A 56,711-nucleotide genomic window follows, 5' to 3' on the forward strand; every position below is an offset into this window, starting at 1 on the left:
GTCACCGCCAAACCTAGTAAAATCCACAAAACTCTCAAGACGATAACAAAAAAAATACCCCTCAAAAGCCCCGGCTCAAAAAAGGGGAAAACACCAAAACAGACAAATCTGTCGCGGTGAAAAAGATCAAAACCGTGCGACACCGGAACATGATCTCATGGCTTAAATAAGCCCATAAGGGCAAAAGCCCAAAAAAGCGTCGCGGGATGGAGCAGCCAGGTAGCTCGTCAGGCTCATAACCTGAAGGTCGTAGGTTCAAATCCTACTCCCGCAACCAATAATAGCATAATATATCATGTTGTTGATGTTAAAGATGCCAAACCGGCCGCATCGGGGGCTGTTTGCGTTTTAGCGCTAATCTCTTATTGCATAGGTTCAAGTTTGGAAAGCCCCGCTTCAACACGAGGACCACTTCAAAGCCTGCGACGAGGGGGAAGACCTGTAGCGTGTAAGCGTCGCATATGGGGCAAAAATAGCACGACATCCCGTCGAGCATTAAAACCTCAATGATACTGAATAGTTGTATATTGATGATCAAAACATAACCTATCCAAGACACAGGCTGTCATTTGGCACTAAGCGATTTCAAACGATCCCAAATATGAGCCGCCACATCATTGCGGGTGCCCGACCGCAGGCGGACGGCATGAATTTGTGAGATAACTTGATAAAGCTCAGAGGCAACAGGGATGAGTTTTCCGGCGCTCACCCAGTGTTCGGCATAGTGGTTTGGAATAAGGCCCACATGCGTGCCAGCAAGCGTCAGGTAAGCTGTCGATTCGACGTTGCCTTGTGAAACTTCTGCGTTTTCCTCCAGAAGATGGATTTCGAGATGTTCGTCGATAGGGTTATTCAAGAAGCTATGGGCTGAAATTTTGCTGTCTTTCAGCCGGGCCTCTTGCGTCTTGGTGTCCATGGATTGACCGCATGGATGCTCTGGTGAGCAATATAACCCGCTTTTCTCGTCATAGAGATGCAGGCGAGATGCCATAGGTTTTTGCGACATCACGGGGTAAAAGGCGACCAGAGTTCATGAGCTGGCCAATCTCGTTTTAAACTTCTTAGGCCACAGGCGGCGGCCGTCTTTGCCGACGGGAATTGAAAAGCCGTAAGCATGAAAGATTTTTTCGATTTTCTGATCACTTAGGAGACCACTTAACGTTTGAGAGTTCATAATGCCTGTATCCTTTTAGGAGCAGCATAGGATTTCTCAAATGATGTGTTCAGGGGGCAAATGAGGGGGTAGATGCAACGCTTACTACTAAACAGCTTATCGGAATAAAAAAAGGGCGCGAGACCGTTTTTTCGAACTTGCGACCATCCCGGCAGCTTCGTGGTATAACTGATGGCGCGCCCCAAAATGGACTTAATCGAAATCTCACTAGGAATGTCCGAATGAGTGACGAGATCAAGTAGGGGAGTTTTTTCGAGGAAGGTTTTGAGGCTTTCGTCACCGGGATCACCAATTATCACATCGTTGGCGTCTATGAAGCGATCAATCGGCTTGGAATTATTCATACCTGAAACGCGTGAAGCAAGATCGAAGACCGAGGCATGTTTCTGTTACATGCCTCGGTCTTCGTGTTTCAAGCGCGGGACTGAAAAAAAGCGCAGGTTATGTTGGCAAAATTATGCGAATTCAGACATCTCTACGACACGTTTTTCGGCGATCGAGCGTTGGGCGGCCAGACCCATCTGCACAGCCCGTTTGCCATCCTCCAATGTCACATCTGGGGATTCCCGGTTTCCTCTGACCAGATCCAAGAAACCTTGGTGTTGGTAAAAGGTAGATCCATTGTGATCCCCAGCGTCTAGGATCCTTGGGTCAACTGGGATCTCTCTTAAGTGCGGCCCTTTTGGAGAACGCGGGCTCACAATAACCTGTGGAATTGGAGGGGCTCCTAAATGTTCTGGCCAGAACCGGCCGGGCCCCGGAACAAGAGCTTCTATCTTTCCGTCTGGGCCAACGGCTGAGATTTCTTCTTGGTAGCGAGAACCTTCGGCAAACATGCAGAGTTCAAGCATTGCACGTGTGCCATTGTTGAAATCAACGATCACATATCCATTGTCGAGAATATCGGGTGTCTGGCCTTCATAGCGTTCCTCCAAATGATTTGCATCCATCGCACCGGATGCCATTATGCGCACTGGCTCTGCCTTTAGCGCAAAACGCATGAGATCAAAGAAGTGGCAGCACTTTTCGACAAAGGTACCGCCTGTGTAGAGATTGAAGCGATTCCAGTCTCCGACTTTTTCAAGAAAGGGGAAACGATGTTCGCGAATTGTGAGCATCTTGATGCCACCGGTTGCTGCCTCCGCATCCGATAGCAAGGTCGCAACAGGGGGCATGTAGCGGTATTCCATGGCGACCCAAACGGGCGCCGGGTAGTGGGCCTGGAAATGATTGAGGCGTTGAATGTCATCCGGATCTGTAAACAGAGGTTTTTCGACCAGAACGGGCAGGGGACGTTTCTCTGCCAGAAGCTCTAGCTGTTCCATATGACAATGGTTGGGGCTAACAATCACCAGGCAATCGAGATTTTCAACCTCGAGTAGGGCGTCAATGCTGTCCATCATCTGGGCCTTTGGCGCAAAGCTTTGAGCAATGCGCGCCATGTCCGCGTCGGGCTCGTAAATCGCAGCGATTGAGGTTTCTGAAAGCAGGGCGATGTTTCGCAGGTGCTCCTGTCCCATCATGCCACAGCCGATGATGCCATATGAAATGTGACGAACCATCTGTGTTCCTTAGATTAGGCGTTGTATGTAGCGCACCTGATTTGTGTCAAACCAGGTGCGAGAATATTCAACCGCAGCGGGGCTTTGTGCCCAACTGAGGCGTTCGATGAATCCTGTAAGTGTGCCACTGCTCGGGCCAAACGACTGCGGAGCCCACTCAGGGACCGTGTCGATTGAAACACTGTCTTCTGCGCGGCTGATCCAAAAGCCAAGCTGTGCGCGATAATATTGATAAAGCGAGTCTACGAGGCTGCCTTCGGAAATACGTCCAGCTGCACCATCCAGCCAGATCTCTTCGACAGCGATGGGCGTGTCATCGAGATAGCGAAGACGCCGAATGCGCGTCGCCATGTCAGACGCACCAAAAGCAGGCAGGTCCGCCGGTTTTTCACAAAACGTGACCGATAGGGCATCTGCGCTCGGCAGTCCGCCACCTTTTATAAGCTCAAGACGAAACATCGAATAGACGCTATCAACGCGTTGGCTGTGGCGGACGTAATTTCCTGAGCCCTGAATGCGTTCTAGCAGGCCTTTGTGCTCCAGCTCAGTCAGTGATTTGCGCAATGTACGCACTGTGGTGCCATGCTGCTTGGCCATCTCTCGTTCTGGTGGCAGTCGTTCGCCATCGACCAAGCGACCGGCCGCGATCTCACGGATCAGCGTTTCACTGATCTGCACATACAGTGGCAAGGAGGTTGGGCTATTCCGGCGGTTTGTCATTTGCTTAGGCGATTCAGAAAAAATTGATACACCATTGATCTACATTAACGGGCGCGCTACGCAAGGGAAAGTTTACGTTGATCTATCGGAGGAATCACTCGTGACAGTCGTGCCTATTACCTCACCGGACCTAGATGCAGTCGAGGTCTCTTGGTTTGCGGCTCTATGTTCTGATGATTATCAGTTTCTTGGGGTTCCAGATGGTGATTTGCGTTCGTCTTGGGCGCATTGTTCAAATATCGTGAAAGAGGCTGAGGCGCAGGGGTTTCGCAATATCCTGTGCCCTTCGTCTTATCAGGTTGGACAGGACACGTTGTCGTTTGTCGCGGGTTGTGCACCAATCACGGAAAAAATCAACATGTTGGCGGCGGTGCGCTGCGGTGAAATGCAGCCGATCATGCTTGCGCGTACTCTTGCAACGCTGGATCACATGCTGGAAGGGCGGTTGACGGTGAATATCATCTCCTCTGATTTTCCAGGGGAAAAGGCAGACAGCAACTACCGCTATCAGCGTTCACGTGAGGTAGTCGAGATCCTGAAGCAAGCCTGGACCCAGGATGAGATCACCTACAAGGGCGAGGTCTATGATTTTGAAGGGCTCACGACAGACCCTGTGCGTCCCTATCAGGAAGGTGGCCCGCTTTTGTATTTTGGCGGCTATTCTCCGGCGGCTTTAGAGCTGTGTGGTCAGCACTGTGATGTCTATCTGATGTGGCCCGAGCCTAAGGAACAGCTGGCCGAACGTATGAAGGCGGTGAATACGGTTGCCGAAAAATATAATAGAACATTGGATTACGGCCTGCGTGTTCATTGCATCGTACGGGACACCGAAGCAGAAGCGCGTGAATACGCGGACTACATCGCGTCGAAGCTGGATGATGAATATGGTCAACTGATCCGGGAGCGTGCACTTGATTCTGGATCGCTTGGGGTTTCGCATCAAGCACGGGCGCGTGAGCTTGCGGATAAATTTGGCTATGTGGAGCCGAACCTTTGGACAGGCGTTGGTCGGGCGCGCTCTGGTTGCGGCGCCGCCTTGGTTGGTTCAACTGATCAAGTTATGAGCAAATTGGAAGAGTATCAAAAAATGGGGATGCGCGCCTTTATTCTTTCAGGCTATCCCCATCTGGAAGAAGCAAAACACTTTGGGGCACGGGTTATGCCAAATCTGAAAACCTGTTCGTTGCCTGAGGCCTATGGCCGGGTTCCGGCCAGCACCCCAAAGACCCCACTGGGTGTAGGAGAACGCCGCTAATGCAACGTATTGCACTGAATTCTGATCTGTCTTTTAGCCGCCTTGTCTATGGCATGTGGCGTATTGGTGACGTCGAGGACACATCTCCTGCGGCTGTTGAGGCGAAAATTCAGGCCTGTCTGGAGCAAGGTATCACCACCTTTGATCAGGCCGATATTTATGGTGCCTACACCGCCGAGGCAATTTTAGGTGGCGCGCTTAAGGCCAATCCAAGTCTGCGCAAGGAAATGGAGATCGTCACCAAATGTGATATCGTCGCGCCCATCGGCTGCTATTCTGACAAGCCGGTTAAATATTATGATACATCCCGTGCCCATATTGAAAAATCAGTGGATCGCTCTTTGTCAGAGATGGGGATCGAACAGATTGATCTGTTGTTGGTCCATCGTCCCGATCCTTTGATGGATCATAACGAGACGGGGGCTGCACTGGATGATCTTGTGGCGTCGGGTAAAGTGCGCACTGTTGGAGTGTCGAATTTTCGTCCGTGGGATTGGAACCTGCTTCAATCTGCAATGAAAAACCAACTGGTCACAAATCAGATCGAAATCTCTTTGTCTGAGATTTCTCCGTTCACAAATGGTGATATCGCTTTCCATCAGCAGCATGATCAGGCCATGATGGCATGGTCTCCATTAGGAGGCGGTAGCTTGATGACGGGTGATGGTGCGGTTGCCACGGCGTTGGACAAGGTGGCCAATGCACAAGGGGTAGATCGTGCTGCGGTGGCTGTCGCATTCTTATTGCGCCACCCGTCCAAAATCCTGCCGGTTCTTGGGACAAATAATTTGGATCGCATTGCAAAGATTTCGGATGCGTTGAAAGTCGAGCTGGATCGTGAGAGCTGGTTCACATTGTATGAAGCTGCACTGGGCAACGAGGTGCCATGAACGATATGACTCCCACAGCGCCGACACGTTTTGTACCGGGTGAAGATAACACACGACTGTTGCGAGATGCTTTTGGGCGGTTCGCAACAGGTGTGACTGTTGTGACGACGGATAGTCCAGATGGCGTTGTCGCAATCACGGCCAATAGTTTTTCATCTGTGTCGCTGAACCCGCCGTTGGTAATGTGGGCCCCCGACAAGGCCTCCCGTCGTTTTCCGTATTTTGAGAAAGCGGAACATTATGCCGTTCATGTGCTTGCAGCTGAGCAAAAGGACCTGTGTTGGAGTGTGGCTAAGGATCTAAGCTGTCTGCGTGAAATGGATCTCAACCGGAATGCCGAAGCTGTCCCCGTGCTGGAAGGCTGTCTCGCACGGTTTGAATGCCGCCAGTCTGCTGTCTATGAGGGCGGAGATCATATCATCGTCCTTGGCGAGGTATTACGGGCCGAGATGCGGGAAGAGGGTGACGCGTTGGCGTTTTTTAAAGGGCAGATGGGATCTTTTTCCGCGTCTTAAGCACGCCAGAAATCATGTATTGTTTCCGCATCAATGCGGGAACTTTCTGTATTCAGCGAACGCAAATTTGAGATGTGGATATCTTTGCGGTTTTGGATGGCTGAAAACGCTTGACACCTCAACACCTTCCTATATACGCGCCCCACTATTGGTGTTGGTGGCCTCCGCAAGGAGATGCCTGTCATGCCTGCCTTTGGCAGAGCAAGAGGACAACGCCCTTCGATACCACCTTCGGGTGGTGAATTTTTTTGAAGGAGATCAGCCGTGACTAAACGTACAGCTGCCAAGTATAAAATTGACCGCCGCATGGGCGAAAACATCTGGGGCCGTCCTAAGTCTCCAGTGAACCGTCGTGAATATGGCCCCGGCCAGCACGGTCAGCGCCGCAAGGGCAAATTGTCTGACTTTGGTATCCAGCTGCGTGCCAAGCAGAAGCTAAAAGGTTACTACGGTGACCTGACCGAAAAGCAATTCCGCCGCATCTACGGTGAAGCTGAGCGTGTAAAAGGCGATACCGGTGAAAACCTGATCGGCCTGCTGGAGCGCCGCCTGGACGCTGTTGTGTATCGCGCGAAATTCGTTGCAACTGTTTTTGCTGCACGTCAATTCGTGAACCACGGCCATGTTCTGGTTAACGGCAAGAAGGTGAACATTCCTTCTTACCGTGTTAAAGAAGGCGACGTGATCGAAGTGCGTGACAAGTCCAAGCAACTGGCGGTTCTGCTGGAAGCGACACAGCTGGCTGAGCGCGATGTACCTGACTACATCGAAGCAGATCACAACAAAATGACTGCGACATTTGTTCGTGCGCCAGGCCTGTCTGATGTGCCTTACCCTGTTATCATGGAACCAAATCTGGTTGTTGAATTCTACGCGAAGAACTAATCTTCGCCGCAATATTAGAATTTGTGAAAGGGCTGTCCTACGGGCGGCCCTTTTTCGTTTTTGTATCGCAAAGCCTGTGCAATATTCAAAATAAGGTCGTGAAACGGCCTGAATAAAATATAAAACAGGGAGCGTATCGAATGACAGGGTTTATTCGAACAACATTAATCTCGTTGCTGATGATGGCTGGCACAGCAACCATTGCAGCACCGTTGAAGCTGCAACCGGCTGATCCGCAACCCACGGGGCTCGCGCCGGGGCTGGCGGTGAAATATGCGTATCCAAGTGATGTAAAATCGCTGAGCAAAGCGGTTTCTGCTCTAAAGCGGGCAAAACCGGGGCCGGATCTGGTGGGGCTTGATTACCGCGAGACCGAAATTGGGGAAAAAACACTAACCTCAGATCGGGCAGAACAGGTTGCAGCTGAGATCACTGGCTTTGTCAAAATCGACAAGCCAGGCACCCACGTGATCGACTTTCTGGTAAACGATGGAATGCGCGCAACACTTGGTGGACAGATTGTTGGTGAATTTGATGGCCGCCAACCCTGTGAAGAGACGTTTGCGGTAGAAGTTGATGTACCCAAAGCGGGATGGTATCCGCTGCATTTGGTTTATTTCCAGCGCACCCGGACAGCCTGTTTGCACATGCGCATGGGGGCTGCCGGAAAGCGGGTCAACTGGATGCCTGATACGGCCTTTGGCCATTAAGGTAAGATTACAAGGGCAGCGGACGTGCTTCTGCAATGGTTTCCATTGCAAAATAAGACGTCACGCTGTCCAGCTCTACTCCAGCGATTAGGCGTTGATACACTCGATCGTATCGCGCCATGTCTTCGGTGACGACTTTCAGCTGATAGTCGTAATCACCACCGATGCGGTGAAAATCGACAACTTCTGGAATGGTCAGGACATGACGGCGGAACTGCATCAGCCAGTCCGCGGAATGATGACGTGTCCGCAGCATGACAAAGACAACAAGATCAAGGCCTAGCTTTTGGCGGGCAATGCGCGCGGTGCTGCCTTTAAGGATTCCCTTTTCATTCAAGGCCTTCAAACGTCGCCAGCAGGCGTTTTGCGAAAGGCCGACCTGTTCAGCAAGATCGCGCTGCGACAGGGATGCATCCAGTTGTAAGGCTTTCAAAATTTCACGATCTAAATGATCTACATTTTTGTCCATATAAATATCATATGACACATGAATACAAAAAAATATAAAAAAATAGGTGAGATTAGCTGAAGCTGTTTCGTTCATTATTGAGGGGGGCAGTAAGAGGATCACACCTATGGATTTCACAGATTTCAAAGCAATATGTGAACAAGATGCGCGGTCAGGCGCTCTGGCGCAGGGGGTGATTGGGGAAGGTACAAAAATTCCTGGGCTTTTTGGGGATGTGCCGCTCATTTATGCGGATTACGTCGCCTCTGGACGGGCGCTGCGACAAGTGGAAAGCTTTGTGGCTGAACATGTCCTGCCATTTTATGCAAATTCACATACTGAGGCTTCGTATTGTGGGGGCCGTATGACCCAGATGCGACGTGCTGCCCGCAGCGAAATTGCGCGTATCTGTGGTGCGATGCCAAAAGATAAGGTGATTTTTGCGGGATCAGGGGCAACGGCGGGGATCAATCGGCTTGTCTCTCTCTTGGGGGTCAACACGGCTCAACGCCCGGTGGTTTTTATCGGGCCTTATGAGCATCATTCCAATATTTTGCCATGGCGTGAGAGCAAGGCTAAGGTTGTAGAGATCCCCGAAGCTAAAGAAGGGGGCGTAGATGTAAGCGCGCTCAAGCAGGCGTTGTGGGATCATCAGGATTGTGATCTTAAGATTGGTAGTTTTTCGGCAGCGTCCAACGTGACTGGTATCCTAACAGATCCAGAAAATGTGTCGAAGATCTTGCGCGCGCACGATGCGCGGGTGATTTGGGATTATGCGGGCGGTGGGCCTTACCTTCCCATTGATATGGGCGCACATGGCGCTATCCGCAAAGACGCTGTGGTGGTCTCACCTCATAAATTTCCGGGCGGCCCTGGTGCCTCTGGTGTGTTGATTGTAAACCCTGACATTGTGGCGCGTCACACGCCATCGTTGCCGGGTGGTGGCACCGTGAAATTTGTTTCTCCCTGGCGACATGATTACAGCGACGATCTGGTAGCGCGCGAAGAAGCCGGAACGCCTAATGTTTTGGGTGATATTCGTGCCGCGCTTGCGTTTTTGGTCAAAGAAGCTGTGGGGCAAGAGGTGATCGAGACGAGGGAGCATGTATATTATGAAAAAGCACGCGCCGTTTTTCAGGCGTGTTCTCAGCTTGAGCTGCTTGGGCATCCAACCACCGAGCGCTTGCCCATTCTGTCATTTCGCGTGCATGGGAATTCTGGCCAACCGGTGCACCAGCAGCTTTTCACCCGCATGTTGAGCGATGTGTACGGGATACAAGCCCGTGGCGGATGTGCCTGCGCTGGCCCTTATGCACATCGACTGCTGGATATTGATGCAAGACAATCTGATGCGTTGATCTCAGCCCTGTCCGATGGAAAGGAATTGGAAAAGCCGGGCTGGGTTCGGCTGAACCTGTCGTATATGATGTCTGAAGCCACTGTTGACTATATCCTGAACAGCGTCGTTGCACTTGCAAAACAGGCCGAAAAACTGGCGGAACACTACGTTGTGGATGCCTCTACAGCACGTTTTCGCGTAGCTGCAGAGTAGCAGGAGGCAAAAAAACCGAGTGGAGAAGCAGCTTGTCTGATCTTGCGGCTTTTCCATTGTTCGATGCGGCTGTATGACTGGGCTGATTAAAGGAGCCCGATGCTATGACGCAGATCACACCGCAGCCTGGAATTATGGATATTGCCCTTTATCAGGCGGGGAAATCTCATGTGGCGGGACAGACGCGTGTGCTCAAACTGAGTGCAAATGAAAACCCGTTTGGCCCCAGTCCAAAGGCGATTGCGGTTGCGCAATCTGCGGCGCCTGATTTGCATCGTTATCCTTCTACAGATCATAGCGAATTGCGCGCAGCAATTGGTGAAATTCACAATCTGGACCCTGATCGTATCATCTGCGGTGTCGGCAGTGATGAGGTTTTGCAATTTGTTGTGCAGTGTTACACAGGCCCTGGAGATGAGGTGATCTACACCGAGCATGGGTTTTCCATGTATCCCATTCTGGCGCGCCAAGCAGGGGCGACGCCCGTTTGCGTGCCAGAAACGAACCGTGTTGTCGATGTTGATCTGATCCTCAATGCGGTGACGGAACGCACGCGCCTGGTGTTTTTGACCAACCCTGGCAATCCCACCGGGACGTTGCTGCCCGCGGATGAGGTGGCGCGCTTGGCCGAGCAGTTGCCGGATCACATCTTGCTGGTTATTGATGGCGCTTATGCAGAGTTCGTGCGGCCAGAGGCGCGTTTTGATGCGGGTGTTAACCTTGTAGATACACGCGCGAATGTGATCATGACCCGTACCTTTTCAAAGGTTTATGGTCTTGGAGGGTTACGGGTCGGCTGGGGCTATGCACCTCGCGCGATTATTGACGTACTGAACCGGGTACGCCAACCTTTCAACCTGTCAAATCTTTCACTTGCGACAGCAGAAGCGGCGTTGCGTGATCGTGATTATCTCGACATGTGTCGCCGTGAGAACGCAAAATGGCGAGATTGGCTGGCAGGAGAGCTTGCCGCTTTGGGGGTTCCTTCCGATCAGAGCCACACCAATTTTATTCTTGCACGTTTTGCGGACCAGAACGAGGCCGAAGCCTGCGATGCTCTTTTGCAGACACGCGGGATCATTGTGCGCAAAGTGGCGGGATACGGTCTCCCAGAGGGGTTGCGGATCACGATTGGTGACGAAGAAGGGTGCCGTGCCCTTGCCGCGGCGATCAGAGCGTTCAAAGAAGGCGCGCGCGCATGAGCGCCCCAGTATATGATCGTATTGCCCTGATTGGTTTGGGATTGATCGCCTCATCGATGTATTGGGCGATCAAACGCGCAGGCCTCGCGCAAGAGGTGACTGGGTTTGCCAAGAGCGCAGAAAGCCGTGCGACCGCGCGTCGGATTGGTCTTTGTGATCGTGTCTGTGAGAGCGCTGCTGAAGCTGTTGAAGGCGCAGATCTCGTGGTGCTGTGCGTGCCCGTTGGTGCTATGGGACGCGTTGCGGCTGAAATCGCGCCGCACTTAAAGGTTGGCGCTACTGTTTCTGATGTGGGATCTGTCAAGCGCAGCGTTGTTGAACAGGTCGGTCCGCATCTGCCCGAAGGTGTCCATTTCGTCCCGGCCCATCCCATTGCAGGAACTGAACATTCAGGACCAGAATCCGGTTTTGCGACATTGTTTGACAATCGCTGGTGCTTGCTGGTGCCGGTTGAAGGTACAGACCCAGAAGCGGTGCAGTGCTTGCGCACGCTTTGGGAGGGGATGGGTGCAAAAGTGGATGAGATGACAGCCGATCACCATGATCTTGTTTTGGCTGTTACGTCGCATGCCCCACATTTGATCGCCTATACGATGGTTGGGGTTGCGGATGATTTGCAACGGGTCACAGATGGCGAGGTGATCAACTACTCGGCTGCAGGATTTCGTGACTTTACGCGGATTGCCGCATCCGATCCCACCATGTGGCGCGATGTGTTCTTGACCAATAAAGAAGCCACGCTGGAAATTCTGGGCCGTTTCACTGAAGAGCTTTTTGCGCTGCAGCGTGCAATCCGAACCGGAGATGGTGATCATCTGCATGAGTACTTCACCCGAACACGCGCCATTCGTCGGGGGATTATTGATGCAGGTCAGGACACGGCGGCGCCGAACTTTGGTCGGGAAACTACGCAATGAAGGGCCTTCGATCTGTTGCACTGATTGCCGGTCTAACCCTGTTGTCGAGTGTGGCTTGGGCCGATCAAGGCGAGACAACTCACGATACGCGCTCAGCGGCTTTGTCGGTGTCTTCGGCGGCATCGTTTTCAGAGATCAGGCAAAGCGATCTTGTTGAAAAAGTCTTGTTCAAAAGACGGAAACTGCGGAAAGAGGCGATTTGTGGCGATCTCGACATTCAGGGCGAAGAGGTGGGGGCCGTCGCGGGCAAATTACGCGGATGTGGAGCACAAAATGCAGTGCGCGTGCGTTCGGTGGCGGGCGTAACCCTAAGCCAACCTTCAATTATGACATGCGAGACTGCATCAGCCCTATCGCAGTGGGTGCAAAAGGGGGTGCAACCCGCATTTCGCAAACGCGTGGTCGGTTTACGCGTCGCGGCCCATTATTCTTGTCGGACCCGAAACAATCGGCCCGGAGCTAAGATTTCTGAGCATGGTCGCGCCAAGGCAATCGATATCTCGGGTTTTGAGTTGAAAAATGGGGATTTGGTGACGGTGCTTCAAGGGTGGAAGGCGCGCGGCACGCGTAAGCAGCTGCAAAAAGTCTGGAAAGCCGCCTGTGGTCCTTTTGGTACGGTGCTGGGGCCAAAAGCGGATAGGTATCATCAGGATCATTTCCATCTTGATACCGCGCGCCATCGTGGCGGGGCATATTGCCGATAAGGGGGATCTCCCGCGCCTGAAGGGGGCTTTGCCCCTTTCCAGCCTTGGGCGCAGCATCGCGCAGATGCGCGCTGCGGTTTCGTATCAGGTCATATGATGTCTGCGATGGCAGGCGGAGCGTGAAAGTGAACACCCTCCATGCGTGTTGTTTCACTATGATCATCGGCTTATAGACAAAAAAAATCAAAGGAAGTGCATGATGACGATGTGGGTGTTTGGCTATGGATCTTTATTGTGGAACCCTGGGTTTCCCGTTGCACGCCGCGAGGTTGCGACTTTAGACGGCTATGCGCGCTCGTTTTGCATGCGCTCTATTCATCATCGTGGAACCGAAGAGACGCCCGGGCTGGTGCTCGCCTTGGATGCGGTGGAAGGTGTTCAGTGCAAAGGGCTCGCATTGGCAGTTGAAGCGGGCCACGAGGCGCAGACGCTTGCGGAGTTGCGTGAACGTGAGTTGATTTCATCTGCCTATCTTGAACGCAACTTGGCGGTCACTTTGGAAAATGGTGAGAGTGTCACTGCCGTAACCTATGTCATCGATCCAGATCATGACCAATATTGTGCGCTTTCTCTGGAAGAGCAGGCGGGCATCATTGCTACAGCTGTTGGCGGGCGTGGTCCGAACACGGAATATCTATACAATACGGCAAGCCATTTGTCAGAGATCGGCTTGGACGATCAAGATCTCGACTGGTTGGCAACACGTGTTCGCGCAATCACCGCATAAACCCTTGGCTCTTTTGATGCATTCCTTATAGGCTGCGGCGAGAGCACAATCCGATTAGCATCAGGAATTTTATAGTATGGCGCAACATGAGCGTGAGGCGAGGCTGCAGTTTTCGCAACCGGTCCGGCAGATCATCATGATGTTGATTGCTTTGGGGCTTGCTGGGTTTGGTGCCTTTGTGGCCTTGCCACGTGTCCTGCCCGTTTTTGAAGCCAATCCTTGGCTGAATGGGTTTATCCTGATTGTCTTTGTCATTGGGGTGCTGGCGTGTTTTTGGCAGGTTGTGCAGCTCATCGGGTCGGTGCGCTGGATTGAACAATTCGCAAGCGATACGGTGACCGAGGGCGATCGCGTACCGTCGATGCTGGCACCCTTGGCATCATTGTTACGTTCACGCGGCGCACGGATGCAGCTGGGGTCTTCTTCGACACGTTCTATTCTGGATTCGGTTGCACAGCGCATTGATGAAGATCGTGAGATTACGAGATACATCGTTAATTTGTTGATTTTCCTAGGGCTTTTGGGGACGTTTTATGGCCTTGCAACCACAGTTCCTGCTGTGGTCGATACGATCCGAAGCCTTGCTCCCCAAGAAGGAGAACAAGGTTTATCTGTATTCAATCGGTTGATGACCGGCCTTGAAGCGCAATTGGGGGGCATGGGTGTCGCGTTTGCTTCGTCACTCCTTGGCCTAGCTGGCTCGTTGATTGTGGGGTTGCTCGAACTTTTTGCTGGGCATGGACAAAACCGGTTTTACCGCGAGCTTGAAGAATGGTTGTCTTCGATCACGCGGGTGAGCTTTTCTTCTGGCGATGAAGGTGCAGGAGATGGTGGAGCTGTTAGTCAAGTGCTGGACACAATGGTCGAGCAGATTGACACGCTGCAGGGCATGTTTGTCGAGACCGAACGCGGACGCGCAGCGATCGATGAGCGCTTGGGTGATCTGGTGACTGTGATTTCTGAGATGAACGAGCGGCAGGAACGCTCTGAATCGCTAAGCACGTCACTTGAACGCGTGGCGCTTGGGCAAGATGCATTGGTAGAGATTCTACGTGCTCAAGGCGACGTTGGCATCGATGCCGAAAGCCGGATGCGTTTGCGATCTATTGACGTACAACTGCTCCGTATCCTTGAAGAGCTTTCGGCAGGTCGTCAGGAAAGCCTTGCGGAAATTCGAAAAGAGCTGGGTATGCTGGTCAAAGCCTTTGGCCATACGCGGACGGGGATATAACCGGTCATGGCACTTTCTCGGCGAACTGGTCAAAGATTTCAAAACTCAATCTGGCCCGGTTTCGTGGATGCGATGACTGGCCTTTTGTTGGTCCTTATGTTCTTGCTGACCATCTTTATGGTTGTGCAATTTGTTCTACGTGAGACGATTTCTGGTCAAGAAAGCCAATTGGATGAGCTTGCGAATGAAGTGCAATCTTTGGCTGTTGCACTGGGTTTGGAAGAACGTGCAAATGCGCAATTGGATGCGCGTTTGGGTGCATTGAATGCGACGCTTAACCAAACAAGCGATGCGTTATCAATAGCGCAGCAGCAATTGGACGGACAATCGCGAACAATTGCGGCGCTTACTGCAGAACGAGATGATCAGCGGACCGCTTTGGTACAGGCGGAAGGACAGATTAGCGCATTTGAAGCGCAGGTTGCCGCCTTGGTTGCAAATCGTGCAGATGCAGAAGCGCAAATCGCAACGCTGATTGGCCAGCGTGAAGAGTTGGAAGCTGCGCAGGTCGCGCTGCTATCCGAGCAAGACGCCTTGAACCTTGCCTTAGCAACATCACGCGCAGAGTTGAACGCTGAAGTGGAAGCTGCGCGATTAGCTGCAGCACAGCGCGAAGCTATGGAAGCATTGATTGCTGATCTTGAACAATCTGGAACGGCGCAGGAGACGCAGATTTCAGAACTGCAAGAGGCTATCAGTGAAAGTGAAGCCCAACGACTGACCGCGATCGCAGCGGCGGAAACTTTGCGCGAGCGCCTACAAGACGCCGATGCGGAGCTGACCGCGATGACGCTTGCGCTGGAAGCACAACGTGCAGAGGCAGAAGATACTTTGACTCTTCTTGCCGCCGCGGAAGTCGCAAAGACGCAACTGGATGAAAGACTGTCACGGCTGCTGGATGAGTTAAATGCAGCTGAAGGTCAGGTGCAGGAACGGGACGAACTGGCCGAGAGATTAACGCGTGTGCTCTCTCAGATGGAGGTGACACGGGTTGAGGCGGATGCAAAGGTGAATGCGCTGACTGTAGAACTGGATCAGTTGCAGAGTGAAATGGTCGCGGAGCAGCTTCGCGCAGCGACCGAGGTCGCCAGTTCCCGCGCAGAGGTTGTTGAATTGACCGCGTTGTTGGAAGAAGAACGCGCACGAGAGCAAGCGCAAAACCTTGAAAGTCGAGAAGAATTTGAAGCTGCCCTTATGGAATTGGCAAAAAAACATGCCACAGAGCGCGCAGCTCTGGAAGATCAATTGGCGCAAGCAGCAGATGAAATAACACAGCGCGCGGCTGTTTTCGCGACCCAAATTCGTGCACTGGAAGGCGAATTGGCTGAGCAGAATGCGCGCGCCAAGGCAGAGCTTCAACAGGTCCAAGCAGATCTAGACATCGCCCGCGGAACGGCGACCTCTACGGCAGAAGAACGTGCAGCCGTTGAGGCCCGCTTGCTGCAGGCTCTGGACGATTTGGAGCGCGCAAATGCAGATGCAACCGATCAGGATGTGTTGCAAAGCCGCTTGATCTCTGCGCTTGAAAAGCTGAGCACAGCTGAAGACGTTGCGTCGGAGCAACAAACACTGGCAGATCAACGTGCTGCTTTGCTGGCGCAAGCTGAAGTCGCCCTTAGTCAAGAGCAATCAGTTTCAGCAGAAGCGCAACGCCAGACTGCGTTGCTGAATCAACAGGTATCTGCCCTGCGAGAGCAATTGGGGTCTTTGCAGTCGGTTTTGGATGAGTATTCAGAACGTGATGCAGCACAGGCTGTGCAGTTGCAGAATTTGGGACAGGATCTGAATGCCGCACTTGCACGGGCTGCTTCCGAAGAGCGTAGACGCCGCCTATTGGAGGAAGCAGAACGTCAACGTCTTGAAGCGGAGGCAGAGGCTTTGGCTGCGCGCGTCGCTGCTGCTGAGAGTGAAACGCAAGACCTTGCACGATATCGTTCAGAGTTTTTCGGACTGTTGCGCGATGTTCTGGGATCACAAGATGGAGTGCGTATTCAGGGCGACCGGTTTGTTTTTGCCTCAGAAGTCTTGTTTGCGCCAGGCAGTGCGGATCTCTCCGTTGAAGGGCGAGAAGAGATTGCTAAGGTCGCGCAGATCTTGCAAAGCGTAGCTGCAGCCATTCCGCCTGATTTGAATTGGATTATTCGCGTTGATGGTCATACTGATGATATACCCTTGCTGGGTCATCCAAAGTTTGCAGACAATTGGGAACTAAGTCAGGGGCGTGCACTGTCGGTCGTACGCTATATGGTTGATGCATTGGCGATCCCACCGGGCCGATTGGCAGCCAATGGATTTGGCGAATTTCAACCTCTGAACCGTTCTGATAGCGGAGTTGCCCGCGCGCAGAACCGTCGTATCGAACTAAAATTTACGGAAAGATAGGCAGAGAGGGGAGGGGGCTCTCCCGCCCGTTGCAGACTTGACGGTCTGCACCCGTTGGGCGTGGCCGCGGTGCGGGTCATGCCCACACCGCGGCAGTGGTGTGCCTATTCAGATGGCAGTGTCATTTCGTAACGCTGCGTGTCTAATATTTCACCATTTCGCACTAATTGAGCGGTGCCAATATAATCCCCAGCGGGCCATGTTTCACTGCGTCGCTTTTTACCGCCAGCGCGAAACAATTGGGCCTGTGTTTTGGTCAGCGTGGTCGCTGTATCTAAGAATTCTCCAGCGGGGCCTTGAATGTGGAGAGAGACGATATCTCCCGTGCGACCTCCAAATATATATGTCCAGAACACAAGTGCGGGCGCTGAGGGGGCGATGGGTGTTTCATCTGCTTGGCCTGCCCGAATATCCGCAAGTGTAGGAATTGTAGAGGCGAAGCCCGACGCAATGAGGCCACCGGCTTGATAAGGAATGCTAACGTCCCATAAGGTTTTGCTGTCAACGCCGCATTTTCCGAGTGTGTTTGGTGTGAAAGGGTCAACAACCTCGCCGTCTTTACGAACAGAGAGGTGGAGGTGGGCGAATTGAGTTTTGCCGGAGAGCCCAACAAGGCCTAAAGGTTCGCCACGTTCTATAGGCTGGCCTTTTTGTGCTGAAATTGAGCCCTGTTTCATGTGGCAGTATTGCGTGACCCAGCCGTCATCATGCTCTAGGACAATGCCGTTGCCGCACTCGCGCCCTTTTACGGTTGCTGCCGTGTCCTCAGTAAAGAGCTGATCTGGCATGTTGTTGCGTATGCCGAGCACAACACCGTCAGCTGCAGCAAGGACGGCAACATCTTGATTTAACGCGGCGAGTGTTGGTAGCGCAATGTCGGTGCCTTTGTGGCCATCGTAACTCAGGCTGTTACAGGTAAAGTCATGGGCAGCTTGTGACGGATCATGATCAACATATTGTTGAATGTAGCAATCTGTTCCAAGCTCGCAATCAACAGGCCAGGAAAGAGACAAATCGCCCGCCACCGCAGGGGTGGCGAGCGTGAATGAAACTGCTATGCAGATCTGGCGCATCCGGTTAATCCGCGGTCAGCAGCGGAGGTTTATCACCAGAGATACGTGGTTTTGACGGGCCTTCCAAACGCAGATCTAGTTTGCCATCTTTGATGCCAACTTTGACAATGCCGCCCTTGGTCAACTTGCCAAACAAGAGCTCTTCGGCCAGAGGTTTTTTGATGTGTTCTTGGATAACGCGACCCAGAGGACGTGCCCCCATTTTCTCATCATAACCCTTCTCACCAAGCCACTCTGCAGCAGGGCGCGTTAGCTCGATAGAGACGTTGCGATCCATTAACTGGGCTTCAAGCTGTAGCACAAACTTTTCTACGACTTGCAGGATTGTCTCTTTCGGCAATGGCGCAAAAGCAATCACAGCGTCCAGGCGGTTGCGGAATTCTGGTGTGAATGTGCGTTCAATCGCTGCGGTGTCTTCACCTTCGCGACGGTCACGTCCAAAGCCAACAGCAGCTTTTGCCATATCTGCCGCACCTGCGTTTGAGGTCATGATTAAAATCACATTGCGGAAATTGACTGTCCGACCGTTATGATCCGTCAACTGACCGTTGTCCATGACCTGCAACAGGATGTTAAAGACATCTGGATGTGCTTTCTCGATTTCATCCAAGAGCAGTACACAGTGCGGATGCTGATCAACCCCATCTGTAAGCAAGCCGCCCTGATCAAATCCCACATAGCCCGGAGGTGCCCCAATCAGGCGAGAGACTGCGTGTTTCTCCATATACTCTGACATGTCAAAGCGCAGCAGTTCTACACCAAGCGTATCGGCAAGCTGTTTGGCCACTTCGGTTTTGCCGACACCAGTTGGCCCGGCAAACAGGTAGTTCCCGATAGGCTTTTCTGGTTCGCGCAGCCCTGCACGGGCTAGTTTGATGGCGCTAGACAACGCTTCGATTGCATTATCCTGCCCAAACACAACGCGTTTCAAAGATTTTTCGAGGTCCTTCAAAACCTCGGCATCGTCTTTGGAAACGCTTTTTGGGGGGATGCGCGCGATTTTTGCGACCACAGCTTCGATTTCTTTAACGCCAATGGTTTTACGGCGCTTGCTTTCGGGAACCAAGTGTTGTGCGGCTCCGGCTTCATCAATGACGTCGATTGCCTTATCTGGCAGTTTGCGATCATTGATGTAACGCGCCGAAAGCTCTACCGCAGATTTAATTGCGTCTGCGGTGAACTTGATACTGTGGTGTTCCTCGAAATACGGTTTCAAACCTTTGAGGATCTGCACTGAATCGTCCACAGTAGGTTCGTTCACGTCGATCTTTTGGAAACGACGGCTGAGCGCGCGATCTTTTTCAAAATGCTGACGGAACTCTTTATAAGTGGTTGATCCCATCGTGCGAAGTTTGCCGCCCTGTAACGCAGGCTTTAGCAGGTTTGATGCATCCATAGCACCGCCCGAAGTCGCGCCTGCGCCGATCACTGTGTGAATTTCATCGATGAAAAGCACAGCGTCCGGGTGCTCTTCTAATTCACCAACAACGGCTTTGAGGCGTTCCTCAAAATCGCCACGGTAGCGTGTTCCAGCAAGCAAAGCGCCAAGATCAAGCGAATATATCGTCGTATTGGCAAGCACTTCGGGCGTTTCACCTGCTACGATTTTGCGCGCAAGGCCTTCCGCGATTGCCGTTTTCCCAACGCCAGGATCGCCAACGAGCAACGGGTTGTTTTTCCGGCGACGGCAAAGCACCTGAATGCAGCGTTCTACTTCATGGCTGCGTCCGATGAGGGGATCAATATCCCCTTCGCGCGATTTTGCATTAAGATCGACGCAATACTTCTCGAGAGCGCTTTCTTTCTTTTCGGTGGCTTCGCCTGTCGGCGCTTGTGAGGTCTCTTCAAAATCCTCGGCGCCGCTTACCGTGCGGTTTTCACCAAATGCAGGGTCTTTTGCCACACCATGTGCGATGAAATTAACCGCGTCATAACGTGTCATTTCCTGATCTTGTAGGAAATAAGCAGCGTCACTCTCGCGCTCTGCAAATATAGCAACGAGGACGTTGGCACCGGTTACTTCGGTTCGTCCTGACGATTGTACGTGGATCGCGGCGCGTTGGATAACCCGCTGGAAGGCGGCGGTGGGGACCGCTTCTGAGCCTTCAACAGATGTAATTAGATTGGCGAGTTCTTCGTCGACAAACTCAACCAAGGCGCTGCGAAGTTCATCCAGGTCCACACTACAGGCCTGCATGACACGTGCGGCGTCGGGCTCGTCCAAAAGAGAGAGCAAAAGATGTTCGAGTGTTGCAAATTCATGACGCCGCTGGTTTGCAAGCGCCAAGGCTGCGTGGATGGCTTGTTCAAGCGTGTTTGAGAATGAAGGCACAGGCGTGCTCCTCTGTCTTGGGTTGATGGGCCATCCCGCGAGTATTTGCGGGGGGTCCATGATCAACCATGTCTCTATAGTGTTAGAGTTTGGTTGATCGGGCGGCGGCTTCAAGGGTTTTTTGTTAAATTTAAGTCACAAATTGCGTGACCAGCTGAATTCAGGGCGTCAAAAGTCAGAATTTGTCCTTACGTTTGCGGATTTCGGCAAATACTTCAGACGCCGAACGGCTTGTCATATTCAGCGCTGCTTTGATTGACGGTTCCGCTGCTCTTAAGAACGGATTGGTTGCGCGCTCTAATGAGAGTTTAGAGGGAACTGTTGGCTGCCCGTTTTCGCGAGCTTGAGCAATCTCTTTTGCGCGTGCATGCAAGTCTGGGTTATCTGCTTCGATCGTCAGGGCAAATTCGGTATTTGATTTGGTGTATTCATGCCCTGAATACACCATAGTTTCTTCTGGTAGGCTGGCAAGTGTAGAAAGACTGGCCCACATTTGTTCAGCGCTACCTTCAAACAGGCGTCCACACCCCATGGCCATCAAGCTATCAGCGGTGAATACAGCTTTTGATTCGGGGAAGTGATATGCAATGTGCCCGACAGTATGACCTGACACATCATGAACGTGTAGGGTCTCTCCGAGACATTCAAATGTATCGCCGTCTTGCAGCGCAATATCCAGCGGAGGCAGGCGGTGTTGATCCGCGGTTGCGCCGATGATTTTTGGATTGTGATGCTCTTGAAGGGCGGGCAGGGCGTCGATGTGGTCCCAATGGTGGTGGGTGATCAGAACAAAATCCAAATTCCAGTTGCGCTGCGAGAGAGCTTCTAAAATTGGTGCAGCTTCCGGCGCATCTACTAGGGCTGTCTTGCCGCTGTCATCATCATGCAACAAAAATGCGTAATTGTCTGACAGGCAGGGCACAGTAAGGATTTCAAGAGGCATGGCCATTCTCATTTAGGTTGCTACAGTGGGCCCAGTTTGGCGAATGGAGCAGTCGGCTGCAATGTATCTGGATGTACAGGACCTTAGGAATTTTTATTATCGCAGCATGCTGGGGCGTGCGGCGCAAGCATCGGTGCGTACACGACTGCTTGATTTATGGCCTGATGTTGCAGGTGAAACAGTGGCAGGGTTTGGATTCGCCGCTCCCTTGCTGAGGCCATATTTGCAAAAGGCGCGCCGGGTGGTCGCGTTGATGCCTGGGCCACAAGGGGTGATGCAATGGCCTGCGGGGCTACCGAATGTCTCTGTGTTGTGTGAAGAAACCATGTGGCCACTTGAAACCGGTCATGTGGATCGCCTGGTGGTTTTGCACGGGCTTGAAACTTCTGAGCGCCCGTCAAATTTGTTAGAGGAATGTTGGCGTGTGCTTGGTCCCGGCGGGCGCGCTGTTTTTATTGTTCCTAACCGGGCTGGGCTTTGGGCGCGTTCTGATCGCACCCCTTTTGGCTTTGGGCGTCCTTACACGTTAACGCAACTGGAAAACCAGTTACGCGCGCATCAATTTGAAATCGCAAAACACGTTGGCGCGCTTTATATGCCGCCAAGCCACAAGCGGTTTTGGCTGAAATCAGCCAGACTGTTTGAACAAGCCGGACAGAGCCTTCCCGCGATCCTTGCCGGTGGTGTTTTTATGGTTGAAGTCTGCAAGCAAAGCTACCCTCCATCGGGAAATGCGATCAAAGAGGCCAAGCAAAACCGGATTAGGGTACTTGAAGGATTGTCCAATCCACTGCCCAAGCCAGCGTGGTCAACTGAAGAGCGCTGATTCCTTTCCGTAGTGAGGGTGCTGCAAAAAAAGGCAAAGTGTGAGCCGTTTTGCCTCAAGATTCACGGAAATAAGTTGGGAAAAGTGGGCGATGTGAGCATTTTTTCTACGTTGTTTCACTGCTAAATCGGCAACACTTCCCATAAGCTGTTGAAAACATAAGTAACCCATAAATTAAATAGGTGTTTAAGGCTGTTGATAGGACGGTAACGCTCTGCTACATCCACGCTGATTTCAACGCCTCGCCGACCACGGGGGGCTGACGCACGCCCCCGGACGCCACCCTTTTGGGTAAGCCAACCGGGGCCAAATATCGGAAGGGTGGACGTGTCCGAACCAGCTTCGATTTCCGCAGGCATTGCTGCGCGCTATGCCACTGCGATCTTTGAGATTGCAGAAGAGAACAAGGCTCTTGATAGTCTTGAAACCAGTTTGAACGACCTGGCCGCGGCCTTGGCCGACAGCGAAGCGCTGTCGACTTTGATTTCCTCGCCAGTTGTCACACGTGAAGAACAGGGTGCAGCAATCACTGCTGTCGCGGATAAGATGGGCATTGACCCAACTGTACGCAACACTCTGGCGCTGATGGCCGAAAAGCGCCGTCTGTTCGTGTTGCCTGCACTGATCGAAGCGCTGCGCGCTCGTTTGGCAGAGGCGCGCGGTGAGGTGACCGCAGAGGTGATCTCGGCCAAAGCCCTGACAAAAGCCCAAAGCGAAAAGCTGGCCAAAACGCTGGCTGAGCGCGTGGGCAAGAAAGTCACCATTAATGCCACCGTAGATGCAAGCATCATCGGCGGTCTTGTTGTTAAAGTGGGTTCGAAGATGATCGATAGCTCGATCCGCTCCAAGCTCAACTCCCTACAGAATGCAATGAAAGAGGTCGGATAAATGGGTATCCAAGCAGCAGAGATTTCTGCGATCCTTAAGGACCAGATCAAGAACTTTGGTCAAGAAGCAGAGGTGGCTGAAATTGGCCGCGTGCTGTCCGTTGGTGACGGTATTGCGCGCGTCTATGGCCTCGACAATGTCCAAGCCGGTGAAATGGTCGAATTCCCCGGCGGTATCATGGGCATGGCGCTGAACCTCGAAGCGGACAACGTTGGTGTTGTTATCTTCGGTTCTGACCGTGACATTAAAGAGGGTGACACTGTAAAGCGCACCAACTCTATCGTGGACGTTCCAACTGGCGACGGTCTGCTGGGCCGTGTTGTTGACGGTCTGGGTAACCCGCTGGACGGCAAAGGCCCGATCGAATCAGATAAACGCGGTGTTGCAGACGTTAAGGCGCCTGGCATTATCCCACGTAAATCTGTTCACGAGCCGATGGCGACTGGCCTCAAATCCGTTGACGCGATGATTCCAATCGGTCGTGGCCAGCGTGAGCTGATCATTGGTGACCGTCAGACCGGTAAAACCGCCGTTGCTTTGGACGCGATCCTGAACCAGAAATCTTACAACGAAGCTGCGGGCGATGACGAGTACAAGAAACTGTACTGTGTTTACGTTGCTGTTGGCCAAAAGCGTTCAACCGTTGCTCAGCTGGTGAAAAAGCTGGAAGAGACCGGTGCGATGGCATATTCGATCGTGGTTGCTGCAACCGCGTCCGACCCAGCGCCTATGCAGTTTCTGGCACCTTATGCCGCAACCGCGATGGCTGAGCACTTCCGTGATAATGGCCGCCACGCATTGATCATCTATGATGACCTGTCCAAGCAAGCGGTTGCTTATCGTCAGATGTCTCTGCTTCTGCGTCGTCCTCCAGGACGTGAAGCGTATCCTGGTGACGTTTTCTATCTTCACTCCCGCTTGCTGGAACGTTCTGCAAAGCTGAACGAAGATTTCGGTGCTGGCTCGCTGACCGCGCTACCGATTATTGAAACCCAAGGTGGTGACGTTTCTGCGTTTATTCCAACCAACGTGATTTCGATCACTGACGGTCAGATCTTCCTTGAAACCGAACTGTTCTACCAAGGTATCCGTCCTGCTGTGAACACCGGTCTGTCGGTTTCGCGTGTTGGTTCGTCTGCTCAAACCAAAGCGATGTCTTCGGTTGCGGGCCCCGTTAAACTGTCGCTGGCTCAGTACCGTGAAATGGCTGCGTTTGCGCAGTTTGGTTCCGACCTTGACGCCGCAACTCAGCAGCTCTTGAACCGTGGTGCGCGTCTGACCGAGCTGATGAAACAGCCTCAGTATGCGCCTCTGACCAATGCTGAAATCGTCTGCATCATTTTTGCAGGTACCAATGGTTACCTTGATAATGTCGACCTGAAAGAGGTTGGTCGTTACGAGGCAGAACTGCTGGCGCACCTGCGCGGCAAACACGCCGATCTGCTGGACGACATCACCAACAACGACCGCAAGGTCAAAGGTGAGTTGGCTGACAAAGTCAAAGCAGCTTTGGACGCGTTCGCAGCTGACTTCGCATAAGGGGAGAGACAGGGAATGCCTTCTCTCAAGGACCTAAAAAACCGGATCCAGAGTGTGAAAAACACTCGGAAGATCACAAAAGCCATGCAGATGGTGGCCGCGGCGAAACTTCGCCGCGCCCAGGAAGCTGCAGAAGAGGCGCGGCCCTATGCCAAACGGTTTAACGCCGTTATGGCGGGGCTGGCTTCCTCTGTGGGTGGCAGCGAAAGCGCACCCAAGCTGATTGCGGGCACCGGCAGCGACCAGGTACATCTCCTTGTCGTTATGACGGCTGAACGCGGTCTGTGCGGCGGCTTCAACTCCAATATCTCGAAACTCGCGCGCCAAAAGGCAAACGAGCTGATCGCAGCTGGCAAAACCGTCAAAATGCTGACGGTTGGTAAAAAAGGCCGCGATGCGCTTAAGCGTGACTTCGAGGACGTGTTTGTGGGGCATGTGGATCTGACCGAAGTAAAACGCATCGGTTACTCTAACGCTCAGGACATCGCCAAGGATGTGCTTGGTCGCTTTGATGCTGGGGAATTTGACGTTGCAACGATTTTCTATGCGGAATTCGTCAACGTTGTGACTCAGGTGCCAACGGCGCAGCAGATCATTCCTGCCTCTTATGAGGCCAGCGAAGACGAAGGTCTGGCGGCTGAATATGACTACGAGCCCAGCGAAGAGGCCATTCTGGCTGATCTGCTGCCCCGTGGTGTGGCCACTCAGATCTTTGCGGCTTTGCTGGAAAACGGTGCATCCGAACAGGGTGCCCGGATGAGCGCGATGGACAATGCGACCCGCAATGCGGGCGATATGATCGATCAGCTGACCATCGAGTTCAACCGCTCGCGTCAGGCTGTGATCACCAGCGAACTGATTGAAATTATTTCGGGCGCTGAGGCGCTCTAAGAGAAAACCGGAGAACAATCTCATGGCAAACGCAAAAGGTAAGGTGACTCAGATCATCGGCGCCGTTGTGGACGTCCAGTTTGACGACCAACTGCCCGCAATTCTGAACGCGATCACCACCGAAAACAACGGCAAGACCCTGGTTCTGGAAGTTGCTCAGCACCTTGGTGAAAACACCGTTCGTACCATCGCAATGGACGCGACCGAAGGTCTGGTTCGTGGTCAAGAAGTCGTCGACACTGGCGCAGCGATCACCATCCCTGTTGGGAACGCGACCCTGGGTCGTATTCTGAACGTTGTTGGTGAGCCCGTGGACGAAGGTGAACCTTTGAAGGTCACCGAAACCCGCGAAATCCACCAGGAAGCCCCCGAGTTTGCTGAGCAGTCCACTGCTTCAGAAGTTCTGGTAACAGGTATCAAGGTTATCGACCTGCTGGCACCTTATTCTAAGGGTGGTAAGATTGGTCTGTTCGGCGGTGCGGGTGTTGGTAAAACCGTTCTGATCATGGAACTGATCAACAACATCGCAAAAGTGCACTCCGGTTATTCGGTGTTCGCGGGTGTTGGTGAGCGTACTCGTGAAGGGAACGACCTGTATCACGAGATGATCGAATCCAACGTTATTAAGCCGGACAACCTAGAAGAGTCGCAAGTGGCTCTGGTTTACGGTCAGATGAACGAACCTCCCGGTGCGCGTGCCCGTGTTGCTCTGACGGGTCTGACCCTGGCGGAACAGTTCCGTGACCAGTCCGGTTCCGACGTTCTGTTCTTCGTTGATAACATCTTCCGCTTTACTCAAGCGGGTTCCGAGGTTTCGGCTCTGCTGGGTCGTATTCCTTCGGCGGTGGGTTATCAGCCTACTCTGGCAACCGACATGGGCGCGATGCAGGAACGCATTACATCTACCAAAAACGGTTCGATCACTTCGATCCAAGCGGTTTACGTGCCTGCGGACGACTTGACCGACCCTGCACCTGCGACCACCTTTGCGCACCTTGACGCGACGACCGTTCTGAACCGTGCGATTTCTGAGCTGGGCATCTACCCAGCGGTTGACCCGCTTGATTCCTCATCGCGTCTGATGGACCCGCAAATCGTTGGTGAAGAGCACTACAAAGTGGCATCCGACGTTCAGCAGATCCTTCAGCGTTATAAGTCGCTGCAAGATATCATCGCGATCCTCGGCATGGACGAATTGTCAGAAGAAGACAAACTGACCGTTGCCCGCGCACGTAAGATCCAGCGATTCTTGTCTCAGCCGTTTGACGTTGCCAAAGTGTTCACCGGTTCTGACGGTGTTCAGGTTCAGCTGGAAGACACTATCTCGTCATTCAAAGCTGTTGTGGCTGGCGAATACGATCACCTACCTGAAGGCGCCTTCTACATGGTTGGCGGTATCGACGAAGTGATCGCAAAAGCCGAGAAAATGGCTGCTGAAGCAGCCTAAGGAGTATCCTAATGGCTGATACCATGCAATTTGACCTTGTCAGCCCTGAGCGAAGCTTGGCTTCGCTTAAGGCGACAGCGGTCCAGATCCCTGGTGCGGAAGGTGACATGACAGCGATGCCGTTGCATGCACCAACCATCACCACCCTGCGTCCGGGTCTCCTGAAGGTCGAAAGCCCTGAAGGAAACACTGATTACGTGGTCACAGGCGGTTTTGCTGAAATAAACGCTGAGGGCCTTTCGGTTCTGGCTGAGAAAGCGATTCCGACCTCCGAGTTGACACGTGAACAGCTCGACACGCTGATCGAAGATGCGCGCGCTGCTCATAAGGCTGCGGTCGACAACGAACAGCATGATCTGGTCACCGATGCAGCTAAGCTGCTGGCAGATATGGAAGCGTTAGGCACCCATATCGCGTTGTAAGCGAGTGCTGATAAATGTTTTTGAGACCGGCCCTTCGTAATGAGGGCCGGTTTTTTCATTTCAGCTTGTGCTGTAGTGGTTTGATAAACAAGGTTTAGAGCTTCGAGGGAGTGAATGTCTGTAGTTGATCTTACTCGGTTGGCGGGCTTGGTCTTTCTAGCAGTTTCTTGCGTCGTGCTGGGGGATACAGCGGGCAAGATGCTGACTGCCAATGGCGCGGATCCTTTTTTTGTTGCTTGGTCTCGCTTTGCTTTAGGTGCTTTGCTTCTTTTGCCTGTTAGCGGATTGCGCGCGTCTGAGTTGCGTGATTTGTGGCGATGGCCGATTATCTTACGGGCGATGCTGATCCTAAGCGGGATTTGCTGTATCCTTACCGCGTTACGTACCGAGCCTATCGCCAACGTATTTGGCGGGTTCTTTATTGGGCCAGTTGTCTCTTATATTCTTGCTATCGTGTTTTTAGGCGAGCGCCCAAGCAGCTGGCGCAGCATATCGTTTGCTGTTGGGTTTCTCGGTGTCATGCTGGTTGTTCAGCCCGGCCTTGGGATGACAACGGGCATGATGTTTGCGCTGGCTGCAGGATGTTTCTACGGTGGCTATCTTGTGATGACCAAATGGATCGCTGGACAGGTTCGTCCACGATTTTTACTTATGTCTCAATTGATCATCGGTACAGTTGTGCTTGCACCTTTTGCTGGAGTGGCGGCGTGGCCTGAAAGTAATGTTTCCGTATGGGGATTAATTTTCCTCAGCGCTGCAGGATCGGCCTGTGGGAACTTTCTGTTGGTACTGGCAAATCGGCGCGGCGAGGCGAGCTTAATTGCGCCCTTGACCTACACCCAGTTGTTGACGGCCACCGCAATCGGAGGACTGGCGTTTGGTGATTGGCCAGACTGGGTTGCATGGACAGGGCTGGCGTTGATCCTAGCGTCTGGGTTTGTGATTTTGCTCCTTACGCCCCGAACTTAGACTGCTACTGTGAGCCTGTGATCACAGGCTCAAAACGTCATTGCGATAGGATTGGTCTTTGATTTCGAAGTAGCTCTGTCCCACTGTCATAAAGCCTTTGGCGTGATAAAATTCGAGTGCGCTGTCATTTTCGGAATTAACCAGCAACCAGGGGCTGCGATTGCCACGTTCTCTGCATATTTTAAGAGCGGCCTCTAGTAATGCAGCGCCAATTCCTTTGCCTTGATGGCGGGGTTGTACGTAAAGCGTTGAAATCTCGGTTTCATGACAGCCAGGAACAGGGGCAGGGCGATCGAAGGATAATCGGATATAGCCGTCAATTCCGACACTGTTTTGAGAGGTCAGAAACACCTCATTTGGATCGTTTAACGCGGTGGTGAATTTGGCAGTCGAAAATTCGGCTAGGGCATAATCGGCAAAATGGGCATCTATGCCTTCGCGGATATACGTATTGATCCAAACTTCGATCGACAAAGCTGCAAGCGCTGATGCGTCTGCTTCAACTGCCTTCCTAATGTACATTGCTGCCGTCGCCGTTCAAAAACTCACTCAAACGTGAGCGTGGCTTTCTTTGAAAACAACAACAACTCAGAAATGAGCGTGATCCTGAAGTAGGTTAAAGGGTGTGCAAAGATGTCGCAAATTTTAGCGTTCTCATGCTCTCTTGCATTTCAGCGCAGTGGCTTTCATACCCTGATATACGGTTGAGGTGATCTCAGGATATTTCATGAAGCGATTGCGTAATCCACGTACGGGCATTGACCAAGGGGATGTATTGGTCTTTTCAGATTTCCAAGAAGGGGGAGAGATGTGGACTGGACATGGGCAACGGGAGAAGCGATGCACTGTACTGTTCAGCGATAGCTTTGCGTCCACGCCTTCTGTGCAGATTTCAGTGTCGCTGTGGGATATCGATACTTCAGTCACGGCTCGTGCGGAAATTTTGGCGGAGAATATCACTAAGTCTCAGTTCGAGATCGTGTTCAAAACTTGGGGTGATAGCCGTATCGCCCGTATCAGGGCCTCGTGGTTGGCAATTGGGGAACTGCCTTATGAAGACGACTGGGACGATGTCGATTGAGGAGGTTGTACACTGTCAAAGGCGCCATCATTGGCCGGGCGGCCATAGCCGGGGCGTCCTGTGCCGCTTTGGGCGACATCAAAGTTCCAGACGATGATAAGATTGGTCACCATTGCACCGATGGCTGAATAGACGAGCTGATCAAAAGCCAATACAAATGCAGAGGCAGTAAAGACGACACCATCCACGCCCAGTTGAAACCAGCCTGCCTTTAATCCGGTACGATGTTCGATCAGGATGCTTAGAATGGTCATTCCCCCTGCGGAGGCATTGTGTCGAAAGATTGCGACCAAGCCCACACCGCTGCATGCACCACCCAAGATCGCCGCGGTTGCCGTGTTCAAGTGGTCAAAGTTTACAAGCAGGGGCAGTATTTGTGCGCCGGCGGAAATCCCCAACACAGCAAATACGGTGCGAAAAGCAAAAACGTGCCCACGGTGGCGCAGCGCAAGAACGAGAAACGGAATACCCAAGATAAAAAACAACGGGCCAAAACCCAATGGCACGACATAAGAGAGCAGCAACGCCAGCCCTGCTGTTTGGCCGGTCACCAACCCGGCTCCCTTCAAGAAAAGAATACCTATGCTGCAGAGCAAGACGCCTGTCACAAGTCCCTGAAAGTCAAAGGTAGAAAGCAATTTCATAACGAAGTTCGCCAAAAGCAAAGAGAAGTTTCCCCTCCAGTTACATTGGCAACTATGTGTATGCAATCATTCCCAAAGGTATAATTGCGTTTGTGCTCGAAATTTAGACAAGCCTTGTGTCCAAACCAAAAACACCCAGCCGTTTCCGCCGGGTGTTTCTAAATGCAATGCATTATGTTTTTGTCGCTTAGTTGCCGCCTGCAAGCGTTTCATAAATTGGCACAAGCGTCTTGTCTTCAAACAGCGATGAAACTGAGGTGCCGTGCCAGATGTTCATGATGGCTTGGGTGAACAAAGGCGCAGTCGGCAGGATGCGAATGTTGGGCGTTCCAAGGATCGCATCTGTCGGTTGAATCGTATCTGTCAGAACAAGGGATTTCATGACAGAGCTGGAAACACGCTCAACAGCAGGGCCGGACATTACACCGTGTGAGATATATGCATGGACCTCTTTTGCACCGTTATCCAAGAGCACCTGTGCCGCCTTGCAAAGCGTGCCGGCGGTATCGACCATGTCATCTACAATAAGGCAGGTTTTACCTGTTACGTCGCCGATAACGGTCATCTCTGCGACTTCGCCTGGTTTTTCGCGACGCTTATCAACAATAGACAATGGTGCATTGATGCGTTTTGCTAGCTCACGGGCACGTGCAACGCCGCCAACGTCAGGTGAGACAACCATCAATTCATCCATACGGTCGGAGAATTGATTTTTCACATCCAAGGCAAAGATGGGCGATGCATAAAGGTTGTCGACAGGAATGTCGAAAAAGCCCTGAATTTGCGCAGCATGCAGATCCATTGTCAGGATGCGTTCGATCCCGGCTTCTACCAGCATATTTGCCACCAGTTTGGCCGAAATCGGTGTGCGTGCTTTGGTGCGTCGATCTTGGCGGGCATAGCCAAAATATGGAATAACGGCTGTAATACGTTGGGCAGAAGATCGGCGCAGAGCATCTGCAATGATCAGCAGTTCCATCAGGTTATCGTTTGCCGGATTTGAAGTTGGTTGAATGATAAACATGTCCTCGCCACGGACATTTTCATACACTTCGACAAAGATTTCACCGTCGTTGAAGCGCTCGACACGGGCATCAAGCAGCCCTTGGTCCATACCGCGATGCAGGCTCATGCGGCGGGTGATGGCTTCGGCGAGTGGGCGGTTTGCGTTCCCAGCGATAAGCTTAGGTTCGTTCAAAGTTGGCATTGGCTGATATCCCCGACAGCAATGGCATTTGTGACAGATTCGTGTAACGCGCTTCGATTAACACGGGAGGCTGGGCGCGCATAGTTTTAAGAGCGTTAAGGTGACAGACTTTTAAATTAATTCTGATCGCCTCGTTTTATGCATTAGGCGATTGTCACGCGTTTGAGCAGTTCTAGAAAGGACTGGACCGCCTCCTTTGAAGTGGACCAGTCGGCAGACACACCGCGCGGTGATCACTTCGTCTGAGGGGCCTTCAAGGCTGCCTCCCCACAGATGATAAACGGCACCTGCATCCAAAAGCGCATTGTGGATCCTGCGTGACATGCGGGGGAACACCAGATTGGCCTCTTGGGGGTAGGCAAGTTCAACGCCGCATTGTTTTAAACCAGTTGCAAGGGTGGTTGCATGTGCGTTTGCACTGCGGGCATTTTCGCGCCACAAATCATCAGTGAGATAGGCCAGCATCTGCGCCGACAGAAATCTGTGTTTCGACAACAGATGCGCTCCGCGTTTACGGCGCAGTTCAAATTCCCAGGCATGTTTTGGATCAAAGAAAATGACCGCTTCAACGCCCATCAGGCCGTTTTTGGTTCCACCAAAGCTGACAGCGTCGATGCCCGACTTCCATGTCATTTCTGCAGGTGTGCATCCGAGGGCGACCAACGCATTCGCAAAGCGGGCACCATCCAGGTGGACAGGTAAATTATATTCTTTTGCCACGCTCGAAAGCGCCTGTAATTCATTAAGCGAATATACCGTTCCGTGTTCTGTCACTTGCGTAATCGAGACAGGACCACGTTGCGGCCCGTGCACGCCGCGTGTTCCTTCGGCCTCTATTGCGCTGCGAAGTTCTTTTGTGGTCATCTTTGCATTGGGGCTCACCAATGTGAGTTTGGCACCGCCTGTGAAAAACTCGGGCGCATTGCATTCATCCTGTTGAATGTGTGCGGGTGCAGTACAAAAAACGGTTTGCCAGGACTGTCCCAATGTGGCCAAGGCTAGGGCATTGGCCGCTGTACCGGTTGTTACTAGATAAACGGCGGCATCGGGTGCTTCAAATTCAGCACGGATGCGCGCGCGCACCTCCTCCATTTCCGTGTCTGCGCCATACCCCATCCGATAGCCTTCATTGGCCTTTATCAGGGCTGTCATTACAGCGGGGGAAGCAGGGCCGGAGTTGTCAGAGGCGAAATACATCAGGTGGGTTCCTCGATAATATGCTCTTCCCATTCCTCAATGGGCGTTTCAAATTCAGAAACTGTCCAACCACGTACTGAAACTTCTGCTGCGTGGACGCTTTCGGGATCTTGGGTCAGCAGCGGGTGCCAATCGGGCAGGGGGTTGCCTTGCCAAAGCAGGCGGTAGGCACAGGTCTGCGGCATCCAATAGGCGTGTGTGTCCAAGTTGTCAGGTTTTAGAACGATACATTCCGGCACAAATTGGTGACGGATTGGGTATTGCGTACATTGGCAGCTTTGATCATCGAGCAAACGACAGGCAACGCGTGTCAGTACGACCTCTCCGCTGTCTTCGTCTTCCAGTTTATTCAGACAGCATTTTCCACAGCCATCGCAAAGGGCTTCCCATTCTTGCTGATTTAGTTTGTGGAGCGGCTTTTTCTCCCAGAACCGTTTTGCAAGTCCTGTGCGGTTGATCTGGTTTGTCATAGTGAAGTCAGTATATTTCGGGCTTGATCGCAATCTGCATTCATTTGCGTGATCAAGGCGTCTAACCCATCAAATTTGAGTTCTGGCCGTAGGAATTCAATCAGCCCCACAGATAGGGTCGCGCCATAGAGATTGCCCGAAAAATCAAACAAGAAGGTTTCAAGGTTGGGATGGTCGCCATCAAACATCGGGCGTACTCCAACCGAGGCAGCACCGTGATAGCTGCCCGCATGGGGGCCATCCAATACGTCGACTAGAACCGCATAAACACCGAATCTGGGCGGGTGAAGCCCATCAATGGACATGTTTGCTGTTGGAAAGCCGAGGTCACGCCCGCGTTGCTCTCCGCCAATAACTTCTCCCTCGATTCGATGCCAATGACCCAGCATCGCTGCAGCATCTCTGGGGCGGCCCGCGCTGAGTGCATCACGGATTGCGGTAGATGAGACGGTGGTGTCTGATTGTGCCATCAAAGGCGCGATTGTTACACCAAAACCCATTGCATCCCCAAAGGCTTGAAGATTTTCGACCGTGCCTTTGCGGCCTTTGCCAAAGCAGAAATCGGCTCCGACAACGACATGCCTTAGGCCAAGGCCCTCTGCAATTACGTTTCTGGCAAAATCTTCTGGTGCAAGGCCAGAGAGGGCCCCGTTGAAATTCAACTGATACAGACGCTCAACACCAAGCTTTTCGAGCCGCGATGCACGCGCTTCAGCGGACATCAGGCGAAACGGCGGAGCATCGGGAGCAAAGAACGCACGCGGGTGCGGTTCAAACGTCATCACCCCAAGCGGTGCATCAGTCTGGGCCTGACGCGCGAGGTCGATTACGGACTGGTGGCCTAAGTGAACGCCATCAAAGTTGCCGATGGCAACACTGGCGCCCCGATCCTGGGCTTCGACAAATTGATAATCACGGATGATACGCATAGGGGGTGCCTACCCGGCGTGGCGCGTTCTGGCAAGCGTTCTGCAAAGGCCGCGCTGAGAAAAGACAGCGCAGCTCTTTTGAATCATCGGCTTTTGCAAGTTTAGTCGAACTTTCGCGACGGAGCCATGACGGTTGCTTCGCCAACAAGGACCTTTTTGCCATCCACGATGCAGCGACAGTCCAGTTGAACCCGGCGTTTGTCGATCTTGATATCGGTGACCTCTACCTCTGCGAGCACCATGTCGCCGGGGCGGACGGGGGCCAGAAATTTCAGGGATTGGGACATGTATATCGTGCCATGACCGGGCAGTTGTTCGCCGATCACAGCTGAGATTAAACCAGCCGTCAGCATCCCATGGGCGATACGGCCCTGAAACATTGTGTCTTGCGCATAGTCTTCATCCAGATGAACTGGATTGCGATCTGTCGAGACTTCGGCAAATTTCTGAATATCCTCATCGGTCACAATTTTGCGAATATAGCGCACCATTCCCATTTCGATGTCTTCAATGCAGATGGTTCCGCGCGGCAGATTGTCCAACATTCTGGCCTCCTGATAAAGGTCGCCTTGAAACTTTAAGGCTCACGAAGTCTATTTGTGGAAACTTTATTACTTCGCAAGCGCAGAAAATCAAGGTGGAAATTATCAGCGTAAAAACCCAATACTGTAGGTCGGTGCCGATTTTTCCTTGTCTAAATAGGTTTTCAGAGCCTCTGGGTCTGGCTGGACTGATGTCTTTGTCTCACTGGCTGCAAGGCCGCCGGTGATAAACAAGGTGTCGATGCCTTCGCCCATACCGCCTGCAATATCGGTGTGCGGACCATCGCCTATCGCCAGAATATCGTCGTCTGTGATGCCGGTTGTGATTTCAGCTAGTCGGCGGCGGGCAAGATCGTAAATCGGGGGGTGAGGTTTGCCGAAATACAAGCTTTCCCCGCCCATTTCCGTGTACAATTTGGCAAGTGCTCCCGCACACCATTCACGGGTTTCTCCACGATCGACAACGATATCTGGATTGGCACACAACAGTTTCAGGCCATGTGTTTTGGCCCATAGAAAATCTGCGCGATTGATGTCTGGATCAGCTTGGGTGTCAAATGGGCCGCAGCAAACGATGCCCTCTGCTTCTTTGAGGGGGACGCGCGCAATATCGACGGGGTTATGAATGACATTCAAAGGTTCAAAGAAACCTGCGTCGCGCTCCCATTCCCCCATGAAGTAGACTTTTTGGCCCACAGCACCGGTAAACATCGCTGAGCGCGCGCTGTCGCCTGAGGTTGCAATTGTGTCATAAGCATCCGCAGGCACATTAAACTGCGCAAGTTGGCTGGCCACACCTGCGCGCGGTTTGGGAGAGTTGGTCACAAGAACAACAATACCGCCCTGTGCACGATAGGCTTTTAACGCTGCAACGGCATCAGGAAAGGCAGTAATGCCGTTGTGTACACAGCCCCAGAGATCAACAAAGAGAGCTTTGTACTGATGAGATATGTCAGAGAGAGAGGTGACGATCTGTGTCATGGCCGGACCTTTGGCTGTGTATCCAATAGCGCAGCTATGGCAGAGCGAAGGCTTTTTTGCCAGTGAAAGCCGTACAACAAAAAGGCGCCCTAAGTTAAGAGCGCCTTTTTCAAGAGATTGTGCAGGGATCAGACCTTGAGGTTCGGAATGATCTGCTTTTTACGGCTCATGATACCTGGCAAAACCACTGCGTCGCCTGATGCATCCGCATCAAAAGATTTTTTGGCAACGGTTTTCACCAAATCATTGGGCACCAGAAGGGTGGCTTCTTCGTTCAGGATGTCGACAACAAACAGCAATACCTGATCAACGCCATCTTCGGTTGCAACAGCAGTCATGCTCTCCATGATCGAGGCTTTGCGATCCAGAACAACAGAAGGTGCCGTGGTTTCGAGAACAGAGACGCGGAATTTGGTGCCGTCGACCTCATATTCTTTGGAATCCATGCGGATGAGTTCTGCGTCCGAGAATGAAGAAACATCGGATTTCGCTGCAAACATCTCAGCGGCATAGTCCGCAATATTCAAACCAAGCTCTGCGGCCAGTTTCTCAGCTATGGCGCGATCATGATCTGTGGTGGTTGGTGAGCGGAATTCAAGCGTGTCTGACAGAATGCAGGTCAAAGCTGCGCCTTTGATTGCTTCTGGCATCTTGGCGGCGTCATCACCCATCAGATCGTACATAATGGTTGCAGTGCATGCCAATGGGCGGATGGTGATATCAATTGGGCCTTTTGTTTCCAGACCACCAACCAATTTGTGGTGGTCGATGATCGCCTGCACGTCTGCACCGTTGATATTTGCAGGCAGTTCTGCTGGGTTGTTGGTGTCAACAATCACTACAGGTGTCCCGTCTTCAACATCTGTAATGATCTCGGGTTTTTCAAAGTCCCAGCGTTCCAACATGAATGCAGCTTCGGTGTTGGGTTCGCCCAAAAGCTTAGGAGCTGCGGCAACGCCTTTAACTTCATTCAGGTACCAGGACCACACAATAGGGGAGCCGGTGGAATCAGTATCAGGGGATTTATGGCCAAAAATCTGGACAGTCATCAGGTGTTCCTTGGGAAAAATGTCGAATTTGCGGGCCTTATAGACCCGCATTTGAGGCTTGTCACCTGTTCACAGAGATGTGTGTTTGTTCTGGTGTCTTGTTGCTAAAACGGAGCAGTGGACAACGTGAAGCCACGCTGTTTTAGCAGGTTCAAAATTCCATTCCTGCCGGGGAGGTGGGCGGCCCCGACAGCGACGACAGCTGTTTCTTCAGGAATATCGAGAATCTGTGGAAGCCAGAGGCGGTTTCGCCAATCCAACAGGCTTTCGTTGACGCTGTCATGCAGACGTTTGGTTTCCGCGGGTGAGAACTTTGAATATTGGCTTGCGATCCAGTGCTGTAGCAAAAAAGCTTGCCAGGTGCTTTGCTCGAAGTAAGCCTCTACCGCTGTCGCATCTTCGGGGATCTTGGTCAAAATGCGTTCAAGATCATTTTCCAATAAACGAACCTGATCGCGTAGCGGAATTCTGGTCAGTGCCTGAAGTCCGGTGCCAACAGTTTCCAGCGCAGCAATTGGGATCTGCTTACGCGTTGCAAACCGTTCGATCCGATCATCCAGACCACGCTGATTGCCAAACCCAAATGCTCTGCAGCCACTTTGCACGACAAAGGAGCTGATCATCCAAGGGGGCAAGCGAGCCACGACAGTTAGATCCAGCCCCATGCTTGCAGCCCAGCTTTTGAATTTCATCCATCCGTCTGCTGACATGTAGCGTTCAAGCGTGGTTCCATTTGGTAAAAGGAAGTTTTGTGGATTTTGGAGAAGCTGCGCTTCAAAACCGGGGCCGATGTCGGCGGATGTGACCTCGAAATAGACGGCGTCAGCCTGCGCAACCACCGGGCGCAGGCCTCTCATGATGCGTGATAGGCGTGCATCGCCTCCATGGATCGTGCCAATAATATGTAAGGTCTTATTTCCTTTGCGCGCAATCCAGTGATTGCCCTTTGCAAAAGGTGTCGCCGTCATTTGCTGTTCGAGCCAGGTTTCAACCCGCGTGGGCAAATGCTCTCGATAATCGACGCCTCTGCAATTTGCGTAGGTCTGCGTGGCCAGCAAGCAGGCCGTGAGAAAGGAAAGGAGTCTGATCATGAGTGTCAACATTATAAATCGGGTGGGTGTGATCGAGCTAGCGACGCCCGGTCTCAAAATGCAAGTCAAAGCGCACTTGTCATGAAGAAGTGAACCTGCCAAGCATCACATATGGACCGTGAAGATCAGCTTTATCCCCCAATAAAAACATTGCTCGAACGTCAGGGCTATACCGTAAAAGGAGAAGTGGGGGCTGTGGACGTCATGGCGCGTCGCGGTGAAGAACCGGCTGTCATCGTTGAACTTAAGTTGCGGTTTTCGCTAGCTTTGTTCCATCAGGCGATTGCGCGCCTAGCTGTGACGGATCTCGTTTATATCGCAGTGCCACGGCCCGGCGGACGGGGCGCCCGCAGAACCTTAAAAGACAATTTAGCTCTGTGTCGTCGGCTTGGGCTTGGTCTTATTACTGTTCTTCCTGATAACCGTTGCGAGGTACATTGCGATCCCGGACCCTATGCCCCCCGTAAATCCAAACAAAAACAACAACGGCTTTTGCGGGAATTTGACCGTCTTCGCGGGGATCCAAATGCGGGCGGTGCAACGCGACATGGTATCGTGACAGCCTACCGTCAGGATGCGCTGCGTTGCGCCACCTATCTGGTGGAATATGGAGCCTCTAAGGGGGCCGTTGTTGCCAAAGCCGCTGAGGTGCCTAAAGCAACGCAGTTGATGGCGAAGAACCACTATGGCTGGTTTGAACGGGTAGGGCTGGGGGTTTATCAGATTACGGATGCGGGGCGTCAAGGGCTGAAGGACTGGGCGGAAAGCGATGCGCAGACGGGGTGAAAGAGCGGGCGAAAAGGTCAGAATCTCTCCCTTAAAAAATCTTACATCCGGCGGTTGACAGGCCGTGTTGCTAATCATAGCTTCCTCGGCGTTAGCACTCAATGAAGGTGAGTGATAATGATCTGGCTGCGCTGCTTGATAAGGGCGGGCTGGATGTTTGGATAACAACCTTTGAGCCTAAGGAGCTGCAAAGATGGCATTGAAACCGCTTCATGACCGCGTGCTGGTGCGTCGCACCGAAAGCGAAGAAAAAACCGCTGGTGGTCTGATCATTCCCGATAGCGCAAAAGAGAAACCTTCCGAAGGTGAAGTCGTCGCAACTGGCGAAGGCGCGCGCAAGGACAGCGGTGAGCTGATCGCAATGGCTGTGAACGCAGGCGACAAGATCCTGTTCGGCAAATGGTCCGGCACTGAGGTCACCGTCGACGGCGAAGAACTGCTGATGATGAAAGAAAGCGACATCATGGGCATCATCGAGTAAGCGCACCTCGCTTCTCTGATCTCTTGAAAACGCATTACTGAATTTATCTCTCAAAGGAGAAATGAACATGGCTGCTAAGGACGTCAAATTCGACACCGATGCCCGTAACCGTATGCTGGCCGGCGTAAACGTACTGGCTGATGCTGTTAAAGTAACTTTGGGCCCCAAAGGCCGGAACGTTGTTCTGGAAAAATCTTTCGGCGCGCCTCGCATCACCAAAGACGGTGTATCTGTCGCGAAAGAAATCGAACTGGAAGATAAGTTCGAGAACATGGGCGCGCAGATGGTGAAAGAAGTTGCTTCTCGCACCAACGACGAAGCGGGTGACGGTACAACAACCGCAACCGTTCTGGCGCAAGCGATCGTTAAAGAAGGTCTGAAGCAGGTTGCAGCTGGTCTGAACCCAATGGACCTGAAGCGCGGCATCGATCTGGCAACTGCCAAAGTTGTCGAAGGCATCAAAGAGATGGCACGCGAAGTGGCTGACTCTGCTGAAGTTGCACAAGTTGGCACCATCTCTGCAAACGGCGAAGCTGAAATTGGTCAGCAAATCGCAGGTGCAATGCAGCGTGTTGGCAACGAAGGTGTGATCACCGTCGAAGAAAACAAAGGTCTGGAAACGGAGACCGATGTTGTTGAAGGCATGCAGTTCGACCGTGGTTACCTGTCCCCTTACTTTGTCACAAACGCTGACAAGATGACTGCAGAGCTGGAAGACTGCATGATCCTGCTGCATGAGAAGAAACTGTCTTCGCTGCAGCCAATGGTTCCACTGCTTGAGCAAGTTATTCAGTCGCAAAAGCCTCTGCTGATCATCGCGGAAGATGTTGAAGGTGAAGCGCTTGCAACTCTGGTTGTGAACAAACTGCGCGGTGGCCTGAAAATCGCAGCTGTTAAAGCACCTGGTTTCGGCGATCGCCGTAAGTCCATGCTGCAAGACATCGCGATCCTGACCGGTGGTCAAGTGATCTCTGAAGATCTGGGCATGAAGCTTGAGTCTGTTACAATGGACATGCTCGGCACGGCCAAGAAAGTTCAGATCACCAAAGACGAAACCACTGTTGTGGACGGCGCTGGTGAAAAAGCTGAGATCGAAGCGCGTGTTGCACAGATCCGCACCCAGATCGAAGAAACCACATCCGACTACGATCGCGAAAAGCTGCAAGAGCGCGTTGCCAAACTGGCAGGCGGTGTTGCTGTGATCCGCGTTGGTGGCATGACCGAAGTGGAAGTGAAAGAGCGCAAAGACCGTGTTGACGATGCTCTGAACGCGACCCGTGCGGCCGTGCAAGAAGGTGTTATCGTTGGTGGTGGTGTTGCTCTGGTTCAGGCTGGTAAAGCTCTGGCCGGTCTGGAAGGTGCAAACGCTGACCAGAACGCTGGTATCAAGATCGTGTCCAAAGCCATCGAAGCGCCTCTGCGCCAGATCGCTGAAAACGCAGGTGTTGATGGTGCAGTTGTTGCGGGCAAAGTTCGCGAATCTTCTGAAACATCTTTCGGCTTCAACGCACAAACCGAAGAATATGGCGACATGTTCTCCTTTGGTGTGATCGACCCTGCAAAAGTAACGCGTACCGCTCTGGAAGATGCGGCATCGGTTGCAGGTCTGCTGATCACCACCGAAGCAATGGTTGCAGACAAGCCAGCCAAAGAAGGCGCGGCACCTGCAGGCGGCATGCCTGACATGGGCGGCATGGGCGGCATGATGTAAGCTGACCTATCCATTTTGGATATGAAGAGGTCGCCGCAAGGCGGCCTCTTTTTGTTAGGGATGCGTATAATTCGAAACTGAATAATCGCGCCCTGATCTGCGCGCATTTCAGGTGCGGTCAGAAAAATATCTGAGCGATGCATAGCAATGTGGCTTTGGCGTGAAGTTCACAAAAAAAACGGTGTTGATATCACGCACCATAGGTATCGGCTTTAAATCTACTGTTGGCACAGCTGACGGTTGAGCGCTAAGCTTTCCTTATGGATCAGTTAAAGCCGGATATCTGGCGGGATCTCGCCGTGTTGCTCGCTGTTGGAGAGGCGAAGTCATCTTTTGGTGCGTCTCGTCTCTTGGGTATTAGCAATGATGCTGTTGAAATGCGGGTTGATCAACTTGAAACCCGCATAGGGGCAGCTTTGGTCAATCGCAGTACACCGCGCTGGGTTTTGACGGATGCGGGCAAAGGGTTGGTTGAAAAAACACGCAGTATTGTAAATTTGGTAGAACGTGGAACTGTGGGTGAGAGGGCCGATAAGAATACCCCTGTACCGCTTGTATTGAGTTGTCCCGACTTATTCTTCGAATTTTTGTTGTTGCCACTGTGGTATCGGATTGAGACAAAACTGCCTGACATCCCTATCAAGCTTGAAACCCTGCAAGGGGTCACCGCTAAACCGGACAGCACTTGCGACCTTGCTCTTTGCCTTGGGCGTGCGGGACAGGCTGATGCTGTTGGAGCCAAGATTGGGGACGTGCGGTTTGCGCTTTATGCGCATCGTAGCCTTCTTGGTTCAAATACGCGTGCAAACACGCCAAGCCATTTCACAGTAGAAGCAGCTGAATTGAACGTGCCAGATCTGGTCTGGCCCGGCGGTAAAACCACACGGCGTGTTGTGTGTAATGATCTTTTGTCGGTGGTAACAGCTGTGAAGTCGGGGCGGGGCATTGGCATTTTGCCACGATTCATCGGAGACAACGATCCAGTACTGGTTCCTTTGGAAGGGGCAGATGTTGCACCTTTAACGTTGTCGATTTTGAGCATGAGGGGCAATGCTGCGAAGCCAGAGGTTCAAACGCTGCGCACTTTACTAGCGCGTGAAATCGCACAGGTGCTTGATGATCGAACGATTGGAGCACAGCAAGGTTAAAGCGTGCTTCCTGCATAACATCAGGCAGTAATTTCGTTCACAAAGCAGTGCGGCGCGTTGCATGGGGTCACTCTGAAGTGGTACCGCTCGGGCCGATACGGCAGGCTTCTACATCGATTTTCCAGGCCTGACAGGAGGTTCAAGATGCGTCTGGTTTTTCTGACATGTATTGTCATGCTTGCGTTTGCTGCAAATTCAGTTTTAGGGCGTGCCGCCATTGGCAATCATCTGATGGACGCAACCGGTTTTGGACTTGTGCGACTATTGTCTGGGACAGCGGCTTTGCTTTTACTTTGTCAGATACAGAGAAAACTGATTGTACAGCCATGGCAGCAAAGCCTTGCAGGGGCGTCAGCTTTGACCCTGTATATGGTTGGGTTTTCTCTGGCATATAAAGATTTGGATGCTGGTTTGGGGGCTTTGGTCCTATTTGGGGTGGTGCAAATCACCATGTTTGCCTGGGGGGCATTCACTGGTCAGCGCAGCACATCCATTCAGCTTTTAGGCGCTGCACTGGCTCTGATTGGTCTGGCCTACGTGGTTTGGCCGAAAGAGGACGTGAGTGTTGATCTCTGGGCTTCTGGGTTAATGGCCATGAGTGGTTTAGGATGGGGCATTTACAGTCTGCTGGGGCGCGGCAATGGGGATCCTTTGGTTGCAACCGGGATGAATTTTTTGTGGGCATCGGTTTTAATTTTGCCCATCGTGTATCTTGCGGATGGTGGGCAGGTCATGACCCTTGCTGGTGTTGTGCTTGCGGTAATTTCTGGCGCGCTGACATCGGGTTTGGGATATGCGCTCTGGTACCGTGTTTTGCCTCAATTACAGCCACAAGTCGCAGCGACAATACAATTGAGCGTTCCTGTGATCGCCATCTTGGCTGGTGCAGCGGTGTTGCGTGAACCCATTGGGTTTGACTTGATCCTCGGGTCAGTGCTGGTCTTAGGTGGGATCGCGCTTGTGGTCCGCTCACCGCGCGCTTTAGCATCGCCACATACCTCTTCAAATGAGCACGCGGGCTAACTAGATCTGTAGACATGCGTTTACGGTCTTTGTTGTCACTCATCGCTGGTGTTGTGCTTTGTGCGCCCATACAGCTTCATGCAGCTCAAAAGGACTGCGTGGTCCTTTTGCATGGTCTGGCGCGGACCAAGGCCTCTTTTACCTTTATGCAAATAGCATTGGAGGAGCAGGGGTACCGGGTGGTGCGACCCAATTATCCTTCAACCAAATTTTCGGTAGAAGAGTTGAGCCGCACTGTGGTGCCCAGGGCCTTGGCCCAGTGTGGTTCTGCGCCGACCTATGCAGTGACCCATTCAATGGGAGGGATATTGTTACGTGTCTGGTTAGAGGATAATCCAGAGCTTCATCTTAAACGGGTGGTGATGCTTGCCCCGCCCAATCATGGCAGCGAAGTTGTGGATCGTTTTGGAGATTGGTGGTTGTTTGATCGCCTGAATGGTCCGGCGGGAGCAGAACTGGGCACGGATGTCGACAGCCTTCCAAGCTCTCTCCCACCGGTGCAGTTTGAACTTGGCGTCATTGCGGGAAGGCGCAGTTTCAACCCTTTGTTTTCAAGTGTGATTCCAGGAACCGATGACGGAAAAGTTTCGGTTCAAAGTACCTATGTCGCTGGGATGCAAGCGCATATCACGCTGCCAGTGACCCATACTTATATGATGAATGATCCTGTTGTTATTGCGCAGGTATTATCCTTTTTGAAACACGCACGATTTGACAGCAGCCTCAGATGGGGGCAATCCCTGCGCCAGATTCTAAACGCTCGTTAGGCGATGTAATGGATGGTGCGACAAGATATATGGCAAACCTTGAATTGACCCTCACCGGGGCTGATGTGCTGCATGAGACAGGGCTTGAACGTGCAAGTTCACTGACGTTCTCTGATGGGGTTATTCAGGCTGAACAGGTAAAGCGACAGGTCGATCTTAGCGGCTATATCGTTGTGCCTGGCATTGTTGATGTACACGGAGACGGGTTCGAACGCCATCTTGCGCCGCGCCGCGGTGCAATGAAGCAAATGGACGAAGGGGTGCTTGCCGCAGAAGCGGAGCTTGCAGCCAATGGGATTTCCACGGCAGTCTTGGCCCAGTTTTATTCATGGGAAGGCGGGCTGCGTGCTCCAGATTACGCGGCTCAGGTCTTTGCGGCGATCAAATCTGTCAGGTCGAACGTCGTCACTGACCTGATGGCACAGCTGCGGTTTGAAACACATATGCTGGATGACTACGCTGACCTTCCAGCAAAGGTGCAAGACTGGGGCGTACCTTATGTGGTGCTCAACGATCACCTTCCTCATGAACGTCTTGCTGCTGGCAAGAAGCCACCACGCATGGTGGGGCAGGCGCTTAAGGCGGGACGTAACCCTGATGTACACCTTGCAATGATGCAAGATATGCATCGCCGCCGGGATGACGTGCCCGCCGCATTGGATGACCTTTGTGCAGTGCTTGCAAAACAAGGCCTCCGTTTGGGCAGCCATGATGATCAAAGCGCGGATATGCGGGCCAAGTGGCGCGCGCGCGGTGTCACAATTTCAGAATTTCCAGAAACCCTTGAAGCGGCCGAAGCCGCACGTGTGGGGGGAGATCATATTATTCTTGGTGCTCCAAATGTGGTGCGCGGGGGCTCTCATAATGGCAATGTTTCTGCGCTTGAGCTGATCTCTATGGGACTTTGCGATGCTTTGGCGTCAGATTACCATTATCCAAGTCCGCGTCGCGCAGCCTTGATGCTTGCCCGTAGTGGTTTGTTGGATTTGGCCGGGGCTTGGAAGCTGATTTCCCAAGGGCCTGCAGATGTTTTGGGCCTCAACGATCGGGGCATTTTGGCGCCGGGGAAACGGGCAGATTTGCTGATTTTAGAAAAAGAGAGCTACCGCGTGTCTGCAACACTCTCTAAGGGGCGGGTTAGTTATTTGACAGGGGATCTGGCTGCACGGTTCATGCAATAAAAAAGGCTGCACAAATTGTGCAGCCTCAGTAGATGATCTTTGATCAGAGATCTTATCTATTAGGTCGTTTAGAGGGCTGAATGCGGTTTACATGCCCCATTTTGCGGCCAGGTTTTGCTTCGGATTTGCCGTATAGATGTACGGCGCAGTCCGCTTGTTTCACCAGAGCGGGCACTCGATCCATATCATCGCCGATCAGGTTTTCCATGATTACATCCGCATGGCGCTGTCCATTGCCCAAGGGCCAGCCAACGATTGCGCGGATATGTTGCTCGAACTGATCTACCGTGCAGCCATTTTGTGTCCAGTGGCCTGAATTATGGACGCGTGGTGCGATTTCATTAACGATAAGCCCTTGAGGCGTGACAAAAAGCTCCACGCCCATGACGCCAACGTATTCAAGTGCATTCAATATCTTACTGGCCAACAGAACAGCATCCATACGTTGACTTTGGTTCAGGCGGGCTGGCACAGTTGTTGTGTGCAAAATACCGTCGCGATGCACGTTTTCGCCGGGATCAAAGCAAGACACTTCCCCCGATAAGCCGCGTGCAGCAATAACCGAAACCTCATGGCTGAAGCTGACAAACCCTTCCAAAATAGCCGGAGCGCCCTCCATGTCAGAAAGTGCTGCGGGTGCGTCGCTTTCTTGCATAATGCGGGCCTGACCTTTGCCATCATAGCCAAAGCGGCGGGTCTTTAGAATGGAGGGTGCCGAGATATCTTGCAGGGCTTGTTCTAGACCTGCTGCATCAGGAACATCGGCGAATGGCGCTGTTTGGAGACCCAGATCCTGAAGGAATGTCTTTTCTGTCAATCGATCCTGACTTACGCGGAGTGCTTCACGGCCCGGACGAATGGGCTTTAGGTCTTCCAGTAGGTCCAATGCCGAGGTCGGAATATTCTCAAACTCATAGGTGATGACATCAACTGTGCCTGCAAAGGCGCGGAGGGCGTCCGCGTCTTCATAGGTGGCGCATGTGATTTGATCCGCAACATGGCTTGCAGGTGGATTTGTGCTTGGCTCAAACACGTGCGTTCTAAAACCAAGACGGGACGCTGCGACAGATAGCATACGCCCCAATTGTCCACCGCCCAAGATACCAATGGTTGCGCCGGTCGGAAGTGCGTCAGTCATCAATGGGTTCCTCTGGGATTGATGCAGAAAGTGCCTCACGCCATGCGTCTAAGCGCTGGGCGAGGTCCTTGTCTTGCAGGGCCAAGATACCGGCTGCCATCAAACCTGCGTTTGCAGCGCCAGCGGCACCGATGGCCATAGTCGCGACAGGGAAGCCTTTGGGCATTTGAACGATGGAATAAAGTGAATCCACACCAGACAAAGCGCGGGTCTGAACCGGGACCCCAACTACAGGGACACGTGTTTTGGAGGCCACCATGCCCGGTAGATGTGCCGCGCCGCCTGCACCTGCTATGATCACTTGCAATCCACGTTCGGCAGCTTTTTTGCCATACTCCCACAGACGGTCCGGCGTGCGATGTGCCGATACAATCTTGGCTTCATATGGGACGCCCAGGTCGTCCAGAATGGTGGCTGCTTCTTTCATCGTGGGCCAATCGGATTGGCTGCCCATGATGATCCCTACTTTGATCTCGGTCATGTATACGCCCCTATGGAAGGAGCGCGAACTCTAGCCATTTTTGCCTAAATAGCAAGGTTTCACCGTAGGATGGCTGGGGGAATCAAGACCGTCAGGAAAGATGAATATGACAAAGCATCTAAAAGCTGTTCATCGAGAGCATGGCGATAACATCGTGATAGATGTTTTGCGAATATGGGTTTTTGAAACGAAAAGAGTTTCAGAGCATGGAAGCGGTCCATTCTGGACCTAAGCACCCATGGCAGTGGGGGCGTTTAGGCAATAATATCCGGGGTCAGGCGATCTTCGATCAATGCGATCTGATCTTTCAGTACCAATTTTTGCTTCTTCAGACGGCGTATCGTCAGCTGATCGCTGATCGGCCGCTCCTGAAGGGCAATAATTGCCTCGTCTAGATCCCGGTGTTGCCTGCGGAACACTTCCAGTTCGACTTTCAGGACATCATCCGTTTTCATCGAAATTTCAGTAGGCGCGTTCATATGAGACTCAGTGTTTAGGAAAATGAATCGTCCTTATTTATACGCTGTTAAGGGTTTTTTCGCTAGGCCTAGGTGGGGATGACCTTGTGAATTCCGCGAAACTCGCCATATTCTTTGGTGTGGGTCGCCGTTTGGGGCCCAGTACAGGAAAGACGTCGCTTTGGATAAAGGACGAGATACGTGTCGAAATTGACTTTGGGTGCCTATCCGCATCTTTTGGGGTTTGAGCAGCTGGAACGGCTTTTGGAACGCTCAGCCAAATCGGGAAACGAGGGCTATCCGCCCTATAACATTGAACAAACATCGGACTATTCTTACCGCATTACATTGGCAGTTGCCGGGTTTGCAGAAGAAGATCTGGCAATTACGATTGAAGATCGCCAACTGGTGATCCGAGGGCGACAGCGGGATGAAAGCGAAGGGCGTATGTTCCTGCATCGCGGAATTGCAGCGCGCCAATTTCAGCGCATGTTTGTGTTGGCGGATGGAGTCGAAGTTGGAGAGGCGATTATGGAAAATGGCCTTTTACATGTCGATCTGACACGTTCACGACCCGAAACCGTAGTGCAGACAATTAATATCAAGAAGGGGTAACGATATGCAGGCAACGCAAGAAAACACGCACGCAGATGATAATCGTCTTGCTTATGTAAAAACCGTTGATGTCGCGGCTTTGCCTCAAGACGTGCAAGACAGCGCTGAGGGTCATACGCAACTCTATGCGGTTCACAATGACACCGGAGAGCAACTGGCCTTGGTTGCAGATCGTCGGCTTGCCTTTGTGCTAGCGCGACAAAATGATTACACGCCTGTCGCAGTTCATTAACTAAATGACATTGTAACGATACAGGAAAGCGGGTGAGTGCCCGCTTTTTTTGTGCAAGACCTTGTGAACAATCGGACAAAGATAGGTTGTTCTATGGTCTCTAAGTATGAATTTGATTGGGTTGATGCATTTTCAGATCGCGCGTTTGGGGGTAACGGATGTGCGGTGGTTCACGGTGGCGCTGGCTTACCGGCGGATGTCTGCATGGCTTATGTGCGGGAAACTTCACTAGTTGAATGTACATTTACCGGACCGTCTGACATTGCAGATGTTAAGGTTCGTTATTTTCTCGCAAACCGTGAAATCCCATTTGCTGGGCATCCTACAATCGCAACAGTTGAGGCGCTTCGCAGCAGAGGGCTCTTTAAGGGCACACAGGTGACATTGGAGACTGGTGCCGGGGTCGTTGAGGTTCATTTGCACGGTGATGAAATAGAAATTATCCAGATCGCTCCGACATTTGGGCGGTTTGCCGACCCCGAATTGGTGGCGAAGACTGTGTCCTTGCCAAAGGCCGCCATTTTGGGACGTCCTCAAATTGTCTCGACGGGCCTACCCTTTTGCATAACTGTGATTGACAGTCGTGAGCATCTGGAAGCAGCCAGATTGAATGTCGAGGGGCTTGCGATTTTGGGTCAGAGCTTTGGCGCGGATGGAATAGACGTGATGGAGCCCTTCCTTGTGACACTTGAAGGTGCGACGACAGCAGGTGATACTTTTTCGCGGCTCCTGATGGCCCCGCCAAGCCCAGCTGAAGATCCATTTACGGGCTCCGCGACCGGGGCGATGGCTGCCTATCTGTGGCACCATGGACTTCTGAAAAAAGATCAGTTTGTCGCTGAGCAAGGTCATGGAATGGGACGCCCCGGGCAAGCGCGTGTCACACGTGTGGGCGCGCCTGAAGAGATGACCGGGGTCAAAGTGGCTGGCAAAGGTTATATTTTGATGCGCGGGACTGTGGAGCTACCGGACACACTGTAAAAGCCGTCACACAAAAATACTATGCTGGACGGCGGTACAGCTGACTGCTGCGATGCTGGAACATTTCGATCTTAGGAGTTTCCAGCATCGTAAAGAAAGCAACACGCATTTCTCGGTTTGGGGTGGCAGTTGAATACCAGCCTGTCGTCGTTGGTTTTGATGTTCACAAGAAAAGGTATTCGCTTGGCTTGATGTCTTTGACAGGCATCGTGAGCTTCGCTGCGGCCCATTTGTAATGTCTCCGATGCGGACTTTGCTACCGTTCAGGAATTGAAACCGAAAGTCAGTTTTTGGTTTCCAACGACCAGCCCTGCGCTTTGACCTCAAGGGCTTCATCTCTCAGATAGAAATGAAAATGCCGGGCTCCAGACCCCTCCATCTTGACCCAAGGCGTGGGCTGCATGTCGTCTCTGGTATCGCCTGAAATTTCGTAAAACTCGCCCCATGATGGAGCGAGCCCACTGAAACGGCATAGGCCGTCATACCATCCATGGTCATTTACTGACGTCACACGATACCGCTTGCAGTCTTCGAAGCAGACTGTAATCGCAGGTACATTCTCGTATTCACGATAGACATATGGATTTGGTCGCATATGAGCCAAGAGCGTTTTGCCGTTTTGCTCAAGCTTGAGGGCGACATCGTTTGGATGTGCGTTCCAATCTTCATTGAGGCGCGTAAATGTCGGCAGATCGTCAGTTTGGAAGTGCCAAGGCAATTCGTCTTTAGGTGTCCACGTGACGAAAAGACGATCTGGTCGCTGTGCTAATGGTCGCAGTGTGTCTGTAGGTTCGTTGATCAATACTGCAACACTGCCCCGCCCCGCCATCTTCCAGCCTGTCAGGCAATTCCTTATCCGTCTCCCATCGACTTGAGCAATCGACAAGTTTCGATCTGCAACCTGCAACACGTCTCCTGTTTCTGGAACATGTGTGAGCTGATCCAACATCAGTACAGTTCGAGGCTTCCCAGCTTCATCGTCTGGCAGGTTAAATACATCGGCCAGGCGACCTTTGGGTTTGCGCATACGGTTGCTCCACTAGTGATGGCTGCGAAGTTACCGATAATTGAAAACCTTTGAAAGCAGACACTCGGACACCGCGCAGCATTCGGTAAAATGGCCTCAAAACAAGCTTTGACCGATTGGCTTTGCCTGCGCAGTATTGCTGGGTCGGCTTGCCAGTCGTCCACATAAGAAAGCCCCGCGCTTGATGGCGGGGCTTTCTGAAAAGTTATCAGCTTCGCTTAGGCTGTTATCAGCCCCATGCTTTCCAGTTTCAGGATAACCTGCTGCGCGCAGTAATCCACCTCGGTGTTTTCGGTTTCAAGGCGCAGTTCAGGGTTTTCTGGCACATCATAGGGATCGGAGATGCCGGTGAACTCTTTGATTTTGCCTTCACGAGCCAGTTTATAGAGACCTTTACGATCACGACGTTCACATTCTTCGATGGTTGTCGCAACGTGCACTTCAATAAAGGCACCAAAGCTTTCGATATCTTCACGTACATACCGGCGGGTTGAGGCATAAGGTGCGATTGGTGCACAGATCGCGATACCACCGTTTTTGGTGATCTCACTTGCCACATAACCGATACGTTTGATGTTCAGATCGCGGTGCTCTTTTGAGAAGCCAAGTTCTGAACTGAGGTTTTTACGAACAATGTCCCCATCCAGTAGCGTCACCGGACGGCCGCCCATTTCCATGAGTTTTACCATTACAGCATTTGCGATGGTGGATTTCCCGGAACCTGAGAAGCCAGTGAAAAACAGGGTAAAGCCCTGCTTGGAACGCGGTGGCTTGGTTTTACGCAGCTCTGTCACGACTTCAGGGAAAGAGAACCATTCTGGGATCTCAAGGCCTTCCGCCAGACGGCGACGCAGTTCGGTGCCTGAGATGTTCAAAATGGTGACATTGTCACGATCTGCGATTTCGTCGTTTGGCTCATACTGGGCGCGCTCTTGCACATAAACCATGTGTTTGAAATCGACCATTTTCAGACCAATTTCTTCCTCATGAGTGCGGAACAGATCCTGTGCATCATATGGGCCGTAGAAATCTTCGCCGGCGGAGTTTTTGCCAGGGCCTGCGTGGTCGCGACCAACAATGAAATGTGTGCAGCCGTGGTTTTTACGGATCAGACCGTGCCAAACGGCTTCACGTGGACCGGCCATGCGCATCGCGAGGTTAAGAAGCGACATGGTTGTGGTGGATTGTGGGTATTTGTCCAGAACCGCTTCATAACAGCGCACACGGGTAAAGTGATCGACGTCGCCGGGTTTGGTCATGCCGACAACAGGATGGATCAAAAGGTTTGCTTCAGCTTCGCGTGCTGCACGGAAGGTCAGTTCCTGATGTGCGCGGTGCAACGGGTTGCGTGTTTGGAAGGCAACAACTTTCTGCCAGCCCAATTTGCGGAAATAGGCGCGTAGCTCGTTTGGTGTGTCGCGACGGGCGCGGAAATCATAGTGGATTGGCTGCTGGATGCCAACAATAGGGCCACCCAGATAAATTTTCCCTGCTTGGTTGTGCAGATAGTTTACAGCAGGATGGGCGATATCATCGGCACCGAAAACCTTTTCAGCCTCACGTGCTTTGTTAGGTTCCCAGCGATCAGTGACTGTCATCGTCGCAAGAATAACGCCTTCTTGATCGCGCAGTGCAATATCTTCTCCAATTTCAAGAGTTTCCGCGAAATCCTCAGAAACATCCAAATTGATTGGCATGGGCCAAAGGCTGCCATCTGCAAGGCGCATGTTTTCGACAACGCCATTATAGTCAGCTTCGGTCAAGAAGCCTTTGAGCGGGTTAAAACCGCCGTTCATCAGGAGTTCGAGATCACAAATTTGACGTGGTGTCAGGTCAAAGCTTTTAAGGTGCGCAGCTTCTATTTTAAGTTTTTGTGCGGAATCATATGAAACATATAGCTCTGGGATAGGAGCAAGATTGTTTAATTGGGTCATTGAGTGTCACTTCTCTTTATACGCGGCCCAGTCAGGCAAATCACTGTGACAGTCCCATACCGTCAGCTTTGTTGTTCTGTCCACAGGGGGAGAGACGAAAAGAGCGAAGTTATAACTGTGTTGCGCAAAGTGGGAGGCTTGTAAGCAAAGAGGGCGCCTTTGTAGAAAAAGCCTCTACTTTTTAGGCAGTGGTAAGACGGATGTCAGGAAACTGTCGCAGATTCGTCCATGTTTTTTTGAGCCTCAATGTTCCAATATTAGATTTGGCTCGTTTCCAACAGGTGCTTTCTCAAATCAGCGGCCAAAGAAAGCTGCAGCGCAGCAACGGGCGCCTCTACGCCACGCAGTCTGAATTGTTCCAGTTCACCTGAAATCTCAGCGATGCCGGCGGCAAAAAAGACCTCTGCAGAAATCAGAGCTTCAACGTCAAGCTCTTTGGTTTTTGCTTCTAGGCGGCTGGCAATATTTACTGTGTCACCTATGATTGTGCGTGGCGCTTTATGGGCACTGCCAATTTCACCAAGAACCACATGCCCCAGATGTAGACCCATGCCGATTTTTACGGGTGGTTCGCCCTCTGCTTGCAAGATAGTATTAAAACGGGCAAGGGCTACGCTGATTTTTTGTATTGCACCCAAGGCCGCTGAAGCTGAGCTTTTGGCGTCGCGGGTTTCAAACAGGGCTAATAACCCGTCTCCCATATATTTGTCGACAGTCCCTCCCTGAGCGAGGATCTCAGGAACGATTGCGTCAAAAAACCTATTGAGCAGAAATACCACATCATAGGGCAACATACCGGCGGAACGTTTGGTAAAGCCCCGGATATCAAGAAATAGAATGGCCAGTTGTCGTTCTTCCCCTTGGCTCGCATGGGCGCGGGGTTTGTCGCGGTCAGGACGAAAGACACGATGGGCTGTGAGCGGAGTATCTGGGCGGACTTGGCAGGCCAAGCGGACATTCGGCGGCGCTTTGATCGCGGCAAGTGTCCGTGCTTCTGCCGCTGAAGGGGGAGGGACGGCACTCGCACCCTGTTCCAAGACCACACGACAGGTAGTGCAGCGCCCTTTACCACCACATAGCGCTGTATGGGGAACATCATTGGCTTGCGAAATCTCTAGCAAGGTCATGCCGCGTTCAGCGGTGACTTGTGGTCCATCAGCATAGGTGATTTTGACCGAACGCCGAGAGCGCAGCATTTTATTGATGCCATAGTAGCTAAGCGACAGCACCAAAAGCATGAATATCAGGAAGCGGGCATAGTCATAAATTTCTACCAAACCTTGAATGGTTTGTGGGCTTGGCCAGTTGTAGTCTTCCTGCATTTCACGGAGGTAACCATCACCATAAGCCAGTTCGTTCATGCGGCGACCTTCGGCAAGCAAGCCTGCTAAAGCTGAAATCGGTACAAATACTGCTATTCCAATGAGCCAGGGCATTAGGCGCTGCCATGTTTCAGTTAGGCGCAGCCAGAAATGTAAACCGATGCACCCGTGAACCCATACCACGAGCAAAAGAAGACTTTGCCACCATATTGTGGAACTGCCCCAGATCAGCAGTAAAAAATAGCCGTATTCATCCTGAACGCCGTGGAACGTGTGAGCATAGCGCGTGAATATCAGATGCCCGGCAAGCTGGAATGGAATAAAAATTCCCAGCGCTATTTGAAAGAGAGTTATTCGCGGCAAACGTAAATTGCGCCTTGTTGCAATCATTTGAAAAGCAAGCGCTGCATGAATAAGTAAGGACCCATAAAGGATCGCAGATCCCAGAGATGAACGCACAATGGTCTGCAGATTGTGCTGAAATACATTCATCCATTCAGGTGAAAGTAAGGCAATACCAAGGTTGAGGAAATGGAACAGGGCGTATGTAAACAACACCAGCCCTGACGATATGCGCAGCCGTTCTGCCCAGTTGCCATGCCACAAGGGGTGCGCCATTTCTTATCTCCGGTCGTTTTCGCTAGTTAGACCGGATTTTGTCTGTGGCGGTCAAGGCCATGAAACTTTGTTCATGACCTTTTGAGTGGCACAGTTTCGTGAAAAGAAACGTGAATTCTATTCTTGAGTTGCAAGGAAGCGTTCGGCGTCCAATGCAGCCATGCATCCCATGCCCGCCGATGTCACGGCCTGACGGTATTTGTGATCTGTAAGGTCCCCGGCAGCAAAGATACCTGGGATAGAGGTCTCTGTAGTGCCCGGTGTAACTTTGATATAGCCGCCGTTATGCGTTTCAAGAACATCTGCCACCAGTTCAGAAGCGGGCGCATGGCCAATGGCAACAAAGACCCCTTTGGCAGGGATGTCACGGATTTCGCCAGTTGTTGTATGTTTGACTTTGATACCTTCGACACCCAGAGGGCTGTCTGACCCGTAAACCTCTTCCAGTTCGTGAAACCAGAGCGTTTCGATCTTCTCGTTTTTCATCAAACGATCTTGCAGAATTTTTTCTGCACGCAGTTCGTCGCGGCGATGTACCAATGTTACTTTTGAGGCAAAATTGGTCAGGAACAGAGCTTCTTCGACCGCAGTGTTGCCACCCCCGATGACCACGATTTCCTGCCCACGATAAAAGAATCCGTCGCATGTCGCACAGGCCGAAACGCCAAAGCCTTTGAATTTATCTTCACTCTCCAAACCGAGCCATTTTGCGCGTGCGCCTGTTGCGAGGATAACAGCGTCTGCGGTGTAGGTTTTACCGCTGTCCCCCTTGGCCACAAAGGGACGTTGGGTGGTATCAAGTGAGGTAATGATATCACCAATAATTTCACATCCCATCGCTTGTGCGTGTTCTTGCATTTTTATCATCAGATCGGGGCCCTGAACCTCAGTGAAACCAGGGTAGTTTTCCACTTCGGTTGTGGTGGTCAGCTGGCCACCTGGTTCAATGCCTTGCACCAAAATCGGCTCTAGCATGGCGCGGCTGGCATAGACGCCTGCGGTATAACCTGCAGGGCCTGAGCCGATGATCAGAACCTTGGTATGGCGCGTGTCGGACATGATGTTTCCTCGATTGCAAAGGCTGCGTGTGTTTTACGGTCGGAGTCGGATATAGCGGTCCACTGGGGGCTCTTAAACCCCTGTTTGTTGATCGTCTGGCTGAATGCAAAGGTTTAAACTTCTGGGTTGTCTTTGAGGATGATCAATAATATTGCGCAGATGTGAAATATTATTGCGCGAAACGACGCAGCTGCTATAAGAAATGCCACTTGGCAGGAGCATATAAATGGTCACTACGCGACTGGATCCCATCGACCGGAAAATTCTGGCAGAGCTGCAGGCGGATGGTCGAATGACAAACGTTGAGCTGGCAAAACGGGTTGGCATTTCAGCGCCTCCGTGTTTGCGTCGCGTGCGAGCGCTGGAAGAGGCCGGGTTTATCGGTGGCTATCATGCCGAAGTAAATGCCCGTGAACTTGGATTCGAAGTGCAGGTTTTTGCCTCTGTTGGGCTTGAAAGTCAGGCAGAGAGCGAATTGAGCGCGTTTGAAGAGCAGTGCCGTGGATGGCCTTTGGTGCGCGAATGCCACATGTTGAACGGTGAGGTGGATTTCATTTTGAAATGTGTCGCACCGGACCTCAGCACATTCCAGAGTTTTTTGACCGGAGATTTGCTGACCACGCCAAATGTGGCGAGTGTCAAAACTTCGCTGGTTATTCGTGGGGCAAAAGATGATCCTGGTGTGCCGTTTGAAATCTTGGAAGAGCGTCTTGCACGTGAGGCATAAGAAACTCTAGCGTCAGTTCATCTGAGAAAAGACGAAGCCTGCATGTTGTCAAAACACGCAGGCTTTTTGGTATCATACGTGAAAGGGTTCACGATCAACGCCGCGATCTTTGCCTTCTGCCCGTGGATGGGCTAGGGGGCCAAAATCAGTAGGTGTATCGATGTGGCTAAACAGATTTAGAAACAGCGTCCGCATCGCATGGCTGACATGGCGCAGCGCATCTGTGCCTGGGTGAAACGTTTCAAATTCAAGGCCTGCAATGCGGATTACAGCATGTTGCGGCAACATCAAATGAAACATTTGCACAGGTGTCGGAGGAGCTGTCTCTACAATGTTCATACCGTCATGAAACATTGGCACCGGGGTGAGAAGAGGACCGCCAACAATATCTTTGCGTAGGTGTGCTGGGGTGCAAAGCAGACGTGCAGATGCACCTACGACGACGCAGCTGGCTGGTTTATGATAGCCCATACTATCTGGCATCAAGCTTGTCAGCTGGTTGTCCGTCCCTTTTGCAGCCTCGCGGGTTGGCATCACCAAGGTACTGCCTTTCCACATCAAAGGCATTGTCTCACCGTCCGTGGTCAGGATGTTGTCACCAGGGAAAAGATCTTCGATGGCGACGGGGCCGTGATCCGTTTCAACCATTGAGCCGCGGCTAAAAGCTGTAAAAGCGTTTTCGAATAATGGCATCGCAGGAGCAATGTGTCGGGTCTCTGCAATGTCACCGTTCGGCAAAAGACTCATGACATCAAATCGGCGCAGCTGTGGTTTGTTCCCGGTCGGCAATGCAGGTGTGTCTTGCAGGACCGCCTGTTGCTCTAACATGTTGCTTGCTGCGCGTTGCAGCGAATATGGGATGCTCATCGCAAACGCCCCCTCGTTTAACGTGCCTTGTACTGATGCGTGAAGCGTGCCTATTCCAAAGGCACTGCACTTGACCTCGCAGCAAGACCATGCGCGTTCGCGTCACCAGCTGACCTCACGGTCTGGCACAAATCTATAACACCCTAAGAGCAGGCTCTTAGTGAAACACCAAAGCCCTGCAGGCGCTGGTGTCATAGAGTAGAACACCGTTGATGCAGAACTTATTCAACAGAGCTTGCCGAAAGCATGCTCTTTGCTTGTTTCACATTCGGTAATCAATGTGCCGGGATTGTGGCATAGTGGCGGCGATAACAGGGTATGTAGAAGAAAAGGTCTCTTAAGCCGTTCAGAACTTAAAGTCTAATGCAGGAGATGAGGCGCCCGTAATCAGCTTCCTTTGCATGGGTCGTGCGGCGATATGAATAAAATCTATCTGCATTTGAATAGGTACAATGCCGCGTCCAACTTGCCTCTTTCACTCCCGCAGAATGTAGTTTTTCTAGCCCAAGTCCAGGGAGATCAAAAAGATATCGGTCCCCTTCACCATTGGCGAAGAAGCGGGAATAGCTGGGATCTTGCGTAATGAAGTCCTCAAAAAATTCTGGACCAACCTCGTAGGCACGTTGAGAGATCGTTGGGCCAATGACTGCGGTGATGTTTGACGCTGTTGCCCCAAGTGCTACCATCGCATCTACAGTGGCTTCCAGCACACCATCTAACGTGCCGCGCCAGCCTGCATGGGCGGCACCGATCACTTGTG

57 protein-coding genes, 1 tRNA gene and 1 pseudogene (1 of these 59 running past the window's edge) are annotated in these 56,711 nt (G+C 52.1%); 32 read left to right on the forward strand and 27 right to left on the reverse strand.

Going from position 1 to position 56,711, the window contains the following annotated elements; all coding sequences use genetic code 11:
- Positions 1-200: 200 nt before the first annotated feature.
- Positions 201-277: transfer RNA gene (locus tag BLP79_RS02430), tRNA-Met, on the forward strand.
- A gap of 288 nt (positions 278-565) precedes the next feature.
- Here the strand turns inward: BLP79_RS02430 and BLP79_RS02435 are convergent.
- From BLP79_RS02435 to BLP79_RS02450, 4 genes are all read right to left on the reverse strand, one after another.
- Complete coding sequence (locus BLP79_RS02435) at positions 566-1,006, reverse strand: LysR substrate-binding domain-containing protein (protein WP_090215754.1); 441 nt, start codon at positions 1,004-1,006, stop codon at positions 566-568.
- A 164-nt stretch (positions 1,007-1,170) separates the two neighbouring features.
- Positions 1,171-1,518, reverse strand: coding sequence for a hypothetical protein (locus tag BLP79_RS19795; RefSeq protein ID WP_090215758.1), 348 nt, complete (start codon positions 1,516-1,518; stop codon positions 1,171-1,173).
- A gap of 111 nt (positions 1,519-1,629) precedes the next feature.
- Entirely contained in the window at positions 1,630-2,736 is a 1,107-nt protein-coding gene (locus BLP79_RS02445) for a Gfo/Idh/MocA family protein (protein ID WP_090215761.1), read from the reverse strand.
- 9 nt (positions 2,737-2,745) lie between these two features.
- Entirely contained in the window at positions 2,746-3,456 is a 711-nt protein-coding gene (locus tag BLP79_RS02450; protein ID WP_090215763.1) for a GntR family transcriptional regulator, read from the reverse strand.
- A 100-nt stretch (positions 3,457-3,556) separates the two neighbouring features.
- On the opposite strand from BLP79_RS02450, the gene BLP79_RS02455 reads away from it, so the two are divergent.
- From BLP79_RS02455 to BLP79_RS02475, 5 genes are all read left to right on the forward strand, one after another.
- Complete coding sequence (locus tag BLP79_RS02455) at positions 3,557-4,711, forward strand: LLM class flavin-dependent oxidoreductase (RefSeq protein ID WP_090215766.1); 1,155 nt, start codon at positions 3,557-3,559, stop codon at positions 4,709-4,711.
- Positions 4,711-5,601, forward strand: coding sequence for an aldo/keto reductase (locus BLP79_RS02460; protein WP_090215769.1), 891 nt, complete (start codon positions 4,711-4,713; stop codon positions 5,599-5,601). The genes BLP79_RS02455 and BLP79_RS02460 overlap by 1 nt, the downstream gene beginning before the upstream one ends.
- Positions 5,598-6,116, forward strand: coding sequence for a flavin reductase family protein (locus BLP79_RS02465; protein ID WP_408607931.1), 519 nt, complete (start codon positions 5,598-5,600; stop codon positions 6,114-6,116). The genes BLP79_RS02460 and BLP79_RS02465 overlap by 4 nt, the downstream gene beginning before the upstream one ends.
- A 264-nt stretch (positions 6,117-6,380) precedes the next feature.
- Positions 6,381-7,001 (forward strand): 30S ribosomal protein S4, encoded by a 621-nt coding sequence (gene rpsD / locus BLP79_RS02470; RefSeq protein ID WP_090215771.1) that lies wholly within the window; start codon positions 6,381-6,383, stop codon positions 6,999-7,001.
- Between the two features lie 140 nt (positions 7,002-7,141).
- Entirely contained in the window at positions 7,142-7,711 is a 570-nt protein-coding gene (locus tag BLP79_RS02475; RefSeq protein ID WP_090215774.1) for a PA14 domain-containing protein, read from the forward strand.
- 7 nt (positions 7,712-7,718) lie between these two features.
- Here BLP79_RS02475 and BLP79_RS02480 read toward each other — a convergent pair whose 3' ends face one another.
- Positions 7,719-8,180, reverse strand: coding sequence for an Lrp/AsnC family transcriptional regulator (locus BLP79_RS02480; RefSeq protein ID WP_090216890.1), 462 nt, complete (start codon positions 8,178-8,180; stop codon positions 7,719-7,721).
- A gap of 106 nt (positions 8,181-8,286) precedes the next feature.
- On the opposite strand from BLP79_RS02480, the gene BLP79_RS02485 reads away from it, so the two are divergent.
- The 7 genes from BLP79_RS02485 (at position 8,287) to BLP79_RS02515 (ending at position 16,874) form a co-directional block, all read left to right on the forward strand.
- The gene (locus BLP79_RS02485) at positions 8,287-9,711 is read left to right on the forward strand and encodes an aminotransferase class V-fold PLP-dependent enzyme (RefSeq protein WP_090215778.1); all 1,425 of its coding nucleotides are present in this window, start codon (positions 8,287-8,289) and stop codon (positions 9,709-9,711) included.
- A gap of 104 nt (positions 9,712-9,815) precedes the next feature.
- Positions 9,816-10,913, forward strand: coding sequence for a histidinol-phosphate transaminase (hisC, locus tag BLP79_RS02490; RefSeq protein ID WP_090215782.1), 1,098 nt, complete (start codon positions 9,816-9,818; stop codon positions 10,911-10,913).
- Positions 10,910-11,830, forward strand: a complete 921-nt coding sequence (locus BLP79_RS02495) for a prephenate/arogenate dehydrogenase family protein (protein WP_090215785.1) — start codon at positions 10,910-10,912, stop codon at positions 11,828-11,830. The genes hisC and BLP79_RS02495 overlap by 4 nt, the downstream gene beginning before the upstream one ends.
- Entirely contained in the window at positions 11,827-12,534 is a 708-nt protein-coding gene (locus BLP79_RS02500; RefSeq protein WP_090215788.1) for an extensin-like domain-containing protein, read from the forward strand. The genes BLP79_RS02495 and BLP79_RS02500 overlap by 4 nt, the downstream gene beginning before the upstream one ends.
- Before the next feature lie 199 nt (positions 12,535-12,733).
- Positions 12,734-13,261 (forward strand): gamma-glutamylcyclotransferase, encoded by a 528-nt coding sequence (locus BLP79_RS02505; RefSeq protein WP_090216892.1) that lies wholly within the window; start codon positions 12,734-12,736, stop codon positions 13,259-13,261.
- Positions 13,262-13,337: 76 nt separating this feature from the next.
- Positions 13,338-14,492, forward strand: coding sequence for a biopolymer transporter ExbB (locus BLP79_RS02510; protein ID WP_090215791.1), 1,155 nt, complete (start codon positions 13,338-13,340; stop codon positions 14,490-14,492).
- Positions 14,493-14,498: 6 nt separating this feature from the next.
- Entirely contained in the window at positions 14,499-16,874 is a 2,376-nt protein-coding gene (locus BLP79_RS02515) for a peptidoglycan -binding protein (RefSeq protein WP_090215795.1), read from the forward strand.
- Positions 16,875-16,978: 104 nt separating this feature from the next.
- Here the strand turns inward: BLP79_RS02515 and BLP79_RS02520 are convergent, their stop codons facing one another.
- The 3 genes from BLP79_RS02520 to gloB form a co-directional block, all read right to left on the reverse strand.
- The gene (locus tag BLP79_RS02520; protein ID WP_090215798.1) at positions 16,979-17,947 is read right to left on the reverse strand and encodes a M23 family metallopeptidase; all 969 of its coding nucleotides are present in this window, start codon (positions 17,945-17,947) and stop codon (positions 16,979-16,981) included.
- Positions 17,948-17,951: 4 nt separating this feature from the next.
- The gene (gene clpA / locus BLP79_RS02525) at positions 17,952-20,279 is read right to left on the reverse strand and encodes an ATP-dependent Clp protease ATP-binding subunit ClpA (protein WP_090215802.1); all 2,328 of its coding nucleotides are present in this window, start codon (positions 20,277-20,279) and stop codon (positions 17,952-17,954) included.
- Between the two features lie 175 nt (positions 20,280-20,454).
- Complete coding sequence (gloB, locus tag BLP79_RS02530) at positions 20,455-21,222, reverse strand: hydroxyacylglutathione hydrolase (protein ID WP_170830441.1); 768 nt, start codon at positions 21,220-21,222, stop codon at positions 20,455-20,457.
- Between the two features lie 61 nt (positions 21,223-21,283).
- Between gloB and BLP79_RS02535 the strand changes: the two genes are divergently transcribed.
- The 7 genes from BLP79_RS02535 to BLP79_RS02565 all read left to right on the forward strand — a co-directional run bounded on the left by BLP79_RS02535 (position 21,284) and on the right by BLP79_RS02565 (position 28,204).
- On the forward strand, positions 21,284-22,048 hold the full coding sequence (locus BLP79_RS02535) for a class I SAM-dependent methyltransferase (RefSeq protein ID WP_090215807.1): 765 nt from the start codon (positions 21,284-21,286) through the stop codon (positions 22,046-22,048).
- Between the two features lie 327 nt (positions 22,049-22,375).
- Positions 22,376-22,936 (forward strand): F0F1 ATP synthase subunit delta, encoded by a 561-nt coding sequence (locus BLP79_RS02540; protein WP_090215808.1) that lies wholly within the window; start codon positions 22,376-22,378, stop codon positions 22,934-22,936.
- Entirely contained in the window at positions 22,937-24,475 is a 1,539-nt protein-coding gene (atpA, locus tag BLP79_RS02545) for a F0F1 ATP synthase subunit alpha (protein WP_090215810.1), read from the forward strand.
- Positions 24,476-24,490: 15 nt separating this feature from the next.
- Positions 24,491-25,366, forward strand: coding sequence for a F0F1 ATP synthase subunit gamma (locus tag BLP79_RS02550; protein ID WP_090215813.1), 876 nt, complete (start codon positions 24,491-24,493; stop codon positions 25,364-25,366).
- Positions 25,367-25,388: 22 nt separating this feature from the next.
- Complete coding sequence (gene atpD, locus BLP79_RS02555; protein WP_090215815.1) at positions 25,389-26,813, forward strand: F0F1 ATP synthase subunit beta; 1,425 nt, start codon at positions 25,389-25,391, stop codon at positions 26,811-26,813.
- Positions 26,814-26,824: 11 nt separating this feature from the next.
- Positions 26,825-27,235 (forward strand): F0F1 ATP synthase subunit epsilon, encoded by a 411-nt coding sequence (locus BLP79_RS02560; RefSeq protein WP_090215818.1) that lies wholly within the window; start codon positions 26,825-26,827, stop codon positions 27,233-27,235.
- A 114-nt stretch (positions 27,236-27,349) separates the two neighbouring features.
- A complete protein-coding gene (locus BLP79_RS02565) occupies positions 27,350-28,204 on the forward strand; it encodes a DMT family transporter (protein ID WP_090215820.1) in 855 nt (284 codons plus the stop codon).
- 21 nt (positions 28,205-28,225) lie between these two features.
- Here BLP79_RS02565 and BLP79_RS02570 read toward each other — a convergent pair whose 3' ends face one another.
- Complete coding sequence (locus BLP79_RS02570) at positions 28,226-28,726, reverse strand: GNAT family N-acetyltransferase (RefSeq protein ID WP_090215823.1); 501 nt, start codon at positions 28,724-28,726, stop codon at positions 28,226-28,228.
- A gap of 205 nt (positions 28,727-28,931) precedes the next feature.
- Here BLP79_RS02570 and BLP79_RS02575 point away from each other — a divergent pair, with 205 nt between their 5' ends.
- On the forward strand, positions 28,932-29,285 hold the full coding sequence (locus tag BLP79_RS02575; RefSeq protein WP_090215826.1) for an H-type lectin domain-containing protein: 354 nt from the start codon (positions 28,932-28,934) through the stop codon (positions 29,283-29,285).
- Here BLP79_RS02575 and BLP79_RS02580 read toward each other — a convergent pair.
- The 9 genes and pseudogenes from BLP79_RS02580 to BLP79_RS02620 form a co-directional block, all read right to left on the reverse strand.
- Complete coding sequence (locus BLP79_RS02580) at positions 29,255-29,929, reverse strand: YitT family protein (protein ID WP_090215828.1); 675 nt, start codon at positions 29,927-29,929, stop codon at positions 29,255-29,257. The two genes, BLP79_RS02575 and BLP79_RS02580, sit on opposite strands and share 31 nt — an antisense overlap.
- A gap of 187 nt (positions 29,930-30,116) precedes the next feature.
- Positions 30,117-31,136, reverse strand: a complete 1,020-nt coding sequence (locus tag BLP79_RS02585) for a ribose-phosphate pyrophosphokinase (protein WP_090215832.1) — start codon at positions 31,134-31,136, stop codon at positions 30,117-30,119.
- 143 nt (positions 31,137-31,279) lie between these two features.
- A pseudogene (locus tag BLP79_RS02590) lies at positions 31,280-32,333 on the reverse strand (threonine aldolase family protein).
- Positions 32,333-32,803 carry a YcgN family cysteine cluster protein gene (locus BLP79_RS02595; RefSeq protein ID WP_090215835.1) on the reverse strand — a complete coding sequence of 157 codons (471 nt, stop codon included), beginning with the start codon at positions 32,801-32,803 and terminating at the stop codon, positions 32,333-32,335. Before BLP79_RS02595 ends, BLP79_RS02590 begins: the two are co-directional and overlap by 1 nt.
- Positions 32,800-33,732, reverse strand: a complete 933-nt coding sequence (locus BLP79_RS02600; RefSeq protein WP_090215838.1) for a bifunctional riboflavin kinase/FAD synthetase — start codon at positions 33,730-33,732, stop codon at positions 32,800-32,802. The genes BLP79_RS02595 and BLP79_RS02600 overlap by 4 nt, the downstream gene beginning before the upstream one ends.
- Positions 33,733-33,833: 101 nt before the next feature.
- Positions 33,834-34,277 carry a MaoC family dehydratase gene (locus BLP79_RS02605; RefSeq protein WP_090215841.1) on the reverse strand — a complete coding sequence of 148 codons (444 nt, stop codon included), beginning with the start codon at positions 34,275-34,277 and terminating at the stop codon, positions 33,834-33,836.
- A gap of 102 nt (positions 34,278-34,379) precedes the next feature.
- Positions 34,380-35,255 carry a TIGR01459 family HAD-type hydrolase gene (locus BLP79_RS02610; protein ID WP_090215842.1) on the reverse strand — a complete coding sequence of 292 codons (876 nt, stop codon included), beginning with the start codon at positions 35,253-35,255 and terminating at the stop codon, positions 34,380-34,382.
- 128 nt (positions 35,256-35,383) lie between these two features.
- Positions 35,384-36,304, reverse strand: coding sequence for a manganese-dependent inorganic pyrophosphatase (locus BLP79_RS02615; RefSeq protein ID WP_090216894.1), 921 nt, complete (start codon positions 36,302-36,304; stop codon positions 35,384-35,386).
- 104 nt (positions 36,305-36,408) lie between these two features.
- On the reverse strand, positions 36,409-37,395 hold the full coding sequence (locus tag BLP79_RS02620; RefSeq protein ID WP_090215845.1) for a TraB/GumN family protein: 987 nt from the start codon (positions 37,393-37,395) through the stop codon (positions 36,409-36,411).
- Positions 37,396-37,506: 111 nt separating this feature from the next.
- On the opposite strand from BLP79_RS02620, the gene BLP79_RS02625 reads away from it, so the two are divergent.
- The 7 genes from BLP79_RS02625 (at position 37,507) to BLP79_RS02655 (ending at position 44,492) form a co-directional block, all read left to right on the forward strand.
- Positions 37,507-38,181: a DUF2161 domain-containing phosphodiesterase gene (locus BLP79_RS02625; protein WP_090215849.1), complete on the forward strand. Its 675-nt coding sequence runs from the start codon at positions 37,507-37,509 to the stop codon at positions 38,179-38,181.
- A 193-nt stretch (positions 38,182-38,374) separates the two neighbouring features.
- Positions 38,375-38,662, forward strand: coding sequence for a co-chaperone GroES (gene groES / locus BLP79_RS02630; RefSeq protein WP_090215852.1), 288 nt, complete (start codon positions 38,375-38,377; stop codon positions 38,660-38,662).
- Between the two features lie 67 nt (positions 38,663-38,729).
- Positions 38,730-40,373, forward strand: coding sequence for a chaperonin GroEL (gene groL / locus BLP79_RS02635; protein WP_090215855.1), 1,644 nt, complete (start codon positions 38,730-38,732; stop codon positions 40,371-40,373).
- Positions 40,374-40,633: 260 nt separating this feature from the next.
- Positions 40,634-41,521 carry a LysR family transcriptional regulator gene (locus BLP79_RS02640; RefSeq protein WP_090215858.1) on the forward strand — a complete coding sequence of 296 codons (888 nt, stop codon included), beginning with the start codon at positions 40,634-40,636 and terminating at the stop codon, positions 41,519-41,521.
- A 144-nt stretch (positions 41,522-41,665) separates the two neighbouring features.
- On the forward strand, positions 41,666-42,544 hold the full coding sequence (locus tag BLP79_RS02645) for a DMT family transporter (RefSeq protein WP_090215860.1): 879 nt from the start codon (positions 41,666-41,668) through the stop codon (positions 42,542-42,544).
- A gap of 14 nt (positions 42,545-42,558) precedes the next feature.
- The gene (locus BLP79_RS02650; protein WP_090215864.1) at positions 42,559-43,311 is read left to right on the forward strand and encodes an esterase/lipase family protein; all 753 of its coding nucleotides are present in this window, start codon (positions 42,559-42,561) and stop codon (positions 43,309-43,311) included.
- A 29-nt stretch (positions 43,312-43,340) separates the two neighbouring features.
- Complete coding sequence (locus BLP79_RS02655; RefSeq protein WP_090216895.1) at positions 43,341-44,492, forward strand: alpha-D-ribose 1-methylphosphonate 5-triphosphate diphosphatase; 1,152 nt, start codon at positions 43,341-43,343, stop codon at positions 44,490-44,492.
- Positions 44,493-44,544: 52 nt separating this feature from the next.
- On the opposite strand, the gene BLP79_RS02660 is transcribed toward BLP79_RS02655, so the two are convergent.
- The 3 genes from BLP79_RS02660 to BLP79_RS02670 all read right to left on the reverse strand — a co-directional run bounded on the left by BLP79_RS02660 (position 44,545) and on the right by BLP79_RS02670 (position 46,590).
- Positions 44,545-45,630: a 5-(carboxyamino)imidazole ribonucleotide synthase gene (locus tag BLP79_RS02660; RefSeq protein WP_090215868.1), complete on the reverse strand. Its 1,086-nt coding sequence runs from the start codon at positions 45,628-45,630 to the stop codon at positions 44,545-44,547.
- Positions 45,623-46,111, reverse strand: coding sequence for a 5-(carboxyamino)imidazole ribonucleotide mutase (gene purE, locus BLP79_RS02665; protein WP_090215871.1), 489 nt, complete (start codon positions 46,109-46,111; stop codon positions 45,623-45,625). Before purE ends, BLP79_RS02660 begins: the two co-directional genes overlap by 8 nt.
- 254 nt (positions 46,112-46,365) lie before the next feature.
- Complete coding sequence (locus tag BLP79_RS02670) at positions 46,366-46,590, reverse strand: YdcH family protein (protein ID WP_090215874.1); 225 nt, start codon at positions 46,588-46,590, stop codon at positions 46,366-46,368.
- A gap of 180 nt (positions 46,591-46,770) precedes the next feature.
- Here BLP79_RS02670 and BLP79_RS02675 point away from each other — a divergent pair, with 180 nt between their 5' ends.
- From BLP79_RS02675 to BLP79_RS02685, 3 genes are all read left to right on the forward strand, one after another.
- A complete protein-coding gene (locus BLP79_RS02675; protein ID WP_090215878.1) occupies positions 46,771-47,184 on the forward strand; it encodes an Hsp20 family protein in 414 nt (137 codons plus the stop codon).
- 4 nt (positions 47,185-47,188) lie between these two features.
- Positions 47,189-47,416 carry a DUF1150 family protein gene (locus BLP79_RS02680; protein ID WP_090215881.1) on the forward strand — a complete coding sequence of 76 codons (228 nt, stop codon included), beginning with the start codon at positions 47,189-47,191 and terminating at the stop codon, positions 47,414-47,416.
- A gap of 93 nt (positions 47,417-47,509) precedes the next feature.
- Positions 47,510-48,397, forward strand: a complete 888-nt coding sequence (locus BLP79_RS02685) for a PhzF family phenazine biosynthesis protein (RefSeq protein WP_090216897.1) — start codon at positions 47,510-47,512, stop codon at positions 48,395-48,397.
- 283 nt (positions 48,398-48,680) lie between these two features.
- Here the strand turns inward: BLP79_RS02685 and BLP79_RS02690 are convergent, their stop codons facing one another.
- The 4 genes from BLP79_RS02690 to trxB all read right to left on the reverse strand — a co-directional run bounded on the left by BLP79_RS02690 (position 48,681) and on the right by trxB (position 54,357).
- The gene (locus tag BLP79_RS02690) at positions 48,681-49,424 is read right to left on the reverse strand and encodes an HlyC/CorC family transporter associated domain-containing protein (protein WP_090215884.1); all 744 of its coding nucleotides are present in this window, start codon (positions 49,422-49,424) and stop codon (positions 48,681-48,683) included.
- A 218-nt stretch (positions 49,425-49,642) separates the two neighbouring features.
- Entirely contained in the window at positions 49,643-51,358 is a 1,716-nt protein-coding gene (locus BLP79_RS02695) for a bifunctional sulfate adenylyltransferase/adenylylsulfate kinase (protein ID WP_090215887.1), read from the reverse strand.
- 257 nt (positions 51,359-51,615) lie between these two features.
- Positions 51,616-53,298, reverse strand: a complete 1,683-nt coding sequence (locus BLP79_RS02700; RefSeq protein WP_090215890.1) for an adenylate/guanylate cyclase domain-containing protein — start codon at positions 53,296-53,298, stop codon at positions 51,616-51,618.
- 117 nt (positions 53,299-53,415) lie between these two features.
- Positions 53,416-54,357, reverse strand: a complete 942-nt coding sequence (trxB, locus tag BLP79_RS02705) for a thioredoxin-disulfide reductase (RefSeq protein WP_090215893.1) — start codon at positions 54,355-54,357, stop codon at positions 53,416-53,418.
- 226 nt (positions 54,358-54,583) lie between these two features.
- On the opposite strand from trxB, the gene BLP79_RS02710 reads away from it, so the two are divergent.
- Positions 54,584-55,084: an Lrp/AsnC family transcriptional regulator gene (locus BLP79_RS02710; RefSeq protein ID WP_090215897.1), complete on the forward strand. Its 501-nt coding sequence runs from the start codon at positions 54,584-54,586 to the stop codon at positions 55,082-55,084.
- A 72-nt stretch (positions 55,085-55,156) separates the two neighbouring features.
- On the opposite strand, the gene BLP79_RS02715 is transcribed toward BLP79_RS02710, so the two are convergent.
- Positions 55,157-55,951, reverse strand: a complete 795-nt coding sequence (locus tag BLP79_RS02715) for a Hint domain-containing protein (protein ID WP_090215900.1) — start codon at positions 55,949-55,951, stop codon at positions 55,157-55,159.
- 353 nt (positions 55,952-56,304) lie between these two features.
- Positions 56,305-56,711 carry the 3' portion of a peptidoglycan editing factor PgeF gene (pgeF, locus tag BLP79_RS02720; RefSeq protein WP_090215903.1) on the reverse strand. The gene runs 349 nt beyond the window's last position, so 407 of the gene's 756 nt are visible here — the last part of the coding sequence; the start codon falls outside the window, past its right edge; the stop codon is at positions 56,305-56,307.

It is taken from the genome of Epibacterium ulvae, from assembly GCF_900102795.1.
Lineage (GTDB): Bacteria > Pseudomonadota > Alphaproteobacteria > Rhodobacterales > Rhodobacteraceae > Epibacterium > Epibacterium ulvae.

Coding starts and splice junctions, on each gene's coding strand:
- BLP79_RS02435 (WP_090215754.1), bottom strand. CDS start 1,006: ATGTCGCAAAAACCTATGGCATCTCGCCTGCATCTCTATGACGAGAAA.
- BLP79_RS19795 (WP_090215758.1), bottom strand. CDS start 1,518: ATGAATAATTCCAAGCCGATTGATCGCTTCATAGACGCCAACGATGTG.
- BLP79_RS02445 (WP_090215761.1), bottom strand. CDS start 2,736: ATGGTTCGTCACATTTCATATGGCATCATCGGCTGTGGCATGATGGGA.
- BLP79_RS02450 (WP_090215763.1), bottom strand. CDS start 3,456: ATGACAAACCGCCGGAATAGCCCAACCTCCTTGCCACTGTATGTGCAG.
- BLP79_RS02460 (WP_090215769.1), top strand. CDS start 4,711: ATGCAACGTATTGCACTGAATTCTGATCTGTCTTTTAGCCGCCTTGTC.
- BLP79_RS02465 (WP_408607931.1), top strand. CDS start 5,598: ATGAACGATATGACTCCCACAGCGCCGACACGTTTTGTACCGGGTGAA.
- BLP79_RS02475 (WP_090215774.1), top strand. CDS start 7,142: ATGACAGGGTTTATTCGAACAACATTAATCTCGTTGCTGATGATGGCT.
- BLP79_RS02480 (WP_090216890.1), bottom strand. CDS start 8,180: ATGGACAAAAATGTAGATCATTTAGATCGTGAAATTTTGAAAGCCTTA.
- BLP79_RS02485 (WP_090215778.1), top strand. CDS start 8,287: ATGGATTTCACAGATTTCAAAGCAATATGTGAACAAGATGCGCGGTCA.
- hisC (WP_090215782.1), top strand. CDS start 9,816: ATGACGCAGATCACACCGCAGCCTGGAATTATGGATATTGCCCTTTAT.
- BLP79_RS02495 (WP_090215785.1), top strand. CDS start 10,910: ATGAGCGCCCCAGTATATGATCGTATTGCCCTGATTGGTTTGGGATTG.
- BLP79_RS02500 (WP_090215788.1), top strand. CDS start 11,827: ATGAAGGGCCTTCGATCTGTTGCACTGATTGCCGGTCTAACCCTGTTG.
- BLP79_RS02505 (WP_090216892.1), top strand. CDS start 12,734: ATGACGATGTGGGTGTTTGGCTATGGATCTTTATTGTGGAACCCTGGG.
- BLP79_RS02510 (WP_090215791.1), top strand. CDS start 13,338: ATGGCGCAACATGAGCGTGAGGCGAGGCTGCAGTTTTCGCAACCGGTC.
- BLP79_RS02515 (WP_090215795.1), top strand. CDS start 14,499: ATGGCACTTTCTCGGCGAACTGGTCAAAGATTTCAAAACTCAATCTGG.
- BLP79_RS02520 (WP_090215798.1), bottom strand. CDS start 17,947: ATGCGCCAGATCTGCATAGCAGTTTCATTCACGCTCGCCACCCCTGCG.
- gloB (WP_170830441.1), bottom strand. CDS start 21,222: ATGCCTCTTGAAATCCTTACTGTGCCCTGCCTGTCAGACAATTACGCA.
- BLP79_RS02535 (WP_090215807.1), top strand. CDS start 21,284: ATGTATCTGGATGTACAGGACCTTAGGAATTTTTATTATCGCAGCATG.
- atpA (WP_090215810.1), top strand. CDS start 22,937: ATGGGTATCCAAGCAGCAGAGATTTCTGCGATCCTTAAGGACCAGATC.
- BLP79_RS02550 (WP_090215813.1), top strand. CDS start 24,491: ATGCCTTCTCTCAAGGACCTAAAAAACCGGATCCAGAGTGTGAAAAAC.
- atpD (WP_090215815.1), top strand. CDS start 25,389: ATGGCAAACGCAAAAGGTAAGGTGACTCAGATCATCGGCGCCGTTGTG.
- BLP79_RS02560 (WP_090215818.1), top strand. CDS start 26,825: ATGGCTGATACCATGCAATTTGACCTTGTCAGCCCTGAGCGAAGCTTG.
- BLP79_RS02565 (WP_090215820.1), top strand. CDS start 27,350: ATGTCTGTAGTTGATCTTACTCGGTTGGCGGGCTTGGTCTTTCTAGCA.
- BLP79_RS02570 (WP_090215823.1), bottom strand. CDS start 28,726: ATGTACATTAGGAAGGCAGTTGAAGCAGACGCATCAGCGCTTGCAGCT.
- BLP79_RS02575 (WP_090215826.1), top strand. CDS start 28,932: ATGAAGCGATTGCGTAATCCACGTACGGGCATTGACCAAGGGGATGTA.
- BLP79_RS02580 (WP_090215828.1), bottom strand. CDS start 29,929: ATGAAATTGCTTTCTACCTTTGACTTTCAGGGACTTGTGACAGGCGTC.
- BLP79_RS02585 (WP_090215832.1), bottom strand. CDS start 31,136: ATGCCAACTTTGAACGAACCTAAGCTTATCGCTGGGAACGCAAACCGC.
- BLP79_RS02595 (WP_090215835.1), bottom strand. CDS start 32,803: ATGACAAACCAGATCAACCGCACAGGACTTGCAAAACGGTTCTGGGAG.
- BLP79_RS02600 (WP_090215838.1), bottom strand. CDS start 33,732: ATGCGTATCATCCGTGATTATCAATTTGTCGAAGCCCAGGATCGGGGC.
- BLP79_RS02605 (WP_090215841.1), bottom strand. CDS start 34,277: ATGTTGGACAATCTGCCGCGCGGAACCATCTGCATTGAAGACATCGAA.
- BLP79_RS02610 (WP_090215842.1), bottom strand. CDS start 35,255: ATGACACAGATCGTCACCTCTCTCTCTGACATATCTCATCAGTACAAA.
- BLP79_RS02615 (WP_090216894.1), bottom strand. CDS start 36,304: ATGACTGTCCAGATTTTTGGCCATAAATCCCCTGATACTGATTCCACC.
- BLP79_RS02620 (WP_090215845.1), bottom strand. CDS start 37,395: ATGATCAGACTCCTTTCCTTTCTCACGGCCTGCTTGCTGGCCACGCAG.
- BLP79_RS02625 (WP_090215849.1), top strand. CDS start 37,507: ATGGACCGTGAAGATCAGCTTTATCCCCCAATAAAAACATTGCTCGAA.
- groES (WP_090215852.1), top strand. CDS start 38,375: ATGGCATTGAAACCGCTTCATGACCGCGTGCTGGTGCGTCGCACCGAA.
- groL (WP_090215855.1), top strand. CDS start 38,730: ATGGCTGCTAAGGACGTCAAATTCGACACCGATGCCCGTAACCGTATG.
- BLP79_RS02640 (WP_090215858.1), top strand. CDS start 40,634: ATGGATCAGTTAAAGCCGGATATCTGGCGGGATCTCGCCGTGTTGCTC.
- BLP79_RS02645 (WP_090215860.1), top strand. CDS start 41,666: ATGCGTCTGGTTTTTCTGACATGTATTGTCATGCTTGCGTTTGCTGCA.
- BLP79_RS02650 (WP_090215864.1), top strand. CDS start 42,559: ATGCGTTTACGGTCTTTGTTGTCACTCATCGCTGGTGTTGTGCTTTGT.
- BLP79_RS02655 (WP_090216895.1), top strand. CDS start 43,341: ATGGCAAACCTTGAATTGACCCTCACCGGGGCTGATGTGCTGCATGAG.
- BLP79_RS02660 (WP_090215868.1), bottom strand. CDS start 45,630: ATGACTGACGCACTTCCGACCGGCGCAACCATTGGTATCTTGGGCGGT.
- purE (WP_090215871.1), bottom strand. CDS start 46,111: ATGACCGAGATCAAAGTAGGGATCATCATGGGCAGCCAATCCGATTGG.
- BLP79_RS02670 (WP_090215874.1), bottom strand. CDS start 46,590: ATGAACGCGCCTACTGAAATTTCGATGAAAACGGATGATGTCCTGAAA.
- BLP79_RS02680 (WP_090215881.1), top strand. CDS start 47,189: ATGCAGGCAACGCAAGAAAACACGCACGCAGATGATAATCGTCTTGCT.
- BLP79_RS02685 (WP_090216897.1), top strand. CDS start 47,510: ATGGTCTCTAAGTATGAATTTGATTGGGTTGATGCATTTTCAGATCGC.
- BLP79_RS02690 (WP_090215884.1), bottom strand. CDS start 49,424: ATGCGCAAACCCAAAGGTCGCCTGGCCGATGTATTTAACCTGCCAGAC.
- BLP79_RS02695 (WP_090215887.1), bottom strand. CDS start 51,358: ATGACCCAATTAAACAATCTTGCTCCTATCCCAGAGCTATATGTTTCA.
- BLP79_RS02700 (WP_090215890.1), bottom strand. CDS start 53,298: ATGGCGCACCCCTTGTGGCATGGCAACTGGGCAGAACGGCTGCGCATA.
- trxB (WP_090215893.1), bottom strand. CDS start 54,357: ATGTCCGACACGCGCCATACCAAGGTTCTGATCATCGGCTCAGGCCCT.
- BLP79_RS02710 (WP_090215897.1), top strand. CDS start 54,584: ATGGTCACTACGCGACTGGATCCCATCGACCGGAAAATTCTGGCAGAG.
- BLP79_RS02715 (WP_090215900.1), bottom strand. CDS start 55,951: ATGAGCATCCCATATTCGCTGCAACGCGCAGCAAGCAACATGTTAGAG.